The following is a 57,671-nucleotide window of genomic DNA, read 5'->3' as shown; positions in this document are numbered from 1 at the left end:
CGCGACCCTTCTTGCCGCCGGAGCTCTGCCGCTGTGGTGGCTCTTCAGCGGCTTCTTCGCCGACGTCTGACGTTCGCGGGCCCCGGCGGCAGCTGCCGGTGAGAAATGGTCTGCTCAGAGCTGGGCGAGAGCCTTCGCGATGCGCTTCTCCGACACCGGATGTGCTGTGCCCAGCGAGTTCGCGAACAGTGAGACGCGCAGCTCTTCGGCCATCACGACGACCTCGACCCACTCGGTGGGCAGAGACACGATCAGCTGCGACCACTCGGCCTTCGCCAGTGCCGGGAAGCGGTTGCCGATCTTCTTGACCACATCGCTGCTGCAGCCGGTGACTCGATCCATGAGCTGCTTGTCACGGATCGGCGAGTCCTGCATTCCGCCGATGCGCACCACTTCGGCCTGCACCCAGCGGGGCAGCTCGCGCAGCGTCTGCGGAGTCATCGCCGCAATGGCGCCTGCCGTCGTCCGGGAGGCCCTCCACGCCTGCACATCGGCGAGGTTCGACAGGATTGCCAACGAGGAGGCTTTCGAGACGAGCTTGTCGAGCTCGGTCGCCGCCTTCAGCGCCTTCATCAGGGACGGCAGCAGCGTCGAACAGGTCAGCGGCAGCTCGGCGTCGACGTCCTTGCGCAGCTGTGCGAACTCATCGGCGGTGGCCACCCATGACGTTTCGGCCGGCCCCAACCGGTCGGCGACGAGTCCGCGGATCCCCACTCGAATCAGTCCGACCAGCAGCTCGTCGGCGGTCTTCTGATGACCGGCGAGGATGAGCTTCTCCTGAGTGGTCAGCCCGTCCTGCAGGTACTTCAGAGCATCAGCAGTGTGCCGGCCCAGCAGGGTGATGATCGACTCTCGCGTGGCCAGGCGTGCCTGCGCAGCGGTGTCGAAGGCAACCAAGTCCACCGAATTCGTACGGTCGGCAAGCCCCGGAATCACGCTGGCTGCGGCCTGATCGGGGTCGGCCAGTTCACCGAACGACCAGTCCGTCAGCCCCGTCTTCGGGGTGAACGCGCTCTGCTTCTGGCGGGCCTTGCGCACCTGCGGTGTGGCCTTCGTCGTCAGCGCGGTCAGGTCCTCGCCGAGTCCGACGGTCTTCTTTCCATCGACGACTCGGAAGGTCAGCCTCAGATGAGCGGGAATCCGCGATCGGTCGAAATCGTCGGCGGTGACCGTGATCGGCACGAGGTCGTTCAGCCCTCCCCCGCCTGCGCGTTCGCTCAGATACGCGGCGAGCACCTCCGGCAGGCTGCCCTGGTACGGGGTGAGCGCCGGCAGAATCTCGCGGGCGACGTCGGGAGCGGGAACGAAGTAGCGGCGCTTGTTCTTCGGCAGCGACCGGATATAGGCGGCGACGAGTTCCTCGCGCAGGCCCGGGACCTGCCAACTGAATTCGTCCGCGTCGACCGCGGGCACCGCCTCGGCGGGGATTTCCACGGTCACCCCGTCCTCGGTGCTGCCGGGGTCGAACGAGTAGCGCAGCTTCGCCCGCGAGCCATCGGTCAGTTCCCATTCCATCGGGAAGTCCGAGGCCACCGAGGCGGTCAGTTCCTCGCTGTCGTCGCTGAGCAGCACCGAGGTGGTGAGGTCGAGCAGGTGCGCGTCCCGTCGTTTCTGCTTCTTCCACCATCCCCGGAAATCCGCCGCCGAGGTGATCCCCGCCGGAATCCGTTCAGCGAAGAATTCGTACAGGGCATCGTCTTGGTCGAGCACCCGACGGTTCCGTGTCCGCGATGCCAGATCTTCGGCCTCGTCGATGACGGCCGCGTTGTGGTCGAGGAAGCCGAAGCGTTCGTGCCAGTCGCCTTCGATGAGACCCTTGCGGATGAACTCGTCCCGGGCGGCCTCGGCGTCGATGGTGCCGTAGCCGACACGGCGGTCGCTGACGAGTGTGACCCCGTAGAGGGAGATCTTCTCGTACACCATCGACGCGCCGGCCTTCGTCGACCAGTGCGGGTCGGAATGTCGGCGGGTGACCAGATCACCGGCGGCTTCGACGACCCAGTCCGGGTCGATCGCGGCCACGGTGCGTGCCCACAGGCGGGAGGTCTCGACGAGTTCGGCGGCCATGACGAAGTCCGGATTGACCTTGAAGAGTCCGGATCCGGGGAAGATCGCGAAGCGTGTGCCGCGCGCACCCTGATAGTCCTTGTGCCGCTCCGACCGTGAACCGATCATCGTCAGCAGACCGGTGAGCAGGGACCGGTGGATGGCGGCGGCATGCGGGTCGAGTTTCGCGGCCGCGACCTGCTTCCCGGTGTCCCCGGCCGGCCCGGTCGCTCCTCGCTTCTTCGCGCTGCGTTTGGCGGCGCTGAGTTCGGCGAATCCGATTGTGCCGTTCGCGCCGCGTCGGCCTTGAGCATGTCCTCCGCCCCGACCGCCGCGGGTGTCCTGATCGCCACGAGCAATCTGGCCCTGACGACCACGACCGCTGCGACCGCCTTGACCACGGTCGGAACCGTCACCGGACTCAGCAGGATTCGCCTTGCCGCCGTCACCGTCGAGGTCTGTCCCGTCGGACGTCGCGTCGTCGCCCGGCCGCCAGACGGATTTGTCGATCCTGATCCCTGCGGAGCCGAGCAGGGAGCGCAGCTGTCCGACGAGATCCTGCCATTCGCGGATGCGTACGAAGTTGAGGAACTCGTCCTTGCAGCGCCGACGGAACTTCGAGGATCCCATGTCCGCCTGCAGGCTCTGCAGGTAGTTCCACAGGTTGAGGTAGGACAGGAAATCACTGCCCCGGTGGGTGAACCGGGCGTGCTTGTCATCAGCTGCGGCGCGGAATTCGGCCGGTCGTTCCCGGGGGTCCTGGATGGACAGTGCGGCGACGATGACGGTGACCTCTCCCCCGCAGCCGGCCTCCGCGCCGGCGATGACCATCCGGGCCAAGCGGGGGTCGATCGGCAGCACGGTGAGTTTCCGACCGATCTCGGTGACGTGGATCTTCCCGGCAGAGTCGCTGGTCAGCGCCCCGAGTTCGGTGAGCATCGTGCGTCCGTCGCGGACGGCTCTGGCCTCCGGCGGGGTGAGGAACGGGAAGTCGAGGATCTCCTGATCACTCGAGGCGAATCCCAGTGAGGCCATCTGCAGGATGACGCTGGCGAGGTTCGTGCGCAGGATCTCGGGATCGGTGAATTCGGGCCGCGACTCGAAGTCGTCCTGCGAGTACAGCCGGATGCAGATACCGTCGCTGGTGCGCCCCGAGCGGCCCTTGCGCTGGTTCGCACTGGCTTGGGAGATCCGTTCGATCGGCAGTCGCTGCACTCGGGTGCGATTGGAATAGCGGGAGATGCGGGCGGTGCCGACGTCGATGACGTATTTGATTCCGGGCACCGTCAGCGAGGTCTCGGCGACGTTCGTGGCCAGGACGATGCGAGGTCGCGAATGCGGTTGGAAGACCTTCTGCTGCTCGCCGGCCGAGAGTCGGGCGAACAGCGGCACGACCTCCCAGCTGCTCATCCGCGGGCGTCTGCGCAGGTGGTCGGTCAGGGCATCGGCGGTGTCACGGATCTCGCGTTCACCGGAGAGGAAGACGAGGATGTCACCGGGGTCCTCGGCGGCGAGTTCGTCGACGGCGGCGATGATTCCATCCGTCTGCTCCTCGACTCCGGTCTCGTAGTTCCCGGATTCGCCGGGACCGTCGACATCGTCATCGGCAGGATCGTCCCCGAGCGGCCGGTACCGGACCTCGACGGGGAAGGTGCGGCCTTCGACGGAGATGATCGGAGCGTCGTCGAAGTGAGCGGAGAACGATTCGGGGTCGATCGTCGCCGAGGTGATGATGACCTTGAGATCGGGACGTTTGTCGAGGACTTCCTTGAGGTAGCCGAGGAGGAAGTCGATGTTGAGGCTGCGTTCGTGGGCTTCGTCGATGATGATGACTTCATAGTCGCGCAGCAGTTTGTCCCGGGAGAGCTCGGAGAGCAGGATGCCGTCGGTCATCACCTTCACCCGGGTGGAGTCGGCGACCTGCGCAGTGAACCGCACCTGATAGCCGATAGTGCTGCCGAGTTCTTCATCGAGCTCGTCGGCGATGCGCTCGGCCACGGTCCGGGCGGCGATGCGCCGAGGCTGGGTGTGGCCGATGAGTCCGTCGATCCCGAGGCCGAGGTCGAGGCAGATCTTCGGCAGCTGTGTGGTCTTTCCCGATCCCGTCTCACCGGCGATGATGACGACCTGGTTGTCCCGGATCGCCTCGGCGATCTCGTCCTTCGCCGCGGTGACCGGCAGATCCTCGGGGTAGGAGACGGTGACCGGATGAGCCGCGCGGGCGTCCTTGAGTCGGGCCCGGCGCTGCTGGTGGTGCGCTGCCGTGGTTCTGCGTCGCTGAGACGCACGCCCACGTCCGTTCTTCCCGCGCCGAGGCGGCCGTCCCGGATTCGTGTTCGCTGGAGTGGTCGACGGGGTCGGGTTCTGTTCTGCCATTGCGTCTCCCAGCTTAGCGGCAACCCCACAGCAGAGGCAGACGACCGGGCAGAGCCCCGGTCAGCTTCCGCCGCCCCACAGCGGTGCCAGCGCCGAGTAGAGCTGCCGGATGCCGAGGATGATGAACAGCAGTGCGGTGATCGCCAGGGCGACGTTCGTGTGCAGCTTGTTCGCCCATTCCTTCGGGATCTTCTTGCCGTTGAGCAGCCCGAGGAGGGTGATGGCCAGGAACGGCATGAACAGCGAACCGAGGACGCCGTAGGCGAGGATCAGCCCGATCGGCTTGCCGAGGATGAACAGCAGCATCGGCGGGAACGTCAGCCACAGCACATAGAACTTGAAGTACTTGCCGCCGGTCAGGGTGTCGGGGTGCCCGCCCGGCTTCTTGCGCATATGCCCCCAGAAATCGGCGAACATCAGGGACACACCGTTCCAGACGCCGATGATCGAGGAGAAGGACGCGGCCCAGAAGCCGACGAGGAATCCTATGCCCACCACCTCGCCGTAGCGGGCCTTGAGGACGTCGGCGAGGCCGAGCAGCCCCTTGTCCTCGGCGGAGATCGAGACTCCCGCGGCACGGACGACCTCGGCACCGACGACGAGCATGGCGATGACGAAGATGCCGGTCATCACGTACGCCATCGAGTTGTCGATGCGCATCACCTTCATCCACTTCGGGGTGTGCCAGCCCTTCTCGCGCAGCCAGTAGCCGTAGGCGGCCAGCGTGATGGTGCCGCCGACTCCTCCGGCGAGCGCAAGGGTGTAGATCACGCCGCCCTCGGGGATGATCGGGATCAGACCGGTGAGCATGTCGGGAATGTTCGGGGCGGCGATGATCGCCAGCCCCACGACGGTGATGAACATGATTCCGACGAGGACGGCGGTGATCTTCTCGAACACGGCGTAACGGCCGAACCACACCATGGCGAAGCCGGCCAGGCCCATGAGCACCGACGATACTGTCAGGTTGACCCCAGGGAAGAGCGCGGCCAGCGGCAGTGCCGCCGAGCTCATCGCGGTGGCCCCGTAGACGAAGCCCCAGATGATGATGTAGGGACCGAAATACCATGTGGTCCAGCGGCCGAGCGATCGCCAGCCTTCGAAGATCGTCTTACCGGTCGCGAGGCTGAACCTGCCGGCGCCTTCGACGAGAACGATCTTGAGGATGACGCCGACGATCACCGCCCACAGCAGTCCGTAGCCGAACTGGCTGCCGGCCACCAGGGTCGCCACCATATCGGCGGCTCCGACACCCGTGGCCGCGACGACGAGGCCGGGACCGATGACCTTCCATTTGGCCGGGCCCGAGGCCTCTTCGATTCCCGAGACGGTCTCCGCATCACCCGCGTCGCCGGGGCCGGAACCGTTCGACTGCTCACTCATGGTGTCTTTCGCTTTCGTCTTCGGCCGCGCACAGTCTCACGATGTGGTCGGGGGTCGCTCATCAGGCTCTCCCACACACCGGCGACGCAGCGGTCTCCGTATTTCCTCAGTCATGATAGGTGACAACCGCGCTTTCGTCTCAGCGGCGTATCACCAGTCGCCTCTCACGACGGTCCGCCTCGGAATGACGCGCAGCGTTCCTGCTCAGAACCGGTCGGCGATGCTGGCCAGGCGTTCGAGATACGCATCCTGATCGAAGTCCTGCGGCAGGTTCGGAGCCGCCTCGGAGAGTCCGGCGGCACCGTCGAAGCCTTCCCGGATGATGTCGATCTGGCCCACGTGCCGGGTGAGATCGACGAGGACGTGGACCATGATCTGTCCCAGGGTGGTCTCGTCGCGGCCATTCGGCCAATGCGGCACCCGCCCCGGCGAATCGAGCCTGAGTGACTCGATGGTCTCATCAGCGAAATCGGCGACTCGGGAGGAGAGGTCGAGCAGATATTCGGTCGTCTCGGATTCGGTCGCACACCAGTCGGCCTGTGGGTCGAGGTCGATGTCGGCGTCGGTGACGAGCTCGTCGGGATTCGGCCAGGCGCGGCCGAAGGTGTCGCCGAAGTAGACGATCTCGACCTGCGCCATGTGTTTGAGTGCGCCGAGGAGGTTGAAGCCGGTCGGGGTGCGCGGCCACCTCAGCGACCTTTCGTCGAGTCCGGACAGCTTCCACCGCAGGTTCGTCCGGCCTCGGTGAAGGGACTGCTGCAGGAAGGACTTCATCGACTCGTCGTCGCCCATGAGCTCAGGGTTCCACACATGCCGCACACCGTCTACCGCTATCCTCGAAGGGTGAGTGAGAACAATTCTTCGCAGGACTCCCGCAGCCGCATCGCCCGTCGGGTCTTCCCCGACGGCGTCGACCCCGATCCGCGATTCACCCTGGCCAACGAACGGACCTTCCTGTCCTGGATCCGCACCGCCCTGGCCTTCATCGGCGGCGGCATCGCCGTCGAGGCCTTCACCTCGGAGATCTTCTCGACCGGTCTGCGGGCGACCCTGTCGATCGTGCTCATGGTCATCGGGTTCATCCTCGCCGCCGGTGCCGCGTTCCGCTGGCACCGCATCGAATCGGCGATGCGGCGCAAGACCTCCCTGCCGCTGCCGCTCATCATTCCCATCGTCAGCCTCGCCTCGGCGTTGGGTGCGGGTCTGCTCGTCCTGGTGTTCGCCGGCCTGCTGCGATGAGTCCTCGCATTCCGCGACCGCGCCCGCCGGGACCTCGTCGGCCCCGGCCGCTGCCGCACCCCGATCCGGGCCTGCAGCCCGAACGCACCACGCAGTCATGGCTGCGCACGAGTCTGACCATGACCGTCGTCAGTCTCATCTTCATGCGCTTCATCCATGTCTTCGGAGGCTGGTCGGTCGCCGTCTTCGTCGTGTGCATCGGACTGGCCATCGCGGCACTGTCCATGCAGGTCAGGCGCTACCGGCTCGGTTCTGTCTCGATCCAGGCCGAACGCAGCCGCCCGACTCCCTGGGCCGCGGCCTTCCTCACCGCCTCGGTGTGCCTCATCGCGGTCATCAGCATCGCCTCGGTCATCAAGATCTCACTGCTGTGATCATCAAGACGCCGCATCGGCGTTCCTCGTTATGAGACCGCCGTCCGAGCCGATGACCTGCACGCCTAAACTGGTCCGTATGAAGGATGCACGCGAAGTCTCCACCGCCCCGCTCGTCGCCGTCGGCCTCATCGGCGGTTTCCTCACCGCCCGCGAGACCGGGATCCGCCCCCTCGGCGGAGTCGTCCTCGCCGCCGCAGGCGCCTACGCAGCCCGCTCCTGGTATGTGAAGAAGGGCTGGCCGGCCGCCACCGGACTGAGCGTGGCCTACCTCGGCGGGTTCGGCGCCTCCCATCCCCTGGCGAAGAAGATCGGTGCGTGGCCGGCCGTGTTCGCCGTCAGTGCGGTCAGCGCCGCAGCGTCCTATGTCGTCTCCGATATCGCCGAGGCGGACTGACCCCGACCGTCCGACGCTGACCCCGACTTTCCCGGACCGGCACACCGTCCCGAACTGACACCGACCGACCCTGACGCAGGAAGCGAGGGCCCGAACAGCCCATGCTGGCCGTATTCGAAGGTTTCGCCGTCATCGCCGGAGTCATTCTGGTCGGGTTCATCCTCGGCCGCTCCGGTGTTCTCGGACCCCACGGCCAGCAGGTCATCGCGAAGCTCGTCTTCTACGCCGGCACCCCGGCTCTGCTCTATGTCACCGTCGCCGATACCGACCTCGGGCTGATCTTCAACACCGCCCTCTTCGCCACCGGCGGGTCGGCGCTCATCGTCGGGGCCGCCCTCTTCGTCCTCACCAAGTGGATCCGGAGACGCAGCACCGGGGAAGCGATGTTCTCCGCGTGGGCGACCAGCTACGTCAACATCGGCAATCTCGGCATTCCGATCGCCGCCTATGTCCTCCATGACATCGGCTACGTCGCCCCGGTCCTGCTCTTCCAGCTGCTCGTCCTCGCCCCCATCGGCATGGCCGTGCTCGACGGGGCCGGGAAGAAGCAGCATGATTCGCACTGGTATTCCGCGATCCTCCAAGTGCTCAAGAATCCCATCGTCCTCGGTGCCGCAGCCGGAGTGGCCGCCTCGGCGACGGGTTTCGAACTGCCGCGGTTCGTCTTCGAACCCATCGACATGATCGGCGCCACGGCCGTGCCGGGCGCCCTGCTGGCCTTCGGAATCTCACTCAAGGACGGATGGGGAATCCCCGTCAAGGGCAGCCGCGCACAGCTGAGCTACATCACCGGCACGAAACTCATCGCCCAGCCGGTCATCGCCTGGGCCATCGGCGGTCCCCTGCTCGGCTACTCCGGGATCGACCTGTTCGCCATCGTCGTGACCTCGGCCCTGCCGACCGCACAGAACGTCTACATCTACTCGATGCAATACCGACAATCCGAGGCACTCATGCGCGATGCCGTGTTCATCACCACGGTCCTGTCCGTTCCGGCTCTCGTCATCGTCGCCGCCCTGCTCGGCTAGCGACCCGGTGAAATCGGACGCCGTGGCGTGTCCTCCCCCGCTTGGACCCGGTGGTCGCTGACAATGGGGATGTGTCCAGAGACGAGAAGAACGAGACCGAAGACCTCCTGAGCAGGCGGATGAGTTCAGGGTCTGCCAGTGCTGCCGATAAGCAGTCGCAGACCCCTCTGGAGGCGGCCAATGATCCCTCGACCGACACCGAAGCGTTCGATCCGATCACGGATCCCATCGCAGAGGATGCCCCGAAGCATTCCGCGGACGCGAAGCCCTCGACGGGTCCGGTGAGGGTGACTCCCGCCCATTCGACGAATCCGCACTCCCAGCCCGCGACCGCGAGCACGCGTGCCGCCGAGCAGAACGCTGCGCAGAAGTCCGCCGGCACGGATTCGGCCGCCGCTGCATCGACTGCCGGGGCATCAGCCTCGACCGATGCCGGGGCCACCCGCGAGGTGCCTCAGAATGCGCGCACCGCGGTGATGAGCGAAGCCGATTGGGCAGCGGTGTCGAGGGCGGCGACGTCGACCGATGTCCGCGACCCCGACGTGCCCGAGCGCCGTCGGTCGGTGCTCGATGTCATCGGCACGATCTGGATCATGATCGCCACCCCTTTCGTCCTGCTGGCCCTGGGGGTGCGCTTCGTCGCCTCGGGGATCTTCCTCAAATTCGAGTACTTCCGGCCCGGGTTCCCGGCCGATCAGTTCGGTTTCAGTGCCGCCGACCGTGAGCACTACGGGACCTATGTCATCGACTACCTGCACAACTTCGATTCCCGGCGCTACCTCGCCGATATCATCATGCCCAACGGGGAGCCGATCTTCATCTCCGACGAGCTCGGCCACATGGCTGACGTCAAGGGTCTGATCTCGCTGCTCTACCTTGTGGCTCTCGTCGGGATCATCGGGTCCGTGCTCTTCGGCATCTACATGTGCCGCAAGAACGGATCGGGCATCCACGCGGGCGTGCGTCTGGGGTCGATCTTCAGCATCATCTTCATGGCCGCTGTCGCCGTCGTCGCAGTGCTCGGCTGGGACAGCTTCTTCCGCGGATTCCACAAGGTGTTCTTCGCCGATGGGACCTGGGAGTTCTACGCCGATGATTCGCTCATCCGCCTGTTCCCGCCCCAGTTCTGGGTCGATTCGGGCATCGCCGGCGGCGGACTGTTCGTGCTCCTGGCGATCATCCTCTTCCTGCTCAGCTTCACCGGCTTCAAGAAGCGCCGGGCGCTGCGCAAGGCACGTAAGGACGCCGAAGCAGAAGTCTGATTCGTCCATTGCCCGGCACTTCGGTTCGGGCAACTCAGTTGCGCGTGACTGCGCATCACTGCGGGTTCCAGCCCCGCTCCACGGTTCCGGCCGGGTGGTCTTTCCCCTTCCACCCGGCCGAATTTCTGTCCGGAATCAGTCGTCGACGGCGTCGCGGCCGCGGCGGACCAGAAGCGGGTCGGCTTCGTAGACGACCGACGGGTCTTTGTCCTCGTAGTCGAACTGGTTGAGGAAGTAGCGCATCGCGTTGAGGCGGGCGCGTTTCTTGTCATTGCTCTTGATCGTGATCCACGGAGCGTGGTCGGTGTCCGTGCGGCGGAACGTCTCTTCCTTCGCCTCCGTGTAGGCGTCCCAGCGATCGAGGGACTCGAGATCCATCGGTGAGAGCTTCCACCGCCGCACCGGGTCGATCTGACGGATCGCAAACCGGGTCCGCTGCTCTCTCTGGGTCACGGAGAACCAGAACTTCGTGACGTGGACTCCGGAGTCGATGAGCATCTTCTCGAACACGGGAGCCTGTTCCATGAAGGTCTCGTATTCGCCGTCGGTGCAGAATCCCATGACTCTCTCGACGTTGCCCCGGTTGTACCAGGAGCGGTCGAACATGACGATCTCCCCGCTCGTGGGCAGGTGGGAGATGTAGCGCTGGAAGTACCACTGTCCAGCTTCGCGGTCGGAGGGTTTGTTGAGTGCGACGACGCGGGCGGCGCGCGGGTTGAGGTGTTCGGTGAAGCGTTTGATCGTTCCGCCCTTGCCGGCGGCGTCACGACCTTCGAAGACGATGACGTGTTTGGCGCCCGTGTCCTGACCCCAGTACTGGAATTTCAGCAGTTCGACCTGCAGTCTGTACTTCTCGAGTTCGTACTCTTCGCGGTCCATCTGTTCGTCGTACGGGTACCCTTCCCGCCAAGTTTCGACGGCCCGGCCCATGGGGTCGATGAGGTGCGGATCCGTGGTCTGACTGTCCTCGACGGTGTATCCTTCGAGGCGGAGTTTGTCGATGTACTCCCGCAGATTCTCTTGGAACAGATTGTTCACGAGATCCTTCCCTTTCGCTGTCGACACCGGGGTGTGCCTCGTGCACGATAATGCGCAGAGATGAATATCAGGTTATGCGATCGACGTCGCGTCGCGGGATGATTCCGACGCTCAATAGTGGCGCGATGGCGATGAGTCCGAAGGACAGCGGATAGCCGAACGCCGTCACCAGGGCACCGAATCCGGGGCCGAGCAGGGCCGACATGACGAACTGTCCCGTGTTCTGGGCTCCCAGCGCCTTGCCCGACCAGCGCGGTCCGGCGGCTTCGGCCACCGAGGCGAAGGCCAGTCCGTTGTCGGCCACGGAGACGGCTGAGGCGAGGATGAAGACGACTGCGGCGACAGCGGGGAGCTCAGTCAGCGACAGGATGGCGATGGCCACCACGAATATCACGGCGGCGACGGCGACGATGCGCATGAGGCCGACGCGGGATCCCGTGCGGTCGGAGAGCGCGCCGACGACCATGCGGCCGACAGCGCCGATGATCTGCGCGATCGCGACGATCGCTCCGGCGGCGCCCGCGCCGATCCCCTGGACGACGATGAGCCAGACGAGTCCGTAGGTGGAGAACGCGAACTGCGGGACGACGAGGAGCGCGGAGACCGCGTGGATGCGCCACAGGAAGGAATCGCTGCGGTAAGGATTGATCGCCGAGGCGGCGCCGGACTTCCCCTCCCCCGCCGAGGTGGATCCCGGTTCGGTTCCACCGATCCGTGACGTAGTCGGATCGGTGGCGCGGTCGAGGTCGTCCACCTCGGCGCGGGTGGGAGACTGCTCCGGCGGGTTGCGGACGAGGGCGAAGCAGATGAGGGCGAGCAGACCGGTCACGGCGGCGACGAACCACAGGTAGGCGGGGAATCCGCCGGCCGCAGCGATCGCGGGGATGGTCACGGCGGCCACGCTCGTGCCCAGCGGCTGCGACATCTGGCGGATACCCATGGCCAGTCCGCGACGGTGGCGGGGGAACCAGCCCATGACGACGCGGCCGGACGCCGAGTTCACGGAGGCGGCGGCAGCACCGGAGGCGGCGATGACGATGACCATCCAGATCGGCGAGTCGACGACGAGGACAGCGGCGGCCGAGAACACTGCTGTCAGCCCGATCCCTAAGGTCATCGCGAGTCGTTCACCGAAGCGGTCGGCGAATGCGCCCCAGGCGATGAGGGTGAGGATGAGTCCGAAGCTCGGTGCGGCCGCGACGGTGCCGGCTTGAGTGAGGGTGAACCCGAGGTCGGAGTGCATGTATGGGATGAGGAAGGCGGGTCCGGCGATCGCGATGGTCGCGGCCATCTGCGTGAGGACACCGACGACGAGGATCACCCAGGCCTGCCGGCTCGGTCCGTTCGTCGTCATCGCTCCAGGTTAGCCATGTGGCCGGATCGTCCGCGGGACGTCTCAGATCGCGGTGGCCGGGGTTTGCCGATAAGGTGTGTTCTGAGCATTTCCCCCTATAGCCCAATCGGCAGAGGCAGTCGACTTAAAATCGATTCAGTGTGGGTTCGAGTCCCACTGGGGGGACCAGAGATATTTGAGCTGACCTGCGACGATTCACAGTGACGACCAGGCTGATTCCTTCACCGCCTCTGCCATCAGGACAGCCGCAGCCACCCAGGTGCCCGGGCAGTGAACTCGTTCCGATCGAGCCTGTCTCCGACCCCGGCGGGAATCGCTCCGAGGACAGGCGCCATCGCCGACAGTGCAGCCCAATTGTCACGGTCAACCGGAGACGCCTTTTCGGGCCACGAACCGATGATGATGCCGGTGGTCGAAACCCGCCGTCTCTCAAGGGCTTCAGCGGTGAGAGCAGTGTGGTTGAGAGTCCCTAGGCGTGAGCGGACGACGATGGCGGCACCGACCGAGTTTTCTCCCTCTGACAGTCCGGCTGCGATGTCGGCGAGGGTCAGCCCTCCGAAATCGACGAGGACTCCCCCGGACCCTTCGACGAGGACATGGTCGGCATCGGTTCGTGCCAGCGCCGTACGTATGAAGTCCACATGCTCGGCCGCGCTCGGCAGATTCGAGACTCTGTCGGCCCCTGAGGAGTCCGGTCCGGATGGTACAGCGCCAGCTGACTCATCATCGACCGACTTGAACCCGTCCCATTCGGCTTTGGCGGCGGGAACCGGAGCCATCGGCAGGCGGAGGGTGGTGTTCGTGAACGTATAGATGCCGGTCAGCCGCGCCACCGCCTCCGCGTCGGATTCTGTGACGACGTCGCAGTAATCGGATTCGAGCTGCTCACGTGCAGGATCGTCGGCCCTGATATGCCCCGTCTGGATCGGCTTGCACATGATCACTCGACGCCCAACCGCCGTCAGTGCCGCGGCCAGCGCCGCGGTGGCGATGGTCTTGCCGACGCCGGTGTCCGTTCCCGTGACGAGCAGAAAGCGCGGGATCATGCCGCCGACTCCGCAGCGCAGATTTCGGTGATCGCCCGAATGCGCTCACAGGCGTATGCCAGCTCCCCAGGACTGAGTCCGGCACGAGCTGTCAGCCGCAGACGCGTGATGCCGTCGGGCACCGAAGGAGGGCGGAAACAGCCGACGAGGATCCCCTCCTCGCACAGCAGTTCGCGCGCCCGGACGCCTGATTCCGGACTCGGCATGGGAACGGACAGCACGGCACCGGCCGGGACCGGCACATGAAGTACAGCTGCCAGTTGTGAGCGGGCGGCCTTCATCGACGCCACCCGCTCAGCGGTGATGAGGTCGAGTGCGGCACGCGCTGCGGCCGCCATGGCAGGGGAAAGACCGGTGTCGAATATGAAGGTGCGAGCCGTGTTGACCACAGCATCTCGGACGAGACCGGCTCCCAGCACAGCCCCTCCCTGGGAGCCGAGCGCTTTCGACAGCGTGGCGGTGACCACGAGGCGGTCGCGGAATTCGCTCACCGCGGCAGCCGCCCCCATTCCGACGGCTGTCTCGGCGCCGGTCACACCGATCCCGTGCGCTTCGTCGACGAGCAGCAGAGCGTCGTAACGAACGCAGAGGTCAAGAAGACAAGGCAGGTCCGCGGTGTCACCGAAGACGGAGTACACGGATTCGACGACGACAAGCGCCTCTGGCTGCTGACGACCAGCCAGAGCGGCTTCAACGGCCTCCAGGTCGTTGTGGGCGACGATTCTCGTCGGAGCTTTTGCCAGACGGCAGGCATCGATGAGTGACGCATGGTTGTGGGCGTCGGAGATGATGAGAGTATCAGGACCGGCCAGAGCAGTGACGGCGGCGATATTAGCCAGATAACCGCTGGAGAAGGTCACACACGCAGGGTGCCGCAGCCGTTCGGCCAGCGCAGCTTCCAATCGGTGGTGGACGTGTGTGGTCCCGGTGACGAGTCGCGATGCGCTGGCCGAGGTGCTGCTGCGTTCGATCTCCTCGATCGCTGCGGAACGCACCAGCGGATGCGCCGAGAGCCCGAGGTAGTCGTTCGAGGCGAGGTCGAGTCCGTCGAGCACGAGGTCACTGCGATAAAGACCGGCAGTACTTCGGCGCTCGGCGGCGGCGGAAAGGCGGGAGAAGAGGGCGTTCACGATGCAACCTCGAACTCGCACCCATCCCCGTGTGCCGCGGCTGCCGCGACAATCGCCTTCGTGATGGTGTCCACCACCGCCGGAGTCGAGATATAGGGAGGCATCGTATAGATGTGCTGCCGAAACGGCCGCAGCCACACCCCATGTTCGGAGGCTATGCGCGTGGTCAGAGCCACGTCGACCGGGCGGTCGAGTTCGACGACGCCGATGCCGCCTGTCACCCGCGCCTCGATGACATGATCCAGCCGCCTGGCTGGAGCGAGGCCCGTTTCGAGGGCCTGCGAGATCCGTCCAATGGCCGGCTCCCAGCCGCTCGTCTCGTCATCGATGAGGAGGCCGACCGACGCATTTGCCGCAGCACACGCCAGGGGATTCGCCATGAACGTGGGCCCGTGCATGAGCGCCCGGTGAGACGAAGTGGTGATGACGTCGGCAACCGTTCCACTGCACAGCAGCGCCGCCAATGTGAGATAGCCGCCGGTCAGAGCCTTGCCCAGGCACATGACGTCCGGGGTGATCCCCGCGGCCCGACAGGCGAAGTCAGAGCCCGTGCGTCCGAAGCCGGTGGCGATCTCGTCGGCGATGAGTACGGCATCGATCTCGGTGGCCAACCGCCGCAGTGACTGCAGGGCGGCGGGGTGATACGGGCGCATACCTCCGGCACCTTGGAAGAGGGGTTCGACGATGATGCCGGCGATCTCTGCCCCGTGAGCATCGACGAGGTTTTCAGCCTTGACCGACCATTCGTGCACCTCGGAAGCGGATGCCTCCGGCAACGGCGGACGAGGCAGGAACAGCTGGGTTGCGAGCAGCCCGGCGAAATCGTTGTGCATTCCCCCAACAGGGTCGCACACGCTCATCGCCCCGGTGGTGTCACCATGGTAGGCACCTTCGAGGGCAAGGAAGCGCCTGCGGTCGCGGCCGCGGGCCAGCTGGTATTGGATGGCGAGCTTGAGCGCGACTTCGACCGAGACCGAACCCGAGTCTGCGAGGAAGACATGGTCGAGTCCGTCCGGTGTGACTGCGACGAGCCGCTCGGCTAGTTCGACGGCCGGTTCATGGGTGAGACCGCCGAACATGACGTGCGAGAACGATCCGATCTGGGTGGTCAGTGCCGCATCCATGACCGGATGCTGGTATCCGTGGACGACCGACCACCACGAGCTCATCCCGTCGAGCAGTCGATGCGCCGATCCCGAAGCATCGCGCAACTCCACATAGGGCCCATCTGCGCCTGTGACCGAGAAGTGCGCGCCGGCGTCGAGCGGACCGTAGGGGTGCCACAGCAGGCCGGAATCGCGCTCGAGCGTGCTCGTCGGCATCCGTTGTCCCGCCTCAGACATTGGGCGCGTGCTCTGTGCCCGCGCCGCGGCGCCGGATCGTCGGAATCATCACTCCGGAGTCGTCGGCTTCTTGACCAGCCGTCGGCAGAGGTTTGCCGCACGGCAGGGTGCTCGCGGACTTTGCTGCCTCAGCGGACGTTCCGTCGCTCTTCATGTCACCGGGCGCCACCTCGGCGAAGGCGGCCTGATGGGATGCCCGGTGAGCCTTGAGCTCATCACGCAGTCGTTCGGCACTCTCTGCTCCGACGATCTCGAAGCCTCCGTCGACGATCATGTCGAGGTCTTCCTCGGCGGCCTGCCCCTCCGAGGTCAGATAGTCGCCGAGGAAGAGGGAATTGGCCACATGAAGCGACAGCGGCTGCAGCGTACGCAGGTGCATCTCCCGACCGCCGGCGATGCGCAGCTCGCGGTCCGGGCACAGGAATCGCACGGCGCAGAGAATCCGCAGGCAATGCTGCGGGGTCAGAGTCCAGGTTCCTTCGAGCGGTGTGCCGTCGAAGGGAATGAGGAAGTTGACCGGGATCGAATCGGAGTCAACGGCCTTGAGCGCTTCGATGGCCTCGATGATCTGCTCGTTCGTCTCCCCCATTCCGACGATCAGCCCCGAGCACGGGGAGAGCCCTGCACCACGCGCCTTGTCCACAGTGTCGACACGGTCGGCGAACGTATGAGTCGAGCAGATATCGGGGTAGAGAGATTCGGCAGTGTTGAGGTTGTGGTTGTACGCGTCGACACCGGCGTCCTTGAGCCGCTTCGCCTGACCGTCCTTGAGGAACCCGAGGCAGGCGCAGACCTCGACGTCGGGACTGGATGTCTTGATCTCCTCGACCATCCCCGAGACACGCTCGACGTCCCGGTTCGAAGGACCGCGTCCTGAGGCTACGAGGCAGACCCGCGAGGCTCCCCCTGCCAGACCGAATTCCGCCTGCCGCTTCGCCTCTTCCCTGGGCAGCCACGAGTATTTGAGGATGTCGGCTTCGGAACCCAAGCGCTGCGAACAATAGCCGCAGTCCTCCGGACAGAGTCCCGATTTGAGGTTGACGAGGTAGTTGACCTTGACGCGATTGCCGAAATGCTCGCGGCGCAGCCGGGAGGCAGCGGCGACAAGGTCGAGGAGGTCCTCGTCGGACGACGACAGGATCGTGCGGGCATCGGAGGCGGTGGCCGGATCGCCGGCGAGCACGCGCTCGGCGAGTACTTGATAGCTATCCATATTGCCATTATTGAACACTGTTCAGGAAGGTACAAAATCCCACGTTGTTGCCCGAGCAGGCAGAATGGTGTGATGACTTACGCGCTTCTCACCGTCAGCGACCACTCACAGTGCGTCGACGGAACGGACGACCCGCGCCTCGCCGAGGCGGACGGACCGGCCGCACTCCTCGACGTCGACAGCGATGTTGCCGACTCTGGAGCACCGCCGCTCGGCGAATGCATCAGTGCTCCCTGCCGTCCCCTCGCCTACCGCGAGATCGGTGGCGAATGGACGGAGGTCGGCTTCGAAGCCGCCGACCATTGGAAGCAGATGGGCCCGGACCTGCGCAGCCGCCTCGTCACGGACCATCTCGCGACGCTCGACGTCGCCGAGTTCAAACAGGCGACGAACGGCGGCAGCGCCTCGATCATCACGAACAACTGGGTCTACTCCGGCCAGCCGCGGATCTATCGGGTCGCAGGAGCCCTGCGTGATTTCGTCACCGTGTTCGGACAGCTCGCTCGCGCCTGATGTGCAGCACTCGGTGTGCCGCCTTCATCGCCTGCCCGGGCCGAGCGAAACGACTTTGACAGTATTCACCCCACACCGATGACCTGCATCGGACCGATGCCCTCTCGGCCCCCTGCGTCCAAGGACGGACAGCACATGGCACATCAGAGATCGAGCCCGACTCCCCTGAGTCCGCCTCCCACTCCCCTGAGTCGACGATCGGTGCTCATCGGTGGTTCGGCGGCTTGGACATCCAGCGCATGGTGCTCGACCACGCGGATAGACTCGAGGACGCCCTCGACCTCTTCGACGACCACAATGTCGATTTCACCGGCGGTCCAGGCCTGCACTATCTGGTCGCCGACGGCACGGGGGCGAAAGCCGTCGTCGAATACGACGCCGGCACGATGCAGGTCATCCGACCCCCGCAGGGGCAGCCGTGGATGCGCTTGGAGAACGTCCACATGTCCACGACGTCCGAGGCCCAGCGCAGCGGACAGTGGCGCTACTGCACCTGCGCGGACACACTCTCGGCCGCCGCTGGGAAGGTTTCCGTCAACGAGGCGGTCGGCCTGCTCGACGATGTGCGCCAGGCTTACACTCAATGGCAGAGCGTCTACGACCTCGGCAAAGGCACCCTGCGGGTGATCGCGGAGAAGTCACACGACTTCACCCTCTCCAGCTGATCGCTCGAGCTCTGGCTTGGGGAACGTTCACATGCCCGCGGACACGTGTGCTTCGTCGTGACGGTCCCGGTTCTCGACGATCTCCGCGACGTTGGCTTCTGCCCACGTCCGGAGTGCGGCCACGGGTTCCTGCAGTGACCGACCGAGGTCGGTGAGCGAATACTCCACCCGCGGCGGCACCTCGGCGAATACCTCGCGCTGGATGAGGCCGTCGGCGACAAGCGACCGCAGGGTCGAGGTCAGCACCTTCGGAGTGATTCCGCCGATGGCCAGACGGATCTCGTTGAAGCGCTTCGGACCGGCGTCGAGGATGTCGACGATGAGCACCGTCCACTTGTCCCCGACCCGATCGAGCACCACTCGGGTCGGGCATTCGGGGTCGAAGGCATCGCCTTCCCATCGAACTCTCACACTCATGGTTCAATAGTATCCTTGAGGTACTCGATATCCCAAAGATACCTTAGGAAGGTCAGACTTTGACTTCCACCGTGCATCGCGCCTGCGCTGCACGTCGAACGAAGGGACTCTTATGAAGATCGCAACCTTTGGAGCATCGGGAATGATCGGCTCGCGCGTCGTCGCCGAGGCGGCCTCCCGCGGGATCGAGGTCACCGCCATCACTCGCTCCGGCACCGAGGTGAACGGCGCGACGCGCTCGATCGCCGGTGATATGGCGGATGCGGAGCTCGGAGCACGCATGGCCGCCGACCACGATGTCCTCGTCTCCACCACCGGACCCAGCCGCACGGGCGGGAACCACCAGGAATGGCTCGACGCTCTGTCGACCGTGGCGAAGGCCAGCGGTGAGACCCGACTGTTCGTCGTCGGCGGTGCCGGTTCCCTGTTCGCCGGGGACACGATGCTCAAGGACACCGAGGGTTTCCCTCCCGCGTACAAGGCTGAGGCAGAGACCGGCACCAAGGCACTCGAACTGCTGCGTGCGGCGAACCCCTCGCCGTGGACGCTCATCTCCCCCGCCCCGGAGATCGCTCCGGGTGAGCGCACCGGTTCCTACAACGTCGAGCTCGAGGTGCCAGCGGGCGACTCGATCTCGGCCGAGGACTTCGCTGTGGCCATGGTCGATGAGATCGCCGAGCCTGCGCACATCGACGCCCGCTTCACCGTGGCGAACTGAGCAGGGCTCACTCACTGCAGCGTCTGCAGATATGACTGACGCCGGGGATGCGATTGCATCCCCGGCGTCAGTCGTCTCATCAGGGCGTATCGCCGGATGGCACCGGCTGCCTCGAATCAGGCCTTGGCAGGCTCTTTCTTCGGAGCCGGCTTCGAGTTGGCGGCCTCGACGAAGTTCTTGCGCGGAACATCGAGGTCTGCCAGCGGCATGACGTCGCGGCCGAGGACGGCGTTGAGGAACCAGTTGCCGAAAACCTTGACCTTGCGATCCATGGTCGGGATGGCGTAGCCGTGGTACGCCCGATGCATGAGCCAGGCGAGAATTCCGCGGGCTTCGAAATCGCCCATCTGCGACACACCCTTGTACACGCCCAGACCGGCGACCGTACCGATGGTCTTGTGGAAGTACTGCTTGAACTCGGTCTCTCCGCGCAGTGCGGCGAGCACATTGGCAGCCAGCACGGGGGCCTGACGCACGGCGTGCTGAGCGTTGGGCACGCAGAAGCCTGCCACTCCGCCGCCGGACAGGTCGGGAACAGCAGCGTTGTCGCCGGCGGCCCAAGCGCCCTCGACGACGCCGTCATCGCCCTCGACCCGCAGGTCGGCGCGCACGGTGACGTTGCCGCGTTCGTTGATCGGCAGGTCGGAGTCGATGAGCATCGGGTTGGCCTTGACACCGGCGGACCAGACGATCGTGTCAGCGTCGAACTCTTCGCCGTTCGAGAGCTTGACGTGCTTGTCGGTGCAGTCCTGAAGGAAGGTCTCGAGGTAGACGTCGATTCCGCGTTCGCGCATGTGCTCGACGACCCAACGGGCCTGAGCTTCGCCGACCTCGGGCATGACGCGGCCGAGGGCCTCGACGAGGACGAAGCGGACATCGGCTTCGGTCAGCGTCTCGTACTGGGCGATGGCCGAACGGACCATGTCCTCGAGTTCGGTCAGCAGCTCGATGCCGGCGAATCCGCCACCGACGAAGACGAAGGTCAGAGCCTTGCGACGCTCTTCGTCATCTTCCATCAGAGCGGCGTCGGCCAGGCGGGACAGCAGGTGGTCGCGCAGGGCGACGGCTTCCTCGATGCGCTTGAGCGCGATCGCGTTCTCCTTCAGGCCCGGGATCGGCAGCGCACGGGCAACCGAACCGGAGGCGAGGATGATGTGGTCGTAGTCGAGTTCGAACGCTTCATCGTTCTCGGGTTCGATGGTGGCGAACTTCTCCGCGTGGTTGATCGAGGTGACCTTCGCGGTGATGACCTCGGCACCCGGCAGGTTGCGGCGCAGCGGCACCACAGCGTGACGGGGCTCGATCGACCCTGCTGCCACCTCGGGGAGGAACGGCAGGTAGGTCATGTACGGGTTGGGATCGACCACAGTGACGGTGGCTTCGCCCCGACCGAGGTTCTTCAGCAGATTCTGAGCGGCGAGCAGGCCGACAGAGCCGCCGCCGACAACGAGGATTCGTGGACGCAGTTTTGAGTTTCTGATGAGTGCCATAATCCCATGCTAGACCCTTGTGAAAACTTTCACTAATTGTTTGTCTCACGGACTCGAACGCCCCAGATCAGAGCAGTTTCGTCTCCCGGTTTCAGCGTCGACGGCGGGCGAAGGAGACGACCGAGACGATCATGAGAACCAGGGCGATCAGGGCACCGGCACCGAGAACGGCGAAGCCGAGAGTCGGTGTCGACTGTGTGGCGACGATGTCTGTCGGCGCGAGTGCCTTCGGGCTCTCGGACTCATCCGGAGCGGCGGTTTCGGTCTCTTCGGCCTTCGCATCCCCGCGACGATGCATCTTCACCCAATCCGCCAGCTCCTCCTCGGCGGAGGACACGTTCTTGGGCACTTTCGCTTTGACCGCCCCCTGCGGATCGACGCGGCCCCAGCCGACGATCGGGTCGGGCTTGCCCTTCTTGCTCACGCCCTTGTGACCGTCGACCGGTTCGGCGCTCGACTGCAGCTTCGCCCGGACCTCATCGGCGCTGAGTTCCGGGTTCTCGGAGCGGATGAGCGCTGCCACACCGGCGACGATAGGAGCGGCGAAGGAGCATCCCTGACCTTCGGCGTAGCCGCCGCTGTAGTACGGGATGGGAATGTCCTCGGCCGGGCCCATGAGGTCGACAGCCGTGCCGGGGGCGGTGGAGTCGTGAAGGACCTTTCCGTTCTGGTCGAGTCCGCCCACCCCGATGACGCCGGGGACCGTCGACGGCGACCACGCCTGGGTCGCTCCCTGTGAGGCGTTGCCGACGCAGGCGACGACGAGCACGTCCTTCTCATAGGCGTAGGCGAAGGATTCGTCCCAGCTCTAGGGCCAGCCCGGATCGTCCCATCCCAAGGACATGTTGATGACCTTCGCACCGGAGTCGACGGCCCACCGGATGGCCTGATCGGCCTGTTCTCGAGTCGATCCGGACTCCTTCGGGCGGTCGGGGCCCAGCCACATCGACGCCGACAGGATCTCTGCGTCCGGGGCGACGCCGGTCGGTCCGGCACCGACTCCTCGGCCGGCGATGACTCCGGCCACGGCGGTGCCGTGGTGGATCGTGGTCTTCCCGCCGATCGGGGTCTTTCCGTCCTTGCCCAAGCCGCTGAAGTCCTTCGACTTCGTCACCACGTCTTTGAGGTCTTCGTGGTCGGTGTTGACGCCGGAGTCGATGACTGCGACCTTGACGCCCTTGCCCGTGGACTTCTTCCATACCGTGTCGATCCCGTAGTCCTTGATGAACCACTGTCCGGGCCCGGCCTTCGGCGCGGCCATGACCGGCTGGGTGGTGCCGACGACGAGTCCGAGGACGACGGTCATGACGGCGAGGAGTCGGGCGGCGCCTCTCACGAGCTCGTCAGCGCAAGATCGAGCGCGGTCCCGTCGAGGATGTCGGTTTCGGAGACCCGAATGTCCAGCGATCCCCCGGCGGCCGTCACTGCCTGGTCGAAGCGGTCGACGGTCCGGGCGAAGATCAGCGATCCGGCGCCGATGACATCGACGCGTCCGGGGTGCATGTACGGCAGATCCGTGCGAGCCTGGCGGTCCATGGACAGGAGACTGCGGGATTCGTCTGCCACGTCCGCGACGCTGATATGCGCTCCGTGGATACGCTCTCGCTGGTAGCTCTCGAGCCCGAGAATACCTGCGGTGATGGTGGTGACGGTGCCGGCGACACCGATGAAGGTCCGCGGTGCGGAGAAGTCGACGATACGGGCCGCCTGGTCGAGCTGGCCGTCGATATCGGCAAGTGCCGCCTGAATCTGAGCGTCGTCGGGTGTCTCGACGGGCATATGGCGCTCGGTCAGACGCACCGACCCGATGTCCATGCTCACTGCCGCTCGGACATCATCGTGGCCGAGGACGAGTTCGGTCGATCCGCCGCCGAGGTCCATGACGACATACGGTCCATCAGCATCCGTGAGCCCGGCAGTGGCGCCGAGGAAGGACAGTCGGGCCTCTTCCTCACCGGCGATGACGTCGGGGACGACGCCGAGGATCGAGAAGATCCCGGCGAAGAACTCATCCCGGTTCTTCACGTCGCGGCTGGCCGAGGTCGCGACGAATCTCAGCTTCTCCGGCTGGTAGTCGGCGGCCACCTCGGCGAATTCCTTCGCCACGGAGAAGGTGCGCTCGAGCGCCTCGGCAGCGAACTCGCCGGTGGCGTCGACGCCTTGGCCGAGGCGGACTATCCGGGTTTCACGGCGCAGGTCCGTGAGGGTGCCGTCGGCGGCGACATCGGCGATGAGCAGACGCAGGGAGTTCGTCCCGCAGTCGAAGGCGGCAACACGCATGGCAGGTCCTAGTCGGTCGGTTCCGGGGTGGCAGCGGCCTCGGCCAGCGGCGGCACATCGCTCATGAACGACAGCGCGCGATCACCGATCGGGTTGACACCGAGCCCGGCGGACAGCGAATGCCCGACGAGGGCGTGGAGGCATTTCACCCGGTTCGGCATTCCGCCGGCGGAGTAGTCCTTGATCTCCTCGACTTCCGCCAGGCCCGCTGCGGACCCGATCTCTGAGCGCACGTCGAGGTAGGCACGGTGCGCGGCGGCATAGGCGGCGGCAAGGTCCTCGTCATCGCCGATCTCGGCGGTCCACTCGGCCATGATTCCCGATGCTTCCAGCCGTGAGCATTCGGACACATAGGCGGGATGGGTGAGGTAGAAGGTCGTCGGGAACGGAGTGCCGTCTTCGAGGCGGGGGGCCGTGGCGACGACGAGGGGTTCACCGGCGGTGCTTCGAGCGGCGATGCCGACGACGCCTCGGGGAATGCGTCCGAGTTGGTCTTCGAGGACTGCGAAATCCGCCTCGGTGCACTCTGTGATCATCAGCTCTTCTCCACGGTGTTTCCGGTCTCCTGAATGGACTCCAGCAACTCAAGGTACCAGGCCTGCTTGCGAACCGGCCGTGCGGACTCGGTTTCGTCGTCCACAGCTTCTTGGTTCGTGACGATGACCGCGTTCTTGCTCTTCTCCACGTAGTACTGGTCTTCACGGGCCTTGCGCTTGATGTAATCGGGGTCCCTGAGGTTCTCGTTCTTCTCCTCGAGGCTCTTGACCTCGGCCTTCGTCGTCTCGATCTCCTCGTTGAGGGCGGCGATCTGCTGGGCCTGCTTGAGGGCGGCGTTCAGGGGCGAGAGGAAGGCGAGGAGGACGGCGGCGATGACGAGGAGGAAGATGCCCGTGCGCAGCGATATGCGGCGGCTCCGCGCCTCGGCGTCCATGCCGGCATCGGCTTCGATGACCGGTTTCGGGCATCGACGAGGGGCGGCTTTGCCAGGAGCCGATTTCGGGGCACTTCGTCTGGGCTTGCTCGGGACCATGTTTCTTTCCTCTGCGACTGGGGATCGGGGAAGAGTGTCGCAACATCTCCAAGTGTGCCGTGTCCGCATTCTCTGCGCGAGGATTTCGGGCCCGTGGCGTGTTCGGTTCTCACGTATCTTCCATCACGTTGCAGCGTGCTCGCTGACCCTCAGCATCCGGAGCCTCCCCTCACCTTCACCGCCACTCCCTCCCGGCGGCCGCTTCTCCTGCACCTGGCAACGCACCCCTCACCGTTCACGGCAAACCCCCTCGTTCCTGCAGTGGGTTATGCGGCCAACGGTGATGCATGCCCGCAATCTCTTTCCCTCAGACCTCCGATGCCTGCCGATCGCTCCGCGCAAACCTCAACTATCCACAAGGCTACCCACAGCGCGAGGGCGATCTATTGTCTTTTGATGTCATTAGGTGCACTTCAGTGACATGTACAAACTTCTGAGCACCGAGGAAATCGTCCGACTCGGATTCAACCACGCGGACATCCGCGACGAGGTCAACGAACTCAACGCTTCTTTGTCTGGGCACTTCAGCCAACGGGCCGATCAGAGAACGGACGGTTCGAAACCCGACCCGCCGGAGGAGATCGACTCGCACATCTCGGCGGCTCTCATCCACGGCCTGCCTGTCCCCTCCCCCGTCACACACCAGATCGAGGTCGTCCGTCCCGGCGTCAACCGTCGCTTCAAGAGCATCCATGTCCGCGGCAATCAGATTCCACAGGCTCATCGCGCCAGGATCGGGGGTGCCGAGCTCACCACGCTCGAACCCACACTCATCGACGTTGCCCGCAGCTGCAACCTCGACGTCTCCGTGCCCATGATCGATGATGCGCTGCACCGAGAGCTGACGACCAGAGAGAAGATCCTCACGACCCTCGCCCAATCTCTGGAGAAGCGCAACGGCTCCACAGTGCGGTTGGCCATCGACCTGGCTGATTCCCGTCGCGAATCCCCCGCCGAGGCGGTCGCCGCCGGGCGCGACTCGTCATCGAGATCGAGGGCATCGGCTAGCTGTATCTCGGCTCAGGTGTTCCCCGACAAGAGCTCGAAGCGGAATGTCGCCGATGGGCAGGCATGAGACGACTGGTGACAGATGGTGGCACGAAAACCGACTACCGGCAGCAGGGAATCGTCGCGGCAGGGATGGGAGACCATGAGGTGGGGACGCCGGAGCGGCAGACGACGAGGCGGGGCCGGGCGATCGTTGTGATCGTCCGGCCCCGCCTCGGGGAGTTCAGGACCCTGCTGACCTCAGGCTTCGAAGCGCGGGAAGGCGCTGCGGCCGGCGTAGCGTGCGGCATCGCCGAGCTGCTCTTCGATGCGCAGCAGCTGGTTGTACTTCGCGACGCGTTCGGACCGGGCCGGGGCACCGGCCTTGATCTGACCGGCGTTGGTCGCCACGGCCAGGTCGGCGATCGTCGTGTCCTCGGTTTCGCCGGAGCGGTGCGAGATCATCGTGGTGTAGCCGTTCGTCTGTGCCAGCGACACAGCGTCGAGGGTCTCTGTCAGGGTGCCGATCTGGTTGACCTTGACCAGCAGCGAGTTCGCCGTGGCGTTGTCGATCCCGCGCTGCAGACGCTCGGGGTTGGTCACGAACAGGTCGTCGCCGACGAGCTGGACCTTCGACCCGATCGTCTCGGTCAGGGTCGCCCAGCCGTCCCAGTCGTTCTCATCGAGGGGGTCCTCGATCGACACGAGCGGGTACTTCGCCAGCAGCTCTTCGTAGTAGGCGGCCATCTCCTCGGCGGTCTTCTTGCCGCCTTCGAACTCGTAGGCTCCGTCGGAGTAGAACTCCGAGGACGCCACGTCGAGGGCAACGGCGATATCGCGTCCGGGACGGTGCCCGGCGATGTCGATGGCCTCGATGATGAGGTCGAGTGCCGCAGCGTTGGAGTCGAGGTTCGGAGCGAATCCGCCCTCGTCGCCGAGCCCGGTCGAGAGTCCGCGCTCCTTGAGCACGCCCTTGAGCGCGTGGTAGACCTCGACGCTCCACTGCAGCGCTTCATGGAAGCTGGCGGCGCCGATCGGGGCGATCATGAATTCCTGGATGTCGACGTTCGAGTCGGCATGGGATCCGCCGTTGAGGATGTTCATCATCGGCACGGGCATGACGTGTGCGTTCGGTCCGCCCAGGTAGCGGTAGAGGGGCAGATCGGCCGAGACCGCTGCCGCGCGAGCCACGGCCAGAGAGGTTCCGAGCATCGCGTTCGCGCCGATGCGGGACTTATTGTCGGTGCCGTCGAGTTCGATGAGCGCCTGGTCGACGAGACGCTGATCGTCGCTTTCGAGCCCGACGACGACTTCGTGGATTTCGTCGACGACGGCGTCGACGGCCTGGGTGACGCCCTTGCCCAGGTAGCGCTCCGGATCACCGTCGCGCAGCTCCACGGCTTCGAACTCACCGGTGGAGGCACCGGAGGGGACTCCGGCGCGACCGACGGACTCATCGGCCAACAGCACTTCCACCTCGACGGTGGGATTTCCCCGGGAATCCAGGATTTCACGGGCGTTTGCGGCAACGATCTCGGCCACTGAGTACTCCTTAGCGTTCGGTTTCACATGGGGAACATGTGCCTGCAGGACAGCTTAATGCACCGCGCGGCCAGGCTCACCCTCTGTCCGAGCCCCGGTTGGGCTCGGACTCGAGCAGGCAGTGCCGCAGCCGACCCGGCGTCGCCGGGTCCATCCCGTGGGCGAGCAGGTAGGCTTCGACTCCTCCAGGCGCTCCCCCGTTCGTCGCCGAGGCGGCCCCGTGCCCGGCCGCGATCCGATCGAGGACCTCGTGCATGAGTTCGGCTGGTGCGGCGGTGGCGGTCTGGGCGAGGTTGCCGGAGATGCCTGCATCGGAGAAGTTCCGGGTGATCGCTTCCAGGAATCCCCCGGACAGGTGGGTGGAGGTGATGGCGTATTCGGCGACGAGCTCCTCGCGTCCCACGCCGAGGAGCTCGAGCAGGAACGCTCCGATCACACCGGTGCGATCCTTCCCGGCAGAGCAGTGGAAGACCACGCCTTCGGTGCAGTGTTCGGCGATCAGATCGACGGCGGCGGCCAGCCGGTGGCCGAAGTGGGCGATCATGAGTTCGTAGATGCGGCCGAGGCTCCGGTCGCGCAGATCAATTCCGGTCGCCTCGGCGGCGGCTTTCATCTCTTCCCTGCTCAGCGGTCGGCTGGGGAAGAAATGGTCATCGAAGACAGGCAGCTCGATATGGCGGACGTCGAGGTCACCGAGCGCATCGGGCAGCTTCGCCCGCTCGCCGATATCGCGCAGATCGATGACGGTGCCGATGCCGAGTCCGCCGATGTCGGCGCGCGCCCGATCGCTCAGCTGCGCCAGACCGTCAGCCCGGAACACCTTCCCGGATCGCACTCGATGCTCCCCCGCCTCGGTGACGGGTGCTCCGAGGTCACGGAAATTGAAGGTGCCTTCGATCTCGAGTCTCTCCAGACTCATGGGGTTCTGTCCTCGTCCCGCACCGCGGCCTTCTCCTCTGCTTTGATCCGACGGTATTCGCGTTCGACGTCATCCAACGATGCCATCTCGTCCCCGGAATCACCGGTGAACGCCAGGGGATGACGACGGATGAGTTTGGCCTCGAGGCCATCGATGATGGCACCGAGGCTGTGCCCGTATACCTGCCCGCTGCTCTCATCGAGCAGGGCGGAGTGGAAGAGCACCTGGTAGAACACATCGCCGAGCTCTTCGATGACGGCCGCCCGGTTCTCAGGCGTGGGTGCGGTCGTGAAATCCTCGAGAGCATCGATGAGTTCGTCGGTCTCCTCCCGAGCGTACTTCTCCAGGCTCTGGTGATCCTGCCGGCTCGACCAGGGGCAGCGTCGCCGCAGAGTCGCCATCGCGTCGATCACCGGTTGCAGCCGCGGTTCGGCCTGACTCGGTCCGATCCGGTCCGTTCCCTGCTCGTCACGTTCACCCACGAAAGATCCTCCTGCCGCCACGAAAGGCCCTCACCACAAGCGGTGAGGGCCGGTTCGCCGGTCACTTCGAGAATTTGTCCTTGACCGATGCGCCGAGGTCCTTGACGGACTCGCCGACGTCCTTGGCTTTGGCCTTGAGCTGATCGGTGGCACCGTCGGCCTTGAGCTCGTCGTCACCGGTCACGTCGCCGACGGCCTCCTTGGCGCGACCACCGAGGTCTTCGGCCCTGTTCTCGAACTTGTCGCCAACACCCATGGGATACTCCTTAGTAGACAGCTGTGTGAGATGCACTTGCTGCTGCAAGCCTCCGCGCTTCGCACTCTACGCCACTGCACTGACACGCGGGCCGGTCGACGATGAACAGTCGGCGAGTTCTCAACCGTTCTTCGCAGCACCGGCTTCCTTGACCTCCGCGGTTTCGGACTCGATGACCGGCAGGATCGCGTCGAGGAACTGGTGAGCCCACCGCAGAACGTCCGAATCGGTCATCTCCTTGGAGTCGAATCCGCTGCCGGCCATCGGCTTGGGCACGAGGACCGAGCGCAGCGCCGGTTTGAGCAGCGACTTCGGATACAGGCGTTTGAGCCGGACCACTTGGGAGTCGGAGAGTTCGACGGGTCCGAAGCGGATGAAGTTGCCCTGCATGACGATGTCGTTGACCCCGGAGGCTCGGGCGCGGATGCGCAGCCTGGCCACATCGGCGAGGACGCCGACGGGTTCCGGATAGGGGCCGTAGCGGTCGGTGAGTTCGTCGAGCACCTCTTGCAGCTGCGTTTCGTCGGTCGCCGCAGCAAGCTTCCGATAGGCCTCGAGTCGCAGTCGTTCGTGATCGACGTAGTCGGCCGGCAGGTGGGCGTCGACGGGCAGTTCGATGCGCATGTCGGCCTCGGGCTCGGTCTCCTCACCGCGGAACTTCGCCACGGCCTCGCCGACGAGGCGAACGTAGAGGTCGAAGCCCACACCTTCGATATGGCCCGACTGCTGACCGCCGAGCAGGTTGCCGGCTCCGCGGATCTCGAGGTCCTTCATCGCCACCTGCATCCCGGCCCCCAGTTCAGTGTGCGCGGCCAGGGTCGTCAGACGGTCGTGTGCGGTCTCGGTCAGCTGCGTGTCCGGCGGGTAGAGGAAGTAGGCGTAGGCACGTTCGCGTCCACGGCCCACACGTCCGCGCAGCTGATGCAGTTGGGAGAGCCCGTAGCGGTCGGCATTGTCGATGATGAGCGTGTTCGCATTCGCGATGTCGATTCCTGTTTCGACGATCGTCGTGCACACGAGCACGTCGTACTTCTTCTCCCAGAAGTCGACGATGACCTGTTCGAGTCGTGTCTCGTTCATCTTGCCGTGGGCGATGGCGATCCGCGCCTCGGGCACCATCTCGGCGATGTGACCGGCAACGGCTTCGATATCGCGGACCCTGTTGTGGATGTAGAAGACCTGTCCCTCGCGCATGAGCTCGCGGCGGATCGCTGCCTTGATCTGCTTGTCCTCGCGTTTGCCCACATAGGTCAGCACCGGGTGCCGTTCTTCCGGCGGTGTGGCCAGGGTCGACATCTCGCGGATGCCGGTCACGGCCATCTCCAGGGTGCGCGGGATCGGGGTCGCCGACATGGCGAGGACGTCGACGTTCGTCCGCAGCGCCTTGAGCGTCTCCTTGTGTTCGACGCCGAAGCGCTGCTCCTCGTCGATGATGACGAGTCCGAGTTCCTTGAATCGCACTTCGCCGCTGAGCAGCCGGTGGGTGCCGATGACGAGGTCGAGTCTGCCGTCGGCCAGATCCTCCTTGACCTTCTCGGATTCCTGTTTGGTCTGGAACCGGGAAAGAGCGCCGATGGTGACGGGGAATCCCGAGTAACGTTCGGCGAAGGTCTCATAGTGCTGTTGGACGAGCAGCGTCGTCGGCACGAGCACGGCGACCTGTTTGCCCTCCTGGATCGCCTTGAACGCAGCACGGACCGCGATCTCCGTCTTCCCGTAGCCGACATCGCCGCATATCAGACGATCCATCGGCACGGTCTTCTCCATGTCCGACTTGACCTCGTCGATGGTGGTCAGCTGGTCGGCGGTCTCCACATAGTGGAAGGCGTCCTCGAGTTCGCGCTGCCAGGGGGTGTCCGGCCCGAACGCGTGGCCGACGGTGGCCTGACGGGCGGAATACAGGCGGATGAGTTCTCCGGCGATCTCCTTGACTGCCTTGCGGGCCTTCGCCTTCGTCGTCTGCCAGTCGGCGCCGCCCATCTTGTTGAGATTCGGGCTCTCCCCGCCGACATAACGGGTGACCTGGTCGAGCGCATCGCTGGGGACATAGAGGCGGTCGCCGGGCTGTCCGCGTTTGGCGGGTGCGTATTCGATGATGAGGTATTCGCGGGTGTGCTTGTTCGCACCCTTGCCCGCGGTCCGCTGCGTCATTTCGGCGAATCGCCCGACACCGTGCTGGTCGTGGACGACGTAGTCGCCGGGTGCCAGGTTGAGCGGGTCGACCTGGTTGCGCCGACGGCGGGTGGGCAGCTTGCGCATGTCCCGCGTCGAGGTAGCCGCCGCCCGACCGAGCACATCGGCTTCGGTGAGCACTGCGAGCTTGAGATCGTCGAAGACGAATCCGCCGAAGGAGGCGGCCGTCGTCACGGTCACCAGGGCTTCGGGCAGATCGGTGGGGTCATCGACGAAGGCGGCGGGCACTCCGGCTTCGGAGAACACCTCGACCATGCGTCGGCCGGGCCCCTGGCCCTCGGTGAGCACTAGGATGCGCCACCGGTCGTGGATGAGTCCCTTGACGTCGGCGAGGATCGCTTCGACGTCGCCGGCATAGCCCTTCGGGATGCGCGCGGGAACGGAGAAGATGTTCTCTTCGGGGCCGGCGAGCTCCTCGTCGGCGGCGAATCCGCCGATCTCCCACCAGGCCAGGCCGATGAGGCGAGCGCCGTCGGCCATCTCGGCCACGGTGCGGAAGCTGGCGGCCGACAGGTCGATCGGGGTCTGACCCCCACCGGCGGCTCCGGTCCAGGCGGCTTCGAGGAATTCGTTCGTCGTCTCCACGAGATCCGCGGCGCGGGTGTCGACGCGTTCTGGTTCGGTGATGATGATCTTCGACGTGGGCGGCAGCAGAGCGATGAGCGGCTCCATCCCGTCGGCGAGGACGGCGGTGAGCGACTCCATGCCTTCGACGGCGACTCCGCCGGCGATCTTGTCGAGCATATCGGCGGCGCTGGGGACCTCCTCGGCGAGTTCTGCGGCCCTCTTCCGCACCGAATCGGTCAGGAGCAGCTCCCGGCACGGCGGTGCCGACAGGTCCACGGGTGCGTCACCGTCTTCGGTGGGGATGGAGCGCTGGTCGCTGACGGAGAATTCGCGGATCTCGTCGACCTCGTCGCCGAAGAACTCCACACGCAGCGCCCGCTCCGAGGTGGCCGGGAAGATATCGACGATTCCGCCGCGGACCGCGAATTCGCCGCGTCTGGAGACCATGTCGACGCGGGAGTACGCGAGTTCGGTGAGCCGTTCGGCCAGGGCATCGATCTCACATTCGTCGCCGACGGCGAGCTCGACCGGTTCGATGTCGCCGAGCCCCTTGGCCAGGGGCTGGAGGAAGGCGCGCACGGGCGCGATGATGAAAGTCAGCTCTCGACCGGGAGTGGGATGGGCCAGGCGGCGCAGCACCTCGAGACGCTGACCGACGGTGTCCGAACGCGGCGACAGCTTCTCGTGCGGCAGGGTCTCCCAGCTGGGGAAGATCGCGATCGACGCCGATGGCACCCAGTCGGCCAGCGCCTGGGCGAGGTCTTCGGCCTCACGCGTCGTGGCCGTGACGATGAGCTGCGGCGCAGAGGCCCCGTCGGGGGTGACGGTGCGGCGCAGGATCGACGGCCACAGTCCCTTGATCGCATCGATCGTTCCACCGGCGGTGTTCGCGTCGTTGAAGGCCGCGACGAGTTCGGTGATGGTGGGATTCCGGCGGGTGAGATCAAGTCCGTTGAGCACCCGAACAGTCTAGGCCACGCAGCTGACACGACCCATTCGGCACACGAATCGAAACGGTGGAGGGGCGCGGGAGCCGAAAACGTGTGAGGATGAGCATTCGCTCATGAAGAGAACAGTCCTTTCAGGATTGGCCGCAGCGGCTCTCCTGCTCACAGGGTGCACGGCCGATGCCGATGACGACATCGCCGTCGCCGAACGCTGGGACTTCCGCTCCCGCCCCGAACTCGCCCCGCCGAAGGTCGACATCGATTCCGGGTCCTTCCCCGACGACAACGGAGAGCTGGAGACGTTCCTCGCTCCGAAGGGACAGACGCAGACCGACGACAAGTCCTGGGTGGGCGGCCTCATCCTCGACTCCGCCGGTGACCCGGTGTGGATCCGGAACGAGGCCGAGGCACTGTGGGATCTGCGCGTCCAGGAATATCAGGGGCAGCCGGTGCTCACCTGGCGGGAGGGGCTGGCCGAGACGCCGCACACCGCCGGTGAGGTCGTCATCGTCGACACCTCGTATCGGGAGATCGCCCGTGTCGGCATGGGCGGAGAGCTCCCCAAGGACACCTCCGACCTGTACGAGACGACCATCACCGCCGATGACACCATGTTCCTCATCTCCTATGTCAAGACGCAGACGGATCTGCGCTCCGTCGGCGGAGACGAGGACGGTTGGGCCTGGGAGGGAATCGTCCAGGAGGTCGACATCGCAACCGGTGATCCGCTGTTCGAGTGGCACTCCCTCGATGCCGTCCCCGTCGACCAGTCCGAGGCGGAGCTCAAGGACGGTGAGGGCACGAAGGACGACCCCTTCGACTACATCCACCTCAACTCCGTGTCCGAGGACGACGACGGCAAGTCCCTGCTCGTCTCGGCACGCAACACTCATGCGGTCTACCAGCTCGACCGGACGAGCGCCGACCTCAACTGGGTCCTGGGCGGCAAGGCCTCGGACTTCGAGATGGGCGACGGCGCACAGTTCGCCTGGCAGCACGATGCCCAGCGCCGGTCCGATGGAACGCTGACCCTGTTCGACAACCATGCCGCGCCTCGGCTCGGCGACACCCGCGGTCTGCGCCTCGACGTCGACGAGAAGAAGAAACGCGCCGAGGTGGTCACGGAGTATCCCGCCCCCGACGACCGTTCGTCGGGCAGTCAGGGCAACTTCCAAGAGCTGCCCAACGGCAACGTCGTCCTCGGCTGGGGTTCGGAACCCTACGTCTCCGAATTCTCCAAGGACGGCAAGCTGCTCGCCGATCTGACCTTCACCGGCGGATCGAACTACCGGGCCTACCGGTTCGACTGGCATGCCCAGCCGACCGTTCCCCCGACCGCGACGAAGTCGCAGCCGCAGGCCGACATCACCCGCGTGCACATGAGCTGGAACGGAGCCACCGAGGTGGCTTCGTGGAGAGTGCTCAGCGGAGACGACGAGGAGCACCTGGTCGAGAACACCGAGGTCGAACGCACCGGCTTCGAGACGGCGGCGGACATCACCCCGAACGGTTCGACGATCATCGTCGAAGCTCTCGACGCCGACGGCAAGTCCCTCGGGTCGACCAGAGCGGAGTCCCGGAACAGATAGCTCCAGGGGCTTGCCGGGCCGTGAATATTTCGAGACGATAACGTGCCTAACGGTACGATCACGATTGACCGGGCGGCCCGGATGTTCGGGGTTCTCCAATCTTCATCGCCCACAATTGGACCATGACCGACCACTCCCCTCGTTTCTCCGCCGAGGAATCCCGCCTCCTCTTCGGCTCTGACTCCACCGACTCCGGCGATCCCCGCACCGGTCGTTCCGCGAATCTCCCGGTCGCGCACCTGAACACCACAGTCGACCGGCCGCATCTGCTCTCTCGGTTCGCTCCGGTGCTGATCGTCCTGGCGGTGATGTGGGTCGTCGAGATCGTCGACGCGATCCTGCCTCTCGACCTCGACGCTTTCAGCCTGCAGTCATGGAATCCGCTCTCGCTCTACGGCTTGGTCACCTCGCCGCTGCTGCACTCGGGCTTCGGCCATCTTCTGGCCAATACCTTCCCGTTCTTCGTCCTCGGCATCGTCATCGCGTTCGAGGGCAGGCGGCGCTTCTGGACGGTCACGGGCATGACGGCGCTCAGCTCCGGGCTCGGCGCGTGGCTGACGACTCTGCCCGGCCAGCACATCGTCGGAGCGTCGGGCATCGTCTTCGGATTCTTCGGTTACCTCGCCCTGCGCACGTGGTTCACCGATGACCTTCTGCGCAAGATCATCTACTTCGCGATCGGCCTGTTCATCTTCGTCACCTACGGGGCATCGATGATCTTCGGCATGCTGCCGCAGACCAACGACATCTCGTGGCAGGGCCACCTGTTCGGATTCGCCGGCGGCATCTTCGCCGCGTGGTGGCTGCACCGCCGCCCGGAGACGCAGAAGCCGGCCTGAATCCCGGGCAGCGCCCGCACCCCGATCAGCGGGAGTGGAACTTCTGCTGCATATCGGTGAGTCCGTTGACGATGAGCTCTTCGACGGCGTCGGCGAGGTCGGAGACGAACATCGGCAGCATCGTGCGTTCGTCCTTCGAGAACGGGCGCAGCACATGATCGGCGGTGTCCTGGCGCCCCCGCGGACGTCCGACTCCTGCTCGCACCCGCAGATAGTCCTTCGTCCCCAATACCGAGGTCATCGAACGCAGACCGTTGTGTCCGCCCTCTCCCCCGCCGAGCTTGGCTCTGATGGCGTCGAAGGGGATGTCCACATCGTCGTGGACGGCGATGATTCGATCGGTGCCGATTCCGTAGAAGTCAGCCAGCGCGCGCACCGGTCCGCCGGATTCGTTCATGTATCCCGTCGAGGTGGCCAGCACCACCCGCGGACCGGGCAGTCCGGGCACGCTGCCGCCGGGCAGCCGCCCGGTGCCGACGTTCGCGCGCAGCTTCGTCCGTGTCAGTGAAGTTCCGATGCGGGAGGCGAGTTCGGCGATGACCATCTGTCCGATGTTGTGCCGGGTCGATTCGTACTTGGGTCCGGGATTGCCCAGTCCGAAGACCAACCATGCGTCGTTCGACATTGCCGTCCTTGTCCGTCGTGTCCGTGCCCGATGACCGGGGAGTGATGCTGCTGCTCGCTGCCGGGCGAGTCAGCTGCCGGGGTCTCTCCTGACACACATATTCGGTGGGCCGCCCACCGGGCGACCCACCGAACCGCGTAGTCAGTCAGTGCTCCTCACGGCACCTTTGGGTGCAGCGAGGAGAGAAGATCACTCCTCTTCGGAGGCCTCTTCTGCACCGGACTCCTCAGCAGCCTCGTCCTCGGTCGACTCTTCAGCAGACTCTTCCTCGGCATCGGACTCGGTGTCCATCTCGATCTCTTCGGAGACGTTGACGATGAGCTGCTCTTCGTCGGCGACGAGCTCGACGCCTGCAGGCAACTCGACCTGACCGGCCAGGAGGTGCTCGCCGGCGGGACGGCCTTCGATGGAGACCTCGATGATCTCGGGCAGCTTGGTCGCATCGGCCTTGACGGCGATGGTCGACTCTTCCTGCGAGACCATGGTGCCGGGAGCGGCTTCTCCGACGACGTGGATCGGCACGTCGACCTCGATCTTCTCGCCGCGCTTGACGATGATGAGGTCGAGGTGTTCGATATCGCGACGGACGGGTTCGATCTGCACGTCACGCGCAATGGCGAGGACGTTCTTCGATCCGTCGGTGCTTTCGATCTCGAGCAGAGCGTTGGCGTGCTTGAGAGCCAGCATGGTGGCGTGGCCCTCGAGCGACACGTGCACGGGATCTCCGCCGTGACCGTAGATGACCGCGGGGATGCGTCCCGCGCGGCGGATGCGGCGCGCTGCGCCCTTGCCGAACTCGTTGCGAGCTTCGGCCAGAAGTTTGAAGTCAGCCATTTTCTTCCCTTCGTGGTGAACTTACCTTCGAGCACCACGGCGAAACAGCCTGAGCACCCACGCGAATCTCGAACCCCGTGGGCTCGCTTCGTGGGACAGGACCGCGTCGATCACGGAGACATCAGTCTCCCTCGCCGAGGCAACCCGGCTATTCTACGGCACCGTCTGTCTCGGCACCAATCCGAGAGGTCACGGCCGCAGCACACGCGTCGATTCCGGATTCGGTGAGAAGGATGTCGTAGTGGTTCGTCCCCTGCACGTCGACGATGTCCATCCGCGGCCACCGACGAGCGAAGTCGTCGATCGTCTCCGGCGGGTACAGCCCCGGTTCGGCGGCGACGAGGTCGCGTTCGGCGAAGAGGAAGACCACCTCGGCCTGGGAGTCATCACTGCCCATGACCGCATCCAGGGCTTCCCGGTAGGCGGAGCCGGTGTACATATCGGCCGAATCGGCCTGCATCGCCTCCACCGAGGTCGACGGCTGGAACGAGTGATCGTCTTTGGCCGCCAGATCGTAGACGAAGCTCTCGGTCGCCACGGTGTCGAGACCGTCGACGAACGCGGGATGAGCGGCGAAGAACGCCAAGTACTCCTCCACACTGCCGAAGCTCATCGACAGCCGCTCGGCGGCCGGGCCGAGGACGGCGGCGATGAGGTCATCGGTGTCGAGGTCCTCGTCGTTGAGGTCATCGACCGGTCCGTCGCCATGGGACTGCCCCACCGGCAGGGGAAGGCCCCCGTCGATGAGGACGGGACCACGGAAGCGGCGAGCCGCCTCGGCGCCGGTCTCGAGGTTCTGCGCACCCGCCGTTCCGGCCAGGGTCATCGCGACGAACCCGCCCATGGAATGCCCGACCAGGGTGACCGGGCCCTCCGGAGCGAAGGCATCGACGGCGGCGATGACATCCTGCGCGTGCGCGGCCATCCCGAACGGGCCGGGCAGGGTGCGGGAGTCGGCTCGGCCGCGCAGGTCGGGGCCGATGATGCGGATGCCGGGCAGGGAGGAGACGAGGCCCGCGAAGAAGAGATGATTGGAGGTGATGCCGTGGATGACGCACACGGTGGGGACACGGCCGGGACCGCTCGCCACCGGCTCCCACACTCCCACGGACAGCTGTCCGCCGGGGACGTCCACGCGGTACCGGTTGTAATCGTGTGAGGACATCGTCACTGATCCCTTCGCTTAGGCGTTGTCTCCAGTGTAGGACCTCACGGCAGTCCAGACGATGCGAACCCCGAGTCGCATCGACTCGGGGTTCGCATCAGATCCGGCGCGATTGCGCGGATCACGGGGCCTCAGCCCTCGGGATCAGACTTCGAAGAGGCTCGTGACCGATCCGTCTTCGAAGACCTCGTGCACGGCACGGGCGATGAGCGGAGCGATGGAGAGCACGGTGAGCTTGTCGAAGATCTTGTCCTCACTCAGCGGCAGAGTGTTCGTGACGATGACCTCTTCGGCCACGGAGTTCGACAGACGCTCGACGGCCGGGCCGGAGAACACGGCGTGGGTGGACACGACGATGACGCCCTTGGCGCCGGCGGCCATGCAGGCATCGGCTGCCTGGACGATGGTGCCGCCGGTGTCGATCATGTCGTCGACGAGCACGCAGGTGCGCCCCTCGACCTCACCGACGACGCGGTTGGCCTTGGTCTCGTTCGGTCGGGTGATGTCACGGGTCTTATGGATGAAGGCCAGCGGCACTCCGCCCAGCGAGTTCGACCAGTTCTCGGCGACCTTGATGCGGCCGGCGTCGGGCGAGACCACGGCGAGGTCGCCGGGATACTTGTCCTTGACGTAGCCGGCGAGGATCGGCATCGCGATCAGGTGGTCGACGGGGCCGTCGAAGTAGCCCTGGATCTGCGCGGTGTGCAGGTCGACGGTGATGATGCGGTCGGCGCCGGCGGTCTTGTACAGATCGGCGACGAGACGGGCGGAGATCGGTTCGCGTCCGCGGTGCTTCTTGTCCTGCCTGGCGTACGGGAAGAACGGAGCGATGACGGTGATGCGCTTGGCCGAAGCACGCTTGAGCGCGTCGACCATGATCAGCTGCTCCATCAGCCATTCGTTGATGGGAGCGCAGTGGGACTGCAGGACGAAGACGTCGCTGCCGCGCACTGACTCGGAGTAGCGGACGTAGATCTCGCCGTTCGCGAAGTTGTAGATGTCGGTGGGGAGGAGTTCGGTCCCCAGATTCTCCGCGACTTGTTCGGCGAGTTCGGGATTCGCCCGACCGCTGACCAGGACGAGCTTCTTATCGCCCGCCGTCGTTATCTCATTCACTGATCCGTTCCCCTTCGGATGCGTTTTCGGCCGCCTGCGCTGCAGGCGTGCCGGGACGGTTTGTCTGGACCCAGCCCTCCAGGTTGCGCTGCGGGGCCACCGAGATGGCCAGCGCTCCTGCAGGGACATCCTTGCGCACCGTCGTGCTTGCACCCGAATAGGCGCCGTCGCCCACGGTGACAGGGGCGACATACATATTGTCCGAGCCCATGCGTGCATGCTTGCCGATGACGGTGCGGTGCTTGTTGACGCCGTCGTAGTTGACGAACACCGAGGCCGCTCCGATGTTCGACCCCTCCCCGATCTCAGCATCGCCGACGTAGGAGAGATGGGGCACCTTCGCACCCTTGCCGATATCGGCGTTCTTCGTCTCCACGAAGGTGCCGATCTTTCCGGACTCGCCGAGTTTGGTGCCCGGCCTCAGGTAGGCGAACGGTCCGACGTTGGCTTCCGGGCCGACGACGGCGAGTTCACCGTGGGCGCGCACGACCTTGGCGTTCTCCCCCACTTCGGTGTCCTTGAGCGTGGTGTCGGGGCCGACGACGGCGCCGGCTCCGATGTCGGTGGCGCCCAGCAGCTGGGTGCCCGGCAGGATCGTCGCATCGGCGGCGATGGAGACGTCGACGTCGATCCACGTGGTGTCGGGATCGATGATGGAGACTCCGGCACGCATGAACTTCTCACACTGCCGGCGGTTGAGCTCTTTGCCGAGGTTCGCCAGCTGCACACGGTCGTTCGCTCCCTCGACCTGCCACAGGTCGTCGGTCGCGGTGGCGGCAACGGACAGACCGGCCTGACGGGAGAAGCCGATGACATCGGTGAGGTATTTCTCACCCTGCGCGTTGTCGGTGGTCAGAGAGGCCAGGCCCTGCCGCAGTGCGGAGGCGTCGAAGGCGTAGATTCCGGAGTTGATCTCACGGATGGCCCGTTCGGTCTCGCTCGCATCCTTCTGCTCGACGATGCTCAGCAGGGCACCGTTCGCATCGCGGACGATGCGGCCGTACCCGGTCGGGTCGGCCACCTCGGCGGACAGGACGGTCACGGCGTTGGCGTCGGATTCATGGATCTCGACGAGCCCGTTGATCGTCTCCGTGGTCAGCAGGGGCACATCGCCGTAGGTGACGACGACGGTTCCGCTGAGGTCCTCGGGCAGCTGTGTCAGTGCGCATTCGGTGGCCCGCCCGGTGCCCGGGACGTCATCCTGGTCGGCGATGAGCAGGCTCCGCTGGGAGGACACGGGAAGGGAGTCGAGGTGGGCGACGAGCTGATCGCGCTCGTGGCGGACGACGACGATGAGGTGTTCGGGAGAGGTTCCCGCCGCGGCGGCGACGGAGTGGTGGAGCAGGGAGCGGCCGCCGATGGGATGCATCACCTTGGGAAGAGCCGACTTCATTCGAGTGCCTTGGCCCGCTGCCAGAACGATGACGGCGGTCGGATGAGTCTGCGACATAGTTGAATCCTTCGCATGTCGGGTTGGGCCAGCTCCGCCCATAGGATTCGAACCTATACTGCACGGCTCCAAAGGCCGGCGTGCTGCCATTACACCAGGGCGGAACAGCGTGCACCAGTAGAGGGGCCCGCGCTCACGAGACACCATCATGCCACTACGATTAACTGTATGGAAATTCTACGCGAGATTCTGCTGACCCTGCATCTGCTGGGCATGGCCATCATCGTCGGCGGCTATTTCACCGTCGTCCGCTCCCCCAGAGTGATGCCCGGTATGCTGCACGGCGCCTATCTGCAGCTGATCACAGGACTGCTGCTCGTGGGCCTGGCCGAGATGGGCGATGACGACGTCAACCATATGAAGATCGGCATCAAACTGGTCGTGGCGATCCTCGTCACGGTCTTCGCCTTCATCGGCAACCGGAAGCAGAAGGCGTTCACGGCCTCTGCCCCTGCCGAAGGCGGTGCCGTGGCGGTGAAGAACCCGTCGGCGACCATGGCTCACCTGGTGGTGGCCTTCGCCGTCATCAACGTCATCGTGGCCGTCTTCATCCACTGACCCTCCCCAATTGCTACCTGACGGCGGCTCAGCAACCTGGCGCGAGGTTGCTGAGCCGCCGTCGGGTAGTTCTGAGGGGTGGGGGCTCGTGTCTGGGGCTGACGGTATCGTTGGGGGCGACATGACTGCTGCAGCTGAACACACGAACCATGCCGCCGGCGCCGACTCCCGAGCGGCCGAACTCCTCACCGGGCTCAACCCCAGGCAGCGCGAGGCCGTGATCCATACGGGATCCCCGCTGCTCATCGTCGCCGGGGCCGGATCGGGCAAGACGACCGTGCTCACCCGACGCATCGCCTACGCCCTGGCCACCGGTCGAGCCCATCCCGGCGAGGTCCTGGCGATCACGTTCACGAACAAGGCCGCCAAGGAGATGGCCGAACGCGTGTCCTCGATCGTCGGGCCCGCGTCCCGTGCCATGTGGGTCTCGACGTTCCACTCCTCGTGCGTGCGCATCCTCCGCCGCGAAGCGAAGGTGCTGGGCATGAAGTCGAACTTCACGATCTACGACGCCCAGGACGCGCAACGGCTCGTCGCCCAGATCCTCAAGGAGCTCGGACTCGACACGAAGAAGTACGCTCCGCGGGCGATCCTGCACCGGATCTCGAACCTCAAGAACGAGCTGCAGACCCCCGATGACTTCATCCCGCGGCCCAACAATCCCGCCGACGAGGTGCTCGCCGACGTCTTCAAGCGCTACACCTCCCGTCTGCGGCTGGCCAATGCCTTCGACTTCGACGATCTCATCGCAGAGACCGTCCATCTCTTCGGCGCCTTCCCCGAGGTGGCCGATTCCTACCGTCGTCGGTTCCGCCATATCCTCGTCGACGAGTACCAGGACACGAACCCGGCACAGTACGCCCTGATCAAGGCCCTCGCCGGTGACGGTGCGGGAGGTCCGACGGGAGCCGAACTCACCGTCGTCGGCGACGCCGACCAGTCGATCTATGCCTTCCGCGGCGCCACGGTGCGCAATATCGTCGAATTCGAGAAGGACTTTCCGAACGCGGACACCATTCTCTTGGAGCAGAACTACCGGTCGACACAGAACATCCTCGACGCGGCCAACGCCGTGATCGCGAACAACGACGACCGCCGGGAGAAGAAACTGTGGACCTCGGAGGGCTCCGGCGAACAGATCGTCGGCTGGGTGGCCGAGAACGAGCAGGGTGAAGCACGGTTCATCGTCGACCGCATCGATGACCTCATCGACGAGGAGACGTACACCTACGGTGACTTCGCGGTCTTCTATCGCACGAACGCTCAATCGCGCGCCATCGAAGACGCACTGGTCCGCTCCGGAATCCCGTACAAGGTCGTCGGCGGCACCCGCTTCTACGAGCGCAAGGAGATCAAGGACGCCCTCGCCTATCTGCGCGTCGTCGCCAACCCCGATGACGACGTCAACCTGCGCCGCATCCTCAATGTGCCCAAACGCTCAATCGGCGACCGCACCGAAGGCATCATCGCCGACTTCGCCGACCGAGAGAGCATCAGCTTCTATACCGCTCTGGGCCGCCTCGACGAGATCCCGCATCTGAGTTCGCGCGCACTGACCTCGGTGCAGAAGTTCTACGACCTCATGCAGGATCTGCGCTCCACCGCCGAGTCCTCCCCGCTCTCCCGCGTCATCGAGGCGATCCTCGAGCAGTCCGGATACCTCGAATCCCTGCAGAAGAGCACCGACCCGCAGGACGAATCCCGAGTCGACAACCTCGCCGAGCTCGTCGCCGTGGCCGAGGATTTCGTCGCCACTCGCGAGGCCGCCGCGGTTGCCCAACGAGACACCCGGGACGACACAGACACCGGCACCGGCACCGGCACCGAGACGACCGCCGAAGATCCGACCGCTGCAGAGACCGAAACCGCCGCCGAGGCGGTCGATCCCGCCGTCGATGACGCCGGTTCCGCTGTCGCCTCCACCGCCCCAGGCGTCGGCGCGGCGGCCATCGATCAGTTCCTCGAGCAGGTGGCTCTGGCCTCGGATACGGATCAGATCCCCGATGCCGAACTCGGTCAGGTCACGCTGATGACTCTGCACACGGCCAAGGGCTTGGAGTTCCCGGTGGTCTTCCTCACCGGGCTCGAAGACGGAGGATTCCCGCATTCGCGTTCCTTTGAGAATCCGCAGGAGCTGTCGGAAGAACGACGTCTGGCCTATGTCGGGCTCACCCGAGCTCGGCAGCGGCTGCTCGTCACTCGCGCCGAAACACGGAGCATGTGGGGTCAGCCTCAGTACAATCCGCCGAGCCGGTTCCTCTCCGAGATCCCGGAGAACCTCATCAACTGGGAGAACACGGGAAGCTTCTCCGGTGGCTTCGGGTCCGGAGGCTTCGGCTCCGGTGGTTACGGTTCCAGTGGATTCGGCTCCGGCGGCTATTCCCGCGGTTTCGGGTCGTCGCGGTCGTCCGGCGGCAGTTCCCGCTCACGCTCGAGTGCGAGTTCATCGACACCGGTCGCCGGATTCCCCAACCGGATCCGCCCCAACCGCGAGGTCATCTCCGTCGAGGTCGGTGAGAAGGTCTCACACGAGTCCTTCGGGCTCGGCACCGTCACCGAGGTCAACGGCGTCGGAGACAAGACCGTGGCCGTCGTCGACTTCGGCTCGGCCGGATCGAAGCGGCTGCTGCTGCGCTACGCCCCGATCGACAAACTCAGCTGAGCCGACCGCTTCGGTGGACGCACGGTCCGGCACCGTGCCGCGAATAGAGAGAGCGCCGAGGAGAACTCACGTTCTCCTCGGCGCTCATCCATGCCGGACGCGGCTATGGCTCAAAGATCATTCGTTGCCCAATTTGCCATCGGCACCTTCGCGACCCTGGTTGATCTGGTCTTCGAATTTTCCGCCGGTGGCGTTGTTGGCGGCGTCAGCAGCCTTGTCCAGGCCCTGGTCGCTGATCTCTTCACCCTTATCGCTATTCAAGGCGTCCTTGGCTTTGTTCGTAAGATCGTCGAGTCCCATGCTGTCTCCTTTCATCGGAAAAGGTTCTGAGCGAACCTCTGACGCCACTCACCTTGCCATTGTTACCGGCGTGGCAACACCCGCGCGTCGCAGTTCTCAGCGAATGCACATAAAGAATGTCGCCGAGACCGAATCATCAGCGGGTCAATGGCACGAGGAACGCCAGCACGACCAGCAGTCCGGCGAACAGCAGACAGGTGGCGATGTCAACGGTCTTCGACCGGTTCGTCCACACATCGGTCCACGGCGGCGGCATCGCCCGGAACCCGGCGAGCCCGGCGGGGACGACCGCGAGGACGACAGCACCGAGGCGGAAGTCGACGATGGAGCACGCCGCTGCCGCGGCGACGCCCAGAAGACAGCCGAGCAGCACCCAATCACGCCTGGTGGGATGCGCGTACCGCCGTTTCCAATAGATCCATCGTTTCGAGATCGGCCCTCTCCCCCGCCGTGCATGGCGGGGATGAGGCCGTTTCATCTCAGTGGAAGAAATGGCGGCTCCCGGTCAGGTACATCGTGACTCCGGCCGCCTCCGCAGCCGCGATGACCTCATCGTCGCGGATCGATCCGCCCGGCTGCACCACGGCGGTGACTCCTGCATCGATGAGGATCTGCAGACCGTCGGGGAACGGGAAGAAGGCGTCCGAGGCAGCGACCGCTCCCGTGGCGCGTTCGGCTCCGGCACGTTCGACGGCGAGTTTGGCCGAGTCGACGCGGTTGACCTGACCCATTCCCACACCCACCGAGGCACCGTCCTTGGCGAGCAGGATGGCGTTCGACTTCACGGCCCGCCCGGCCTTCCACGCGAATTCGAGATCCGCGAGGACCTCGGGTGCAGCTGCCGGACCGGCGGCCAGGGTCCAGTTCTCGGCGGAGTCTCCGTCGGCCTGGAAAGCGTCACGGTCCTGGACGAGGAATCCACCGCTGATCGGCTTGATCTCGGCTGTGGGCACATCGATGTCGCCGAGTTCGAGCAGTCGCAGATTCTTTTTCGTCGCGAGCATCTCGAGCGCCTCCGGGCTGAACGACGGAGCCGCCAGGCATTCGGTGAAGATCGGCTTGATCGAGGCGGCCAGCTCGGCGTCGACCTCCCGGTTCGTGGCGATCACACCGCCGTAGGCCGACAGCGGATCGCATTCGTGCGCGGCCTTGTGCGCCGCGGCCGCAGTCTCACCGACGGCGAGTCCGCAGGGATTCGCGTGCTTGATGATGGCCACGGCCGGCTGGTCGAAGTCGAACGCGGCGCGGATCGCGGCATCGGTGTCCGTGTAGTTGTTGTACGACATCGCCTTGCCGCCGAGCAGTCTCGCCCCCGCGATTCCCACGGTTCCGTCCGAGTAGACGGCCGCCGCCTGATGCGGGTTCTCCCCGTAGCGCAGGTCGGCGATCTTCTCCCCGGTGAGACCGGCGAATGCGGCCTTCTCATCGGTGGCGAGCTCCGCGGCGAACCAGGAGGCGACCGCCGCGTCGTAGGCCGCGGTGTGGGCGAAGGCGCGGGCGGCGAAGGTGCGACGGGCCTCGATGTCGAAGCCGTGACCGGCGGCAGCGTTGAGAACGGCCGAATAGTCGGCCGGATCCGTCACGACGGTGACCGTGGGATGGTTCTTCGCTGCCGCACGCACCATCGAGGGGCCGCCGATGTCGATCTGTTCGATGCAGTCATCGAAGCCGGCTCCGCTGGCGACGGTGTCGGCGAACGGGTAGAGGTTGACGACGACGAGGTCGAAGGGTTCGATCTCGAGTTCGGACAGCTGCTCGAGATGCTCGGGCTTGCGGGAGTCAGCGAGGATGCCGGCGTGGACGCGTGGGTGCAGGGTCTTGACCCGTCCTTCGAGGCATTCGGGGAACCCGGTGAGCTCTTCGACCTTCGTCACCGCGACTCCCGCCTCGGCGATCTTCGCAGCCGTGGATCCGGTCGACACGATCTGGACTCCGGCTGCGTGGAGGCCGCGAGCCAGCTCCTCCAGGCCGGTCTTGTCGTAGACGCTGATCAGCGCTCTCTTGATCGCACGGGTTCCTGTCACAGATCCTCCTCGAGGTTCGATCGCCGGTCGGTTCTTCGCACGGCGGGGTCAGTGGGCGGTCATCGCCGAGGCGACATATCCGCGGACATGTCGACCATCGACGACGAGGTCGGTATGGGCCAGGTGCGCGAGCAGGCGCACGAGCTCTGCGCGTTCACGGGCCTTGATGTTCTCGTGCACGGTCTCCTCGGTGTCGTCATCGCCGATGGGAACCGCGTACTGGGTGATGATCGGTCCGGTGTCGACTCCCGAATCGACGAGGTGGATGGTTCCACCGGTCAGCTTCACCCCGTGGGCGAGCGCATCGCGGACTCCGTGTGCCCCGGGAAACGATGGCAGCAGCGCCGGATGGGTGTTGATGATCCTGGATGGGAAGGCGTCGACGAAGACGGGGCCGAGGATGCGCATGAATCCGGCGGAGATCACCCAGTCCGGGGCAAGCTCGGCCACCGTGTCCTTCAGCGCCCGGTTCCATTCGTCACGGTCGGCGTAGTCCTTGGGTCGGACGACGAAGGTGGGAATCGCATGCCGTTCTGCCCGCTCCAGGACCCCGGCCGTGGTCGAGTCGGCTCCGATGGCGACGATATCGACTCCGCGGGTTCCATCGGCGAAAGCGTCGATGACGGACTGCGTGAGGGTACCGGAACCGGATGCCAGAAGAACGATGCGCACCCGCACAGTCTAACGTCTGCAGCTCGTGGACGATGCCCGACGGTCACCCTGCGGACACGGGCCGCCGAGGCATTTGTCAGTCGACTGTGAGAAACTGATCCGGTGACGTCACCGCAGAATACCGAAGAGAAGAAAGCGCCGACTCCCGAAGAGGAGGCACAGGCCGCACCCGCACGGCATGGACTGGTCCTGATACTGCTGATCCTCGCCTCGGTGCTGACGTTCACGTATCAGCTGCCGTTCAAGCTCGCCGCCATCGGCTTCGCCGTAGCCGCGGTCGTGTGGTCGGTGAAGTACATCGTCGCCGTCGTCAGGGCCAAGCAGCGCCGGAACATGTCCTTGGGCATCCTCGGCGGTCTGCTCAGCATCTATCTCATCTTCTCCACGATGTCCTCGGTCATCCTCTGGCCGGTGCAGTCGAAGTACGAAGAATGCCTGCGCGATGCGATCACCCAGCAGGCCCAGATCTCGTGTACGAGCGACTATCAGTCCGGCCTGGGCGACTGGTTCAAGCAGATCACCGGCCAGGACCTCGATCTGCCCGGCACCAACTGATCCACGGAGCCCGGCCCCGATCCTTCTGGCCCCGATCCTTCTGGCGCCGGCCTTCAGCGCCGGCCTTCAACGCTGTTCCCCTCACCGCGGATGCCCTCGCCTCAAGCTTGACCCCTCACCGAGGCGGCATCCCCGTCTATCGCGGTTCGTCGTCGTTGACGACGCCGTCGACCGGCTCCGGCTCGTCCTCGCCGAATGCCTCTGATCCGTCTGCCTCATCGAAGGCATCCTCGTCGTCTCCATCCTCATCGTCATCGGCGAAATCGGAGTCGACGGTGTGCAGACCGGAGAGTCTGATCAAGAGGAGTCCGGCGGCCATGCCCGCACCGATCCACCCCGTGATCGCCGGTGCCGACGTCAGTGCCGAAGGTCCGAACCCGGACAGGCCCAGTGGGCCCATGGCTCCGCGGGCGAACAGGGCGAGGACCTCGACGATGACGAACAGTATCCCGATCGCGATTCCCAGTCCGATCCACGACTGCTCGGCGATGTCGCGAGCTCGGTCGCGGCCGAGGATGACGCACAGCAGCCCGAGCAGCACTAGGAGTCCCGGTGCGGCCGCCGTCCACGCCGGATAGTCCCCGCTCAGCAGCTGCAGCACGTGCACATCGGGCACCGGAGCGGAGGTCGAGGTGAATGCCGAGCTCGTCCCGGCCCCGCCGATGCCCACTCCCGTCCCGGCAGTCCAGGACACGGCCGAGTAGACGATGCTCGGGGCGAAGAGCGCCTGGACGACGATGAGACCGATGCCGGCGGCGACCGGTGAGCTGTAGACCTGCAGAGTATCGGCGACGTCGCTCCAGCGGATCGCGATTCCGACGAGGAGCACGATCACGCCGAGAGCCGCTGCCGCCCACAGCAGACGGCGGACGAGTCGGACGGCGACGCTGAAGGTCTCATCGGCGATCGGGGACAGGCCGGGAATGTCACCGATTCCGCGGACCCGGATGAGGGCCCAGGCCACGGCCGTGAGGAGGAAGAGGACGAGCCGGAGGAATCCGAACGGCGTCACCGCGGCCTGTCCGACCAGGATCGCCAGCACCAGGAGTGGACCCGCGTAGGCCACGACGTAGGTGCCCAGAGCTGTTCCCATGAGCGCCCACCATCCGCCGAGGTCGCTCTCGGTCGGACTGTCCGCTGCCGTGCCACCGACCACACGTTTGGCGCCGGCCGCCACCAGGAACCACAGGCCGACAGTCACGAGACTCGGTGCGAGTGAGAAGTCGAAACCGAGGGTCGAGACACTCAGCCCTGACACCGTCGCCCACAGTGCGAATGCCCATTCGGGAATCGTCGAATAGGGCAGCTGTGAGCCGAGCCCGATGATCCAGAAGACGGTGGCGATGACGAATCCTGCGGGGACGACGATGAGATCGATCTTCGCGACTTCCATGAGGACCGCGAGGATCGTGCGCCGGTAGGGCTGAGGGTGTGGAGAAGTGTGCATCAGGACCATTTTCGCCTAACCCGTCTCGGCTTCCCGGTATTGACCACGCGATTCCCTGTTCCGGGAAGTACAATTGCGCCAGGACAGGCTTGTACACGCAAAGGATGACCCCACGATGAGCAACGGGAACGTTCACCCCAATTTCCCGCCACCACCCAGCGAGCCTCCGGAGACCGGCGGACCGAAGCCTGAGTCGGAGCCGCCGACGGCCGAGGATCGTCCGGATTCGACCTCCGGCGACACCCCTTCAGCCTCCGATGGTCCGGCTCAGTCCGGCAGCGCTGCCTCAGTGCCCGATGACCAGGCACCTCCACTGGGATCCCCGACCGACGATTTGCCGTCACGTCCCACGGTCGCCCCTGCCTCTCCACAACAGAACCAGCCACCGCAGTATTCGGCTCCCGGAGCCCAGAACGATGAGTCATTCGGCCCCGGTCCGCAGGGCGGAGCGAAGGGCCCGGGCGGCTCACAGGCAGGCCCCTACCCCGGTGCCCCGTCTCCCGGTGGCCAGGCTCAGAATGGACAGGCCCCGAACAACCAGTACCAGAACCCGCAGCAGCCGGACGGGGGTTACCCCGGCGCCCAGCCGCAGGACGGCCAACAGCCAGGTGGCCAACAGCCGGGTGGCCAACAGCCGGGCGACCAGTACTCGAATGCGGCTTATCCGGGAGCGCAGAATCAGCCCCCGTATCCCGGTGCCCTGAACCAGCCGGGCCAGTACAACTCCGCCCAGAACCAGTCCGGGCAGTACCAGACGGGGTCTGGCCCGAATGCCCCACAGACAGGATCCGGCCCGTCCCAGGGGATACCGCAGCCGGCTCCGGCCCCGGGCTTCGCCGGCGGGCAGAGCACTGCCACCCGGGCCGAGAATCGCCCCGACAAGAAGAAGGGCAAGATGCCCCTCTTCATCACTCTCGGCGCGGTCGCACTCGTCATCATCCTCGTCCTCGTCGGGTTCTTCCTCATCGGCAGCGTGAACAAGAACAAGTACGGACCCGACAAAGTCGCCGAAGACTACGTCGAAGCCCTGAACAAGGGTGACTTCGCCGCCGCGGAGAAGATCGCACCGTCCGCACGCCCGGAAGGGACGAACCTCGACCTGCTGCAGAAGGAATTCACCGATTCCTCCTCGGCGAAGATCGAGAAGGCCAAGGTCGAATCGTCGAAGACGGACGGAGACAAGGGAACCGTCGTCGTCTCCTACGAGCTCGACGGCAGCCCCTACAATGTCGAGCTCTCCGCGACGAAGGACGGCAAGCAGGACCTGTTCTTCGACAAGTGGACGATGAAGGGCCCCGACCTCAACGTCATCTCGCTCGATATTCCCGCCGCCGACGGTCTTTCCGTCAACGGCGAGGACTACAAAGCGAAGTCGGGCACCACCTCGTTCGCCGTCTACCCCGGCAGCTATGACTTCACGATCCCGAAGAGCAAGTGGATCTCAGAGGCATCCGATACGGCCAACGTGAACTTCCCGAAGGCCTTCGCTCCCGGTGGACAGCCGAACAAGGGGCAGGTGTCCCCCACCACCCTCAACCTCAACCTGGCCCCGACCGGCGCCTTCGAAAAGGAAGTTCAGAAACAGGTCGAGAAGGAGCTCGAGAAGTGCTTCGACAACAAGAGCATCGAGCCGAAGTGCGACTTCATCAAGTACGACCCGACCGAGATTCCCGTCGGCGGTTCGGACAAGAAGCTCGATGATCTGGCGAAGAAGAACACCGCCGAGTGGGACATGAAGGAGATGCCCGAGGTGAAGGCCAGCTTCGGCACCGGAGACACGAGCACCGGCTCGTTCTATACCGACAAGCCCGGCAAGTTCAACTTCTCCGTCGACGGCAAGAGGTCCGGATCCTCGTACTTCTCCAACGGAAACTCCTTGTCGGTGTCGGGAAGCGTGAAGATCGACGGAGACAAGCTCTCGGTCGAGTTCTTCGACTTCTGATCCCCGAGTCCGCGCTCAGCCCACCACCGACCGTGTCGGCTGTGCGAGTCCGGCCGCGGCCTCGAACCAGGCGCCGGCGGCCATGACGAGGTCGTCGGCGAACCGCCGTCCGGCGATCTGCGCGCCGATGGTCCGACCGTCATCCATGTATCCGGCCAGCACCGTTGCCGCCGGCTGTTCGGACATGTTGAACGGCATGGTGAACCCGATATGGCCCATCGGTTCGTGCACCTGTGGGTACGGCATGGGCTGCTCGGCCGGGAATGCCGCATCCGGAGCCGTCGGCGAAATCACCAGGTCGAATTCGGCTGTGGCGGTGATCGTCCGACGCCGGATCTCCTGGACACTGTGATAGCAGCGCATCAGCTCGACTCCACTGGTATCGGCTCCGTCCTGCGCCCACTGTCGGATATAGGGCAGGATGAGCGTCTGTTCGTCGACGGGCAGCGCCTTGAGGTCGGCCCACGATCGCACCCGCCAGAACAGGTCCATGTCATGGAGCAGATCATCGTCGATGAACGGATCGAGCGTGACGATTTCTGCTCCGGCCGCGGAGAACCTCTCGGCCGCCTCGGTGACGGCAGAACGCACCTGCGCAGCGGCGGCGACCCCGCACCCGGCGTCGAGCTGGACACCGATGCGCAGTCCCTGCGGATCGAAGACCGCGGTCGACTCCCTGCCCGGCAGTGATTGCGCGTCATCGGCGGCCAACCGCGGCAGCCGCGAATAGTCGCGATCGTCCGGGGCGGAGATGATGTCCATGGCGGCCTTGACATCGGCCATCGTCCGCGCGAGGGGTCCTGCACACCTGCCCAGGTAGGGGGCATCGAGCGGGACTCGACCGAAGCTGGGTTTGAGTCCGGCCAGTCCGAGCCAGGTGCACGGCAGGCGGATGGACCCGCCGATGTCGGAGCCGATGTGGATGGGTCCGTATCCGGCCGCCGCTGCGGCTCCGGCGCCGGCGCTCGACCCGCCGGTCGTCAGTCTCGGGTCAAGGGGCGAGCGGGTGATTCCGTGCAGTGAGGACACACCTGACGAGAGCATTCCCCAGTCGGGCATCGTCGTCGACCCGAGGATGACGGCGCCGGCTTCTTCGAGACGCTGGGTGATCGGGGCGTCGTCGTCGGCCACCGGCATCTCCACCCAGGCGTGGCCGCTGGGCAGCGGGACGCCGCGGCGAGCGATGTTCTCCTTGATCGTCACGGGCACCCCGTCGAGGTCGCTCAGCGGGCGGCCCTCACGCCAGCGGGCGGCGCTGGCCGCGGCTGAGTTCCGGGAGCGGTCGTCGTCGCGGTGGAACAGCGCATTGATGGTCGGTTCGCAGTCGTTCATGCGGTCGACGACCGCGGAGTGCACCTCGAGCGGGTCGAAGTCTCCGCCGGCGAAACCGGCCGCCAGTTCGGCCGCACTGTGGTCGGCAAGCGTTGTGTTCACGTGCTGCCCTTTCTCTCGATGGTTCGTCGCTGCTCGCAGACGCCGGCCGCGCTATCCGGCCGCGAGCGCCTCGGCCAGGCTCGGGGTGGCGGCGATGAGGCTCCGTGTGTACTCCTCCTGCGGGTTCGCGTAGATGTCCTCCGTGGCCCCCGATTCGACGATCTGCCCGGCCTTCATGACGATGACGTCGGAGCACAGGTGTTTGACGACGCCGAGGTCGTGGGAGACGAAGAGGAGGGTCAGCGCGTACTCGTCGACGAGGTCGGTGAGCAGGTTGAGCACCTGCGCACGCACCGAGACGTCGAGGGCGGAGACCGGTTCGTCGGCGACGAGGATCTGCGGTTTGGTCACCAGTGCCCGAGCGATCGAGATGCGCTGTCTCTGCCCGCCCGAGAACTGGTGCGGGTACCGACGCAGAGAGTCCGCATCGAGGTCGACGGCGGTGATCATCTCCACGACCCGCGCATCCCGTTCGTCCTTGTCGATACCCGCGGCGATGAGCGGTTCGGCGACGATATCGGCGATGCGCATCCGCGGATCGAGCGAAGCGAATGGGTCCTGGAACACGATCTGCAGGCGCTCGCGCAAGCGACGCAGCGCCTGAGAGCTCGCGGCTTCGACGCGGATGTCGCCGACGCGTACATGGCCGGTGGTCGGTCGGTCGAGACCGGAGAGGATGTTCAGCAGCGTCGATTTCCCCGAGCCCGACTCCCCCACGATGCCCAGCCGCGCTCCGGTCGAGACGGCGAAGTCGATTCCGCCCAGAGCGGTGACGTCCGATCGTCTGCGGCCGAAGAGACCGCGTCCGCGGAAGACCCGGGTGACGTCCGAGACGTCGATGAGCGGCGCCGATTCCCGCACCGAGGCGGTCCCATCGTCGTCCGTCACCGAGGCGGTCCCGTCCACGGAATCCCCCGGCTCCACCGGCTCTGCCGACGACGCTGCCTTGTCGAGCCGCGGACCCGAGTAGGCGAGCGCGGTCTTGAGCGTGAAGAGCCGACCGCGCTCGTCGGTGGCGTCGAGGTCCGAGGATGCCAGGAGCCCTCGCGTGTATTCGTGCTGAGGTGCGGTGAAGATTTCGTCGACGCTGCCGGTCTCGACGATGCGGCCGCGGTACATGACGATGACTCGATCACAGATTCCGGCGACGACGGCGAGGTCGTGAGTGATGAACAGCAGCCCCGCCTCGACGTCCGAGACCCTTTCGGCGATGAGGTCGAGCATCCGCTTCTGCACCGTGACGTCGAGGGCGGTGGTGGGTTCGTCACAGATGAGCAGCCGCGGCGAATTCGCCAGGGCGATCGCGAGCATGACGCGTTGCCGCTGCCCGCCCGACATCTGGTGCGGGTAGGCGAACCGGGCACTGTCCGGGTCGGGCATGTGGACGTCGCGGAGCAGATCGCGCACACGAGTCGGGATCTGAGCTCGGGGCACCTTGCCGTGGATGCGCAGCACTTCGGCGATCTGGTCGCCGATGCGCATGAGCGGGTTGAGTGCGCTCATGGGCTCTTGGAACACCATGGACACGATGTCCGACCGCATCCCGGCCAGGGTCGTCTCCTTCGCGTCGAGCAGGTTCCCGGAGTGCCCCTGCAGGTGCACCCGCCCCCGGGTGTGCAGCTCTTCGGGCAGCAGTCCCATCACGGACTGGGCGGTCAGCGACTTGCCCGAGCCGGATTCGCCGATGAGTCCGACCCGCTCCCCCGAAGCCAGGCTGAGGCTGACGTCATGGAGCACCGGCGTTTGTGTTCCCGCAGGGGTGATGGTGAGGTCGCGGACCTCGAGCAGATTCTCAGGCACCTCGAGCCTCCATCTTCGGATCGAAACGGTCGCGCAGCCCGTCGCCCAAGAGGTTGAAGCCGAGGACGGCGAGCGCAATGAACACGCCCGGCCACAGCGCGAGTTCGGGGTGAGTGGACAGGTACTGCTGGGACTCCTGCAGCATCCGGCCCCACGACGGCGTCGGGGCCTGGGTGCCGAGTCCGAGGAAGGACAGCCCCGCCTCGGCGAGGACCGAGATCGCGAACGCCACTGATGCTTGGACGATGACCATTCCGGCGATGTTCGGCAGCACATGGACGACGGCGATGGCCGGGATCCGACGGTTCGACGCTCGTGCGGCGCGCACGTATTCGGTGCCCAGGACCTGCAGCGTCCCCGACCTCGCGACTCGAGCGAACCCGGGGATCGCGGCGATGCCGACGGCGACCATCGCCGGGCCCGTCCCCGGCGAGTAGACGGCGGCGAAGATGATCGCCAGCAGCAGAGCCGGGAAGGCCAGCAGGATGTCGTTGGCGCGCATGATCACCGAGTCGATCCAGATTCCCCACGGCTGCTTCGCGAAGAGGGCGGAGATGATTCCGATCGGGGTGCCGATGAGCAGGGCGATGCCGACGGCGACGACGCCGACGAGCAGCGTGATCCGCGCCCCGACCATCACCCAGGTCAGCGTGTCCCGGCCGAAGGTGTCGGTGCCGAACGGATGGGCGAGGCTGCCGTTCTGCAGCCGGGCCGCGGGGTCGATCGCGTTCGCATCGTACGGGGTCCACACGAAGGAGACGAGGGCGAGTGCGACGATGAGCACGACCAGGCCCGCACCGATGACCATCGATGCGTTCCCCCGCCGCCCGCTCTTGCGGGACCGGGCGGAGCCGCCGTTCGCCGAGGCGGTCGCGGCGGCCGGGTTGAGATCGACGGGATCGGCATGGTCGCGGGGACTCTGAGCACCGGTCGGTTTCATGCGGCGTTCCTGATCCGGGGGTCGACGATGGGCACGAGGATGTCGACGATGAGGTTGATGATGAGCACGAGCAGGACGAGGACCATGACGATGCCCTGGACCGCCACAAGGTCGCGGTTGGCCACGGCGCGGACGAGTTCGGATCCGATTCCGGGCAGCACGAAGATCTGTTCGATGATCACGGCCCCGACCAGCAGGGTCGCCAGCTGGACTCCGGCGACGGTGATGACGGGGATCGCCGCATTGCGCAGCCCGTGGACGAACAGTGCCTTCGTCCGGGTCAGTCCCTTCGCACGGGCAGTGCGGATATAGTCCTCCCGCATCACGTCGAGGACAGCCGAGCGAACATAGCGGGTGAGGATCGCCGCCTGTACGAGCGCCAGCGACACGACCGGCAGGACCAGACGAAGGAGGAAGCCGCCGAGGCCCTCGATCGGAGCCATCCACCCTTGGGACGGGAACCACCCGAGGGTCAGCGAGAAGACGATGACGAGGATGATCGCGGCCAGAAAGTTCGGGATCGCGATGCCGACCTGGCTGAGGCCTGAGATCGTCACACCGATCCAGTTGCGCTGTTCGAGAGCGGCGAAGGTGCCCAATGGCACTGCGATGACGATGGACACGGCGATGGCGGCGATGACGAGGATCGCGGTCACCTGGACGCTGCCCACGATGACGGGGGTGATCTCGGCACCGGTGACGTACGAGGTGCCGAAGTCTCCGGTGAGCATTCCGCCCATCCAGTCGAAATACCGGATGAGCGGTGGCCGGTCGAGCCCGTACTGTGCTTCCAGCGCCGCCACCGCGTCCGGGGTGGCGTTCGTTCCCAGCGCCACCTGTGCCGCGTTGCCGGGCAGCAGACTCATCAGGGCGAAGACCGCCACCGAGGCGACGAGGAGGGACAGTGCGAACTGGACCGCACGGTTGATGGCGTAGGTGAGCATCGACGTGTGCGGTCAGGCCCAGCTGAGGTCGGCGATCTTGAACGCGTCGGAGACGCGGTTGGCGGGTATTCCCTCGACGCCGGACTTGGCGATGACGAGGTTCGGGAACAGGAACAGGAAGTCCGAGGCGGCATCCTCGGTGATCGTCCTGGCGATCTCCTTCATCCCCGAGATGTATTCCTCCTCGGTGCCGGTGTCGGCCTTCTCCGCGAGCTTCGTGATCGTCGAATCGTCGTAGCCGATGTAGTAGTCCTTCGAGAACACGGTGAGGATGTCGCGTGGTTCGGCATGGTTGATCACCGACATGTCGTAATCGTGTTCGGTGAACGTCTTGTCCAACCACACGGCCGGGAATTCCTGAGTCTCGATCTTCGCCTTCAGTCCGACCTCATCGAGCTGGGCGGAGACGATTTCGGAGATCGCTTTCGCGTACGGCAGGTTCGGTACGGTGAAGGCGAACTCCTCACCATTGATCCCGGCCTCGTCGACGAGCTGCTTGGCTTTCTTCGGATCGTACTTCCACTCTCCGGTCAGGTCTTCGTAGTACGGGTCGGTCGGGGGCACCATCGAGCCGATGAGCTCGCCGTAGCCCGCCCACGCCGTGTCGAGGACCGCCTTGCGGTCGATCGCATACATCACGGCTTCACGGGCCTTCTTGTCCTTGAAGATGCCTTCGGCGTTGTTCATCGACAGCACGACTTCGCCGTTCGTGGTGCCGGAGACGATCTGATAGTCGTCGCTTTGGAACTCTCCGGCCAGTTCGGGCGCCTGGAGGTTGGAGACGAGGTCGATCTCTCCTGATTTCAGGGCGTTCGAGGCCGAGACCGCATCCTTGAAGTATTTGAACTGGACCGAGTTCAGGGACGGCTTCTCACCCCAGTAGTCGTCGCGGGCGGTGAAGTCGATGGACTGTCCGCGCGTGAATTCCTCGATCGCGAAGGGACCGGTGCCGATGGCTTCGTTCGCCAGGTCGTCGGTTCCCTCGGTGTCGAAGACGGCACCGACGAGACTGGTGAGGTTGAACAGCCAGGTGTTCGACGGCCTCTTCAGTTCGATCGTGACGGTGGAATCGTCCGGGGTCTCGATGGACTCGACGATGTCCATCTTCGACTTCAGCGCGTTCTTCCAGTCGTTCTGCACTCGTTCATAGGAGTACTTCACGTCTTCGCTGGTGAAGTCCGCACCATTGGAGAACTTCACACCCTCCTGGAGTTCGAAGGTGTAGGTTTTGCGGTCATCGGACAGGGACCAGTCCTTGGCCAGGGCAGGCTGGATCTCCCCCTCGCCGTCGAGGCGGACGAGCGATTCGTAGACGTTCTCCATCAGCGCTTCGGGAATCGCGACCCCCGAGGTGGAGGTGAAGTCGAGGTTGACCGGTTCGGCGGTGAAGGCGATCGTCATCGAGTCCTTCTGCTGCGCATCGCCTCCGCTGTCGGAGGCGCCGGCCGAACAGCCTGTGATCAGCAGGCTCGTGGCGGCCGCTGCCGCCACCCATGTCATGATGCGCGGAGTCTTCATTGTTCTCCTCGATTTCGCCGACCACGAAGAGGGTCGTTCGCCAACATTCGAGCACCGTCAGTGTATCCGAATTTCTCAGCTGGTGAGGCAGTTGCGTTCAGATTCCGGGCATCGTGGGTGAGCGATTCAGAGATTCGGCTCGTCGGCGAGAATCGCGGCCAGTGCGTCGAAGGCGAACCGGCGGTGGGAACGTGAGTTCTTCTCCTCAGCACTCATCTCGGCGGCACTGAGCTCAGAGCCTTCGGGGACGAAGATCGGGTCGTAGCCGAAGCCGTTCTCACCCTTGGGGTCGGTGGCCAGCCGTCCGGGCATGACTCCCTCGGCGGTGAACTCGCGACCGTCGGCGGTCACAGCGGCGGCCGCGCAGCGGAACTGCGCTGCGCGGTGTTCGGCTGCGATATCACCCAGCTGGGCGAGCAGGAGTTCGAGGTTCGCGCGGTCGTCGCCGTGTCGGCCGGCCCAGCGAGCGGAGAAGATCCCCGGTGCGCCGCCGAGCACGTCGACGCTGATTCCCGAGTCGTCGGCGATGGCGGTGTGTCCGGTCGCGGCGGCCGCGGCACGCGCCTTGATGAGCGCGTTCTCCGTGAACGTGACGCCGGTTTCGGCGACATCGCCGAGCCCCGCCTCGGCGGCGGTGAGCACCTGGGTATCGGTGCCGAGGACGGGCCCGAGGATGGTCAGCAGCTCTCGCTTCTTGCCCTCATTGTGAGTGGCGATCACGAACGTCGTCATCCGGCGAGCACGTCGGACTGGATGCGGGTGAGTTCGGTGCACCCGTGGCCGGCGAGGTCGAGCAGTTTGCCGAGTTCGTCGCGGTCGAACGGTGCTCCCTCGGCCGTGCCTTGGACTTCGATGAACTTTCCGGACCCGGTCATGACCACATTCATATCCGTTTCGGCTCGCGAGTCCTCGAGGTACGGCAGATCGAGGAGGGGCTGTCCGTCGATGATGCCGACGCTCACGGCCGCCACCGAATCGATGAGCGGCTGGTGGGCAGCAGGGATGAGCCCGGTCGATCGCCC

The 57,671-nt window shown here is 65.4% G+C and carries 52 protein-coding genes, 2 tRNA genes and 1 pseudogene (2 of these 55 only partly in view); 17 read left to right on the top strand and 38 right to left on the bottom strand.

Features of this window, described 5'->3' with window-relative positions; translation table 11 throughout:
- On the top strand, positions 1-70 hold the end of the coding sequence (locus CXR29_RS05870; RefSeq protein ID WP_101555434.1) for a hypothetical protein. The gene continues 299 nt to the left of window position 1, outside the view; the window shows 70 of its 369 coding nt (coding positions 300-369); its start codon lies off the left edge, out of view; its stop codon occupies positions 68-70.
- Positions 71-114: 44 nt separating this feature from the next.
- Here the strand turns inward: CXR29_RS05870 and hrpA are convergent, their stop codons facing one another.
- The 3 genes from hrpA to CXR29_RS05855 all read right to left on the bottom strand — a co-directional run bounded on the left by hrpA (position 115) and on the right by CXR29_RS05855 (position 6,615).
- Complete coding sequence (gene hrpA / locus CXR29_RS05865) at positions 115-4,422, bottom strand: ATP-dependent RNA helicase HrpA (RefSeq protein ID WP_127364118.1); 4,308 nt, start codon at positions 4,420-4,422, stop codon at positions 115-117.
- Between the two features lie 60 nt (positions 4,423-4,482).
- Complete coding sequence (locus CXR29_RS05860) at positions 4,483-5,805, bottom strand: Nramp family divalent metal transporter (protein WP_241241604.1); 1,323 nt, start codon at positions 5,803-5,805, stop codon at positions 4,483-4,485.
- Between the two features lie 204 nt (positions 5,806-6,009).
- On the bottom strand, positions 6,010-6,615 hold the full coding sequence (locus tag CXR29_RS05855) for a DinB family protein (RefSeq protein WP_241241603.1): 606 nt from the start codon (positions 6,613-6,615) through the stop codon (positions 6,010-6,012).
- Here CXR29_RS05855 and CXR29_RS05850 point away from each other — a divergent pair, their 5' ends adjacent.
- From CXR29_RS05850 to CXR29_RS05830, 5 genes are all read left to right on the top strand, one after another.
- The gene (locus CXR29_RS05850) at positions 6,616-7,044 is read left to right on the top strand and encodes a YidH family protein (RefSeq protein WP_101555385.1); all 429 of its coding nucleotides are present in this window, start codon (positions 6,616-6,618) and stop codon (positions 7,042-7,044) included.
- The gene (locus CXR29_RS05845) at positions 7,041-7,418 is read left to right on the top strand and encodes a DUF202 domain-containing protein (RefSeq protein WP_127364117.1); all 378 of its coding nucleotides are present in this window, start codon (positions 7,041-7,043) and stop codon (positions 7,416-7,418) included. Before CXR29_RS05850 ends, CXR29_RS05845 begins: the two co-directional genes overlap by 4 nt.
- Before the next feature lie 79 nt (positions 7,419-7,497).
- Positions 7,498-7,815 (top strand): hypothetical protein, encoded by a 318-nt coding sequence (locus CXR29_RS05840; protein ID WP_231488480.1) that lies wholly within the window; start codon positions 7,498-7,500, stop codon positions 7,813-7,815.
- A 101-nt stretch (positions 7,816-7,916) separates the two neighbouring features.
- A complete protein-coding gene (locus CXR29_RS05835; RefSeq protein ID WP_127364116.1) occupies positions 7,917-8,843 on the top strand; it encodes an AEC family transporter in 927 nt (308 codons plus the stop codon).
- A 71-nt stretch (positions 8,844-8,914) separates the two neighbouring features.
- The gene (locus tag CXR29_RS05830; protein ID WP_127364115.1) at positions 8,915-10,105 is read left to right on the top strand and encodes a TIGR01906 family membrane protein; all 1,191 of its coding nucleotides are present in this window, start codon (positions 8,915-8,917) and stop codon (positions 10,103-10,105) included.
- Positions 10,106-10,240: 135 nt separating this feature from the next.
- Here the strand turns inward: CXR29_RS05830 and ppk2 are convergent, their stop codons facing one another.
- Both ppk2 and CXR29_RS05820 read right to left on the bottom strand, forming a co-directional pair.
- Positions 10,241-11,143 (bottom strand): polyphosphate kinase 2, encoded by a 903-nt coding sequence (ppk2, locus tag CXR29_RS05825; RefSeq protein WP_127364114.1) that lies wholly within the window; start codon positions 11,141-11,143, stop codon positions 10,241-10,243.
- 67 nt (positions 11,144-11,210) lie between these two features.
- Positions 11,211-12,497, bottom strand: coding sequence for an MFS transporter (locus CXR29_RS05820; RefSeq protein ID WP_127364113.1), 1,287 nt, complete (start codon positions 12,495-12,497; stop codon positions 11,211-11,213).
- Between the two features lie 91 nt (positions 12,498-12,588).
- On the opposite strand from CXR29_RS05820, the gene CXR29_RS05815 reads away from it, so the two are divergent.
- Positions 12,589-12,665 (top strand) — tRNA-Leu (locus CXR29_RS05815).
- 68 nt (positions 12,666-12,733) lie between these two features.
- On the opposite strand, the gene bioD is transcribed toward CXR29_RS05815, so the two are convergent.
- Genes bioD through bioB form a run of 4 tightly spaced genes read right to left on the bottom strand, consistent with a single transcriptional unit; the run spans position 12,734 to position 17,229 of the window.
- Positions 12,734-13,543 (bottom strand): ATP-dependent dethiobiotin synthetase BioD, encoded by an 810-nt coding sequence (gene bioD, locus CXR29_RS05810; RefSeq protein WP_127364112.1) that lies wholly within the window; start codon positions 13,541-13,543, stop codon positions 12,734-12,736.
- Positions 13,540-14,673 (bottom strand): aminotransferase class I/II-fold pyridoxal phosphate-dependent enzyme, encoded by a 1,134-nt coding sequence (locus tag CXR29_RS05805; protein ID WP_127364111.1) that lies wholly within the window; start codon positions 14,671-14,673, stop codon positions 13,540-13,542. The genes bioD and CXR29_RS05805 overlap by 4 nt, the downstream gene beginning before the upstream one ends.
- Positions 14,670-15,995, bottom strand: a complete 1,326-nt coding sequence (locus CXR29_RS05800; RefSeq protein ID WP_127364110.1) for an adenosylmethionine--8-amino-7-oxononanoate transaminase — start codon at positions 15,993-15,995, stop codon at positions 14,670-14,672. Before CXR29_RS05800 ends, CXR29_RS05805 begins: the two co-directional genes overlap by 4 nt.
- A 13-nt stretch (positions 15,996-16,008) precedes the next feature.
- Positions 16,009-17,229, bottom strand: coding sequence for a biotin synthase BioB (gene bioB, locus CXR29_RS05795; protein WP_127364109.1), 1,221 nt, complete (start codon positions 17,227-17,229; stop codon positions 16,009-16,011).
- Positions 17,230-17,301: 72 nt separating this feature from the next.
- On the opposite strand from bioB, the gene CXR29_RS05790 reads away from it, so the two are divergent.
- Together CXR29_RS05790 and CXR29_RS05785 are read left to right on the top strand one after the other, a co-directional pair.
- A complete protein-coding gene (locus CXR29_RS05790; RefSeq protein WP_127364108.1) occupies positions 17,302-17,742 on the top strand; it encodes a hypothetical protein in 441 nt (146 codons plus the stop codon).
- Positions 17,743-17,966: 224 nt separating this feature from the next.
- Positions 17,967-18,407, top strand: coding sequence for a C45 family peptidase (locus CXR29_RS05785; RefSeq protein WP_127364107.1), 441 nt, complete (start codon positions 17,967-17,969; stop codon positions 18,405-18,407).
- Positions 18,408-18,434: 27 nt separating this feature from the next.
- Here CXR29_RS05785 and CXR29_RS05780 read toward each other — a convergent pair whose 3' ends face one another.
- Positions 18,435-18,824 (bottom strand): winged helix-turn-helix transcriptional regulator, encoded by a 390-nt coding sequence (locus tag CXR29_RS05780; RefSeq protein WP_127364106.1) that lies wholly within the window; start codon positions 18,822-18,824, stop codon positions 18,435-18,437.
- A gap of 112 nt (positions 18,825-18,936) precedes the next feature.
- Between CXR29_RS05780 and CXR29_RS05775 the strand changes: the two genes are divergently transcribed.
- Entirely contained in the window at positions 18,937-19,542 is a 606-nt protein-coding gene (locus CXR29_RS05775) for an NAD(P)-dependent oxidoreductase (RefSeq protein WP_127364105.1), read from the top strand.
- Positions 19,543-19,658: 116 nt separating this feature from the next.
- On the opposite strand, the gene CXR29_RS05770 is transcribed toward CXR29_RS05775, so the two are convergent.
- The 5 genes and pseudogenes from CXR29_RS05770 to CXR29_RS05750 all read right to left on the bottom strand — a co-directional run bounded on the left by CXR29_RS05770 (position 19,659) and on the right by CXR29_RS05750 (position 24,342).
- On the bottom strand, positions 19,659-21,032 hold the full coding sequence (locus tag CXR29_RS05770) for an NAD(P)/FAD-dependent oxidoreductase (RefSeq protein WP_101595448.1): 1,374 nt from the start codon (positions 21,030-21,032) through the stop codon (positions 19,659-19,661).
- 91 nt (positions 21,033-21,123) lie between these two features.
- A pseudogene (locus CXR29_RS05765) lies at positions 21,124-22,293 on the bottom strand (S8 family peptidase).
- A gap of 71 nt (positions 22,294-22,364) precedes the next feature.
- Positions 22,365-23,312 (bottom strand): Ppx/GppA phosphatase family protein, encoded by a 948-nt coding sequence (locus tag CXR29_RS05760; protein WP_101555398.1) that lies wholly within the window; start codon positions 23,310-23,312, stop codon positions 22,365-22,367.
- An 8-nt stretch (positions 23,313-23,320) separates the two neighbouring features.
- Positions 23,321-23,848, bottom strand: a complete 528-nt coding sequence (locus tag CXR29_RS05755; protein ID WP_101555399.1) for a DUF501 domain-containing protein — start codon at positions 23,846-23,848, stop codon at positions 23,321-23,323.
- On the bottom strand, positions 23,848-24,342 hold the full coding sequence (locus CXR29_RS05750) for an FtsB family cell division protein (RefSeq protein WP_127364104.1): 495 nt from the start codon (positions 24,340-24,342) through the stop codon (positions 23,848-23,850). Before CXR29_RS05750 ends, CXR29_RS05755 begins: the two co-directional genes overlap by 1 nt.
- A gap of 421 nt (positions 24,343-24,763) precedes the next feature.
- Here CXR29_RS05750 and CXR29_RS05745 point away from each other — a divergent pair, with 421 nt between their 5' ends.
- Positions 24,764-25,417 (top strand): hypothetical protein, encoded by a 654-nt coding sequence (locus tag CXR29_RS05745; protein WP_127364103.1) that lies wholly within the window; start codon positions 24,764-24,766, stop codon positions 25,415-25,417.
- Between the two features lie 173 nt (positions 25,418-25,590).
- Here CXR29_RS05745 and eno read toward each other — a convergent pair whose 3' ends face one another.
- The 5 genes from eno to mfd all read right to left on the bottom strand — a co-directional run bounded on the left by eno (position 25,591) and on the right by mfd (position 32,248).
- On the bottom strand, positions 25,591-26,871 hold the full coding sequence (eno, locus tag CXR29_RS05740) for a phosphopyruvate hydratase (RefSeq protein WP_101555402.1): 1,281 nt from the start codon (positions 26,869-26,871) through the stop codon (positions 25,591-25,593).
- A gap of 76 nt (positions 26,872-26,947) precedes the next feature.
- A complete protein-coding gene (locus CXR29_RS05735; protein WP_127364102.1) occupies positions 26,948-27,790 on the bottom strand; it encodes a tyrosine-protein phosphatase in 843 nt (280 codons plus the stop codon).
- Complete coding sequence (locus CXR29_RS05730) at positions 27,787-28,272, bottom strand: MazG nucleotide pyrophosphohydrolase domain-containing protein (protein ID WP_240812113.1); 486 nt, start codon at positions 28,270-28,272, stop codon at positions 27,787-27,789. The genes CXR29_RS05735 and CXR29_RS05730 overlap by 4 nt, the downstream gene beginning before the upstream one ends.
- Positions 28,273-28,333: 61 nt before the next feature.
- Complete coding sequence (locus CXR29_RS05725) at positions 28,334-28,528, bottom strand: CsbD family protein (RefSeq protein WP_101555403.1); 195 nt, start codon at positions 28,526-28,528, stop codon at positions 28,334-28,336.
- A 120-nt stretch (positions 28,529-28,648) separates the two neighbouring features.
- Positions 28,649-32,248, bottom strand: a complete 3,600-nt coding sequence (gene mfd, locus CXR29_RS05720; RefSeq protein WP_127364101.1) for a transcription-repair coupling factor — start codon at positions 32,246-32,248, stop codon at positions 28,649-28,651.
- A 103-nt stretch (positions 32,249-32,351) separates the two neighbouring features.
- Here mfd and CXR29_RS05715 point away from each other — a divergent pair, with 103 nt between their 5' ends.
- Both CXR29_RS05715 and CXR29_RS05710 read left to right on the top strand, forming a co-directional pair.
- On the top strand, positions 32,352-33,824 hold the full coding sequence (locus tag CXR29_RS05715) for an arylsulfotransferase family protein (RefSeq protein WP_127364100.1): 1,473 nt from the start codon (positions 32,352-32,354) through the stop codon (positions 33,822-33,824).
- 122 nt (positions 33,825-33,946) lie between these two features.
- On the top strand, positions 33,947-34,663 hold the full coding sequence (locus CXR29_RS05710) for a rhomboid family intramembrane serine protease (RefSeq protein WP_127364099.1): 717 nt from the start codon (positions 33,947-33,949) through the stop codon (positions 34,661-34,663).
- Between the two features lie 25 nt (positions 34,664-34,688).
- On the opposite strand, the gene pth is transcribed toward CXR29_RS05710, so the two are convergent.
- The 6 genes from pth to CXR29_RS05680 all read right to left on the bottom strand — a co-directional run bounded on the left by pth (position 34,689) and on the right by CXR29_RS05680 (position 39,957).
- On the bottom strand, positions 34,689-35,288 hold the full coding sequence (gene pth / locus CXR29_RS05705; RefSeq protein ID WP_127364098.1) for an aminoacyl-tRNA hydrolase: 600 nt from the start codon (positions 35,286-35,288) through the stop codon (positions 34,689-34,691).
- A gap of 189 nt (positions 35,289-35,477) precedes the next feature.
- Complete coding sequence (locus CXR29_RS05700; RefSeq protein WP_127364097.1) at positions 35,478-36,122, bottom strand: 50S ribosomal protein L25/general stress protein Ctc; 645 nt, start codon at positions 36,120-36,122, stop codon at positions 35,478-35,480.
- A gap of 148 nt (positions 36,123-36,270) precedes the next feature.
- The gene (locus tag CXR29_RS05695; RefSeq protein WP_127364096.1) at positions 36,271-37,287 is read right to left on the bottom strand and encodes an alpha/beta hydrolase; all 1,017 of its coding nucleotides are present in this window, start codon (positions 37,285-37,287) and stop codon (positions 36,271-36,273) included.
- Between the two features lie 144 nt (positions 37,288-37,431).
- Positions 37,432-38,403 (bottom strand): ribose-phosphate diphosphokinase, encoded by a 972-nt coding sequence (locus CXR29_RS05690; RefSeq protein ID WP_025777652.1) that lies wholly within the window; start codon positions 38,401-38,403, stop codon positions 37,432-37,434.
- A complete protein-coding gene (gene glmU, locus CXR29_RS05685) occupies positions 38,396-39,853 on the bottom strand; it encodes a bifunctional UDP-N-acetylglucosamine diphosphorylase/glucosamine-1-phosphate N-acetyltransferase GlmU (RefSeq protein ID WP_101555410.1) in 1,458 nt (485 codons plus the stop codon). Before glmU ends, CXR29_RS05690 begins: the two co-directional genes overlap by 8 nt.
- Positions 39,854-39,885: 32 nt before the next feature.
- Positions 39,886-39,957: transfer RNA gene (locus CXR29_RS05680), tRNA-Gln, on the bottom strand.
- Between the two features lie 64 nt (positions 39,958-40,021).
- Here CXR29_RS05680 and CXR29_RS05675 point away from each other — a divergent pair.
- Together CXR29_RS05675 and CXR29_RS05670 are read left to right on the top strand one after the other, a co-directional pair.
- Positions 40,022-40,411, top strand: coding sequence for a hypothetical protein (locus tag CXR29_RS05675; protein WP_101555411.1), 390 nt, complete (start codon positions 40,022-40,024; stop codon positions 40,409-40,411).
- Positions 40,412-40,532: 121 nt separating this feature from the next.
- On the top strand, positions 40,533-43,073 hold the full coding sequence (locus tag CXR29_RS05670; protein ID WP_127364095.1) for a UvrD-helicase domain-containing protein: 2,541 nt from the start codon (positions 40,533-40,535) through the stop codon (positions 43,071-43,073).
- 117 nt (positions 43,074-43,190) lie between these two features.
- On the opposite strand, the gene CXR29_RS05665 is transcribed toward CXR29_RS05670, so the two are convergent.
- The 4 genes from CXR29_RS05665 to purN form a co-directional block, all read right to left on the bottom strand.
- Positions 43,191-43,373 (bottom strand): Rv0909 family putative TA system antitoxin, encoded by a 183-nt coding sequence (locus CXR29_RS05665; RefSeq protein WP_025779915.1) that lies wholly within the window; start codon positions 43,371-43,373, stop codon positions 43,191-43,193.
- A 136-nt stretch (positions 43,374-43,509) separates the two neighbouring features.
- The gene (locus CXR29_RS05660; protein ID WP_240812112.1) at positions 43,510-43,746 is read right to left on the bottom strand and encodes a DUF3017 domain-containing protein; all 237 of its coding nucleotides are present in this window, start codon (positions 43,744-43,746) and stop codon (positions 43,510-43,512) included.
- A 106-nt stretch (positions 43,747-43,852) separates the two neighbouring features.
- Positions 43,853-45,397, bottom strand: coding sequence for a bifunctional phosphoribosylaminoimidazolecarboxamide formyltransferase/IMP cyclohydrolase (gene purH / locus CXR29_RS05655; RefSeq protein ID WP_127364094.1), 1,545 nt, complete (start codon positions 45,395-45,397; stop codon positions 43,853-43,855).
- A gap of 48 nt (positions 45,398-45,445) precedes the next feature.
- Positions 45,446-46,069 (bottom strand): phosphoribosylglycinamide formyltransferase, encoded by a 624-nt coding sequence (gene purN / locus CXR29_RS05650; RefSeq protein WP_127364093.1) that lies wholly within the window; start codon positions 46,067-46,069, stop codon positions 45,446-45,448.
- A 102-nt stretch (positions 46,070-46,171) separates the two neighbouring features.
- Here purN and CXR29_RS05645 point away from each other — a divergent pair, with 102 nt between their 5' ends.
- On the top strand, positions 46,172-46,624 hold the full coding sequence (locus CXR29_RS05645; protein ID WP_127364092.1) for a hypothetical protein: 453 nt from the start codon (positions 46,172-46,174) through the stop codon (positions 46,622-46,624).
- Positions 46,625-46,760: 136 nt separating this feature from the next.
- On the opposite strand, the gene CXR29_RS05640 is transcribed toward CXR29_RS05645, so the two are convergent.
- Positions 46,761-48,071, bottom strand: coding sequence for a cell division protein PerM (locus CXR29_RS05640; RefSeq protein WP_127364091.1), 1,311 nt, complete (start codon positions 48,069-48,071; stop codon positions 46,761-46,763).
- 334 nt (positions 48,072-48,405) lie between these two features.
- On the opposite strand from CXR29_RS05640, the gene CXR29_RS05635 reads away from it, so the two are divergent.
- A complete protein-coding gene (locus CXR29_RS05635) occupies positions 48,406-50,013 on the top strand; it encodes a hypothetical protein (RefSeq protein WP_241241601.1) in 1,608 nt (535 codons plus the stop codon).
- Between the two features lie 15 nt (positions 50,014-50,028).
- Here the strand turns inward: CXR29_RS05635 and CXR29_RS05630 are convergent, their stop codons facing one another.
- From CXR29_RS05630 to rph, 7 genes are all read right to left on the bottom strand, one after another.
- Positions 50,029-51,447: an amidase gene (locus CXR29_RS05630; RefSeq protein ID WP_127364089.1), complete on the bottom strand. Its 1,419-nt coding sequence runs from the start codon at positions 51,445-51,447 to the stop codon at positions 50,029-50,031.
- Between the two features lie 51 nt (positions 51,448-51,498).
- Positions 51,499-53,247, bottom strand: coding sequence for a dipeptide ABC transporter ATP-binding protein (locus CXR29_RS05625; protein WP_101595418.1), 1,749 nt, complete (start codon positions 53,245-53,247; stop codon positions 51,499-51,501).
- Entirely contained in the window at positions 53,240-54,187 is a 948-nt protein-coding gene (locus CXR29_RS05620) for an ABC transporter permease (protein WP_127364088.1), read from the bottom strand. The genes CXR29_RS05625 and CXR29_RS05620 overlap by 8 nt, the downstream gene beginning before the upstream one ends.
- Positions 54,184-55,131, bottom strand: coding sequence for an ABC transporter permease (locus tag CXR29_RS05615; RefSeq protein WP_127364087.1), 948 nt, complete (start codon positions 55,129-55,131; stop codon positions 54,184-54,186). The genes CXR29_RS05620 and CXR29_RS05615 overlap by 4 nt, the downstream gene beginning before the upstream one ends.
- Before the next feature lie 12 nt (positions 55,132-55,143).
- A complete protein-coding gene (locus CXR29_RS05610; protein ID WP_127364086.1) occupies positions 55,144-56,649 on the bottom strand; it encodes an ABC transporter substrate-binding protein in 1,506 nt (501 codons plus the stop codon).
- 126 nt (positions 56,650-56,775) lie between these two features.
- Positions 56,776-57,381, bottom strand: a complete 606-nt coding sequence (rdgB, locus tag CXR29_RS05605) for an RdgB/HAM1 family non-canonical purine NTP pyrophosphatase (protein ID WP_127364085.1) — start codon at positions 57,379-57,381, stop codon at positions 56,776-56,778.
- On the bottom strand, positions 57,378-57,671 hold the 3' portion of the coding sequence (gene rph, locus CXR29_RS05600; protein ID WP_127364084.1) for a ribonuclease PH. Its footprint extends 429 nt past the window's final position; only the last 294 of its 723 coding nucleotides appear in the window; its start codon lies beyond the right edge, outside the window; the stop codon is at positions 57,378-57,380. The genes rdgB and rph overlap by 4 nt, the downstream gene beginning before the upstream one ends.

The sequence above is a fragment of the Brevibacterium linens genome (genome assembly GCF_003999335.1).
Taxonomy (GTDB): Bacteria; Actinomycetota; Actinomycetes; order Actinomycetales; family Brevibacteriaceae; genus Brevibacterium; species Brevibacterium linens.
The sequence above is the reverse complement of the archived record's forward strand: the minus strand, read 5'-3'. Positions and strand labels throughout refer to the sequence as shown.

Coding starts and splice junctions, on each gene's coding strand:
- hrpA (WP_127364118.1), bottom strand. CDS start 4,422: ATGGCAGAACAGAACCCGACCCCGTCGACCACTCCAGCGAACACGAAT.
- CXR29_RS05860 (WP_241241604.1), bottom strand. CDS start 5,805: ATGAGTGAGCAGTCGAACGGTTCCGGCCCCGGCGACGCGGGTGATGCG.
- CXR29_RS05850 (WP_101555385.1), top strand. CDS start 6,616: ATGCCGCACACCGTCTACCGCTATCCTCGAAGGGTGAGTGAGAACAAT.
- CXR29_RS05845 (WP_127364117.1), top strand. CDS start 7,041: ATGAGTCCTCGCATTCCGCGACCGCGCCCGCCGGGACCTCGTCGGCCC.
- CXR29_RS05840 (WP_231488480.1), top strand. CDS start 7,498: ATGAAGGATGCACGCGAAGTCTCCACCGCCCCGCTCGTCGCCGTCGGC.
- CXR29_RS05835 (WP_127364116.1), top strand. CDS start 7,917: ATGCTGGCCGTATTCGAAGGTTTCGCCGTCATCGCCGGAGTCATTCTG.
- CXR29_RS05820 (WP_127364113.1), bottom strand. CDS start 12,497: ATGACGACGAACGGACCGAGCCGGCAGGCCTGGGTGATCCTCGTCGTC.
- bioD (WP_127364112.1), bottom strand. CDS start 13,543: ATGATCCCGCGCTTTCTGCTCGTCACGGGAACGGACACCGGCGTCGGC.
- CXR29_RS05800 (WP_127364110.1), bottom strand. CDS start 15,995: ATGCCGACGAGCACGCTCGAGCGCGATTCCGGCCTGCTGTGGCACCCC.
- bioB (WP_127364109.1), bottom strand. CDS start 17,229: ATGGATAGCTATCAAGTACTCGCCGAGCGCGTGCTCGCCGGCGATCCG.
- CXR29_RS05790 (WP_127364108.1), top strand. CDS start 17,302: ATGACTTACGCGCTTCTCACCGTCAGCGACCACTCACAGTGCGTCGAC.
- CXR29_RS05780 (WP_127364106.1), bottom strand. CDS start 18,824: ATGAGTGTGAGAGTTCGATGGGAAGGCGATGCCTTCGACCCCGAATGC.
- CXR29_RS05775 (WP_127364105.1), top strand. CDS start 18,937: ATGAAGATCGCAACCTTTGGAGCATCGGGAATGATCGGCTCGCGCGTC.
- CXR29_RS05770 (WP_101595448.1), bottom strand. CDS start 21,032: ATGGCACTCATCAGAAACTCAAAACTGCGTCCACGAATCCTCGTTGTC.
- CXR29_RS05760 (WP_101555398.1), bottom strand. CDS start 23,312: ATGCGTGTTGCCGCCTTCGACTGCGGGACGAACTCCCTGCGTCTGCTC.
- CXR29_RS05755 (WP_101555399.1), bottom strand. CDS start 23,848: ATGATCACAGAGTGCACCGAGGCGGATTTCGCAGTCCTCGAAGACCAA.
- CXR29_RS05750 (WP_127364104.1), bottom strand. CDS start 24,342: ATGGTCCCGAGCAAGCCCAGACGAAGTGCCCCGAAATCGGCTCCTGGC.
- CXR29_RS05745 (WP_127364103.1), top strand. CDS start 24,764: ATGTACAAACTTCTGAGCACCGAGGAAATCGTCCGACTCGGATTCAAC.
- CXR29_RS05735 (WP_127364102.1), bottom strand. CDS start 27,790: ATGAGTCTGGAGAGACTCGAGATCGAAGGCACCTTCAATTTCCGTGAC.
- CXR29_RS05725 (WP_101555403.1), bottom strand. CDS start 28,528: ATGGGTGTTGGCGACAAGTTCGAGAACAGGGCCGAAGACCTCGGTGGT.
- CXR29_RS05715 (WP_127364100.1), top strand. CDS start 32,352: ATGAAGAGAACAGTCCTTTCAGGATTGGCCGCAGCGGCTCTCCTGCTC.
- CXR29_RS05710 (WP_127364099.1), top strand. CDS start 33,947: ATGACCGACCACTCCCCTCGTTTCTCCGCCGAGGAATCCCGCCTCCTC.
- pth (WP_127364098.1), bottom strand. CDS start 35,288: ATGTCGAACGACGCATGGTTGGTCTTCGGACTGGGCAATCCCGGACCC.
- CXR29_RS05700 (WP_127364097.1), bottom strand. CDS start 36,122: ATGGCTGACTTCAAACTTCTGGCCGAAGCTCGCAACGAGTTCGGCAAG.
- CXR29_RS05695 (WP_127364096.1), bottom strand. CDS start 37,287: ATGTCCTCACACGATTACAACCGGTACCGCGTGGACGTCCCCGGCGGA.
- glmU (WP_101555410.1), bottom strand. CDS start 39,853: ATGTCGCAGACTCATCCGACCGCCGTCATCGTTCTGGCAGCGGGCCAA.
- CXR29_RS05675 (WP_101555411.1), top strand. CDS start 40,022: ATGGAAATTCTACGCGAGATTCTGCTGACCCTGCATCTGCTGGGCATG.
- CXR29_RS05670 (WP_127364095.1), top strand. CDS start 40,533: ATGACTGCTGCAGCTGAACACACGAACCATGCCGCCGGCGCCGACTCC.
- CXR29_RS05665 (WP_025779915.1), bottom strand. CDS start 43,373: ATGGGACTCGACGATCTTACGAACAAAGCCAAGGACGCCTTGAATAGC.
- CXR29_RS05640 (WP_127364091.1), bottom strand. CDS start 48,071: ATGCACACTTCTCCACACCCTCAGCCCTACCGGCGCACGATCCTCGCG.
- CXR29_RS05620 (WP_127364088.1), bottom strand. CDS start 54,187: ATGAAACCGACCGGTGCTCAGAGTCCCCGCGACCATGCCGATCCCGTC.
- CXR29_RS05615 (WP_127364087.1), bottom strand. CDS start 55,131: ATGCTCACCTACGCCATCAACCGTGCGGTCCAGTTCGCACTGTCCCTC.
- CXR29_RS05610 (WP_127364086.1), bottom strand. CDS start 56,649: ATGAAGACTCCGCGCATCATGACATGGGTGGCGGCAGCGGCCGCCACG.
- rdgB (WP_127364085.1), bottom strand. CDS start 57,381: ATGACGACGTTCGTGATCGCCACTCACAATGAGGGCAAGAAGCGAGAG.